The sequence below is a fragment of the Novosphingobium aquimarinum genome (assembly GCF_009746585.1).
GTDB classification, from domain to species: Bacteria; Pseudomonadota; Alphaproteobacteria; order Sphingomonadales; family Sphingomonadaceae; genus Novosphingobium; species Novosphingobium aquimarinum.
Window position 1 is genome coordinate 1 of record NZ_WRPO01000009.1, and the last position, 57671, is coordinate 57671.

The 57671-nt window shown below is 63.4% G+C and carries 50 protein-coding genes and 2 tRNA genes (1 of these 52 running past the window's edge); 22 read left to right on the forward strand and 30 right to left on the reverse strand.

Going from position 1 to position 57671, the window contains the following annotated elements:
- The first annotated feature begins 116 nt into the window (after positions 1 to 116).
- From GQO94_RS10730 to GQO94_RS10740, 3 genes are read left to right on the forward strand one after another with little or no spacing between them, the layout of a single operon-like run.
- Positions 117 to 1277 (forward strand): Z1 domain-containing protein, encoded by a 1161-nt coding sequence (locus tag GQO94_RS10730; RefSeq protein ID WP_156841266.1) that lies wholly within the window; start codon positions 117 to 119, stop codon positions 1275 to 1277.
- Complete coding sequence (locus tag GQO94_RS10735; RefSeq protein ID WP_232332883.1) at positions 1243 to 2238, forward strand: PD-(D/E)XK motif protein; 996 nt, start codon at positions 1243 to 1245, stop codon at positions 2236 to 2238. The genes GQO94_RS10730 and GQO94_RS10735 overlap by 35 nt, the downstream gene beginning before the upstream one ends.
- The gene (locus GQO94_RS10740; RefSeq protein WP_156841268.1) at positions 2235 to 4295 is read left to right on the forward strand and encodes an AIPR family protein; all 2061 of its coding nucleotides are present in this window, start codon (positions 2235 to 2237) and stop codon (positions 4293 to 4295) included. The genes GQO94_RS10735 and GQO94_RS10740 overlap by 4 nt, the downstream gene beginning before the upstream one ends.
- Here GQO94_RS10740 and GQO94_RS10745 read toward each other — a convergent pair.
- A complete protein-coding gene (locus GQO94_RS10745; RefSeq protein ID WP_198045920.1) occupies positions 4289 to 5854 on the reverse strand; it encodes a DNA cytosine methyltransferase in 1566 nt (521 codons plus the stop codon). The genes GQO94_RS10740 and GQO94_RS10745 overlap by 7 nt on opposite strands.
- Positions 5855 to 5899: 45 nt before the next feature.
- Between GQO94_RS10745 and GQO94_RS10750 the strand changes: the two genes are divergently transcribed.
- Positions 5900 to 6358 (forward strand): very short patch repair endonuclease, encoded by a 459-nt coding sequence (locus GQO94_RS10750; RefSeq protein WP_156841270.1) that lies wholly within the window; start codon positions 5900 to 5902, stop codon positions 6356 to 6358.
- Between the two features lie 226 nt (positions 6359 to 6584).
- On the opposite strand, the gene GQO94_RS10755 is transcribed toward GQO94_RS10750, so the two are convergent.
- Complete coding sequence (locus GQO94_RS10755; protein ID WP_156841272.1) at positions 6585 to 7895, reverse strand: M20/M25/M40 family metallo-hydrolase; 1311 nt, start codon at positions 7893 to 7895, stop codon at positions 6585 to 6587.
- 58 nt (positions 7896 to 7953) lie between these two features.
- On the reverse strand, positions 7954 to 10017 hold the full coding sequence (gene recG / locus GQO94_RS10760) for an ATP-dependent DNA helicase RecG (RefSeq protein WP_156841274.1): 2064 nt from the start codon (positions 10015 to 10017) through the stop codon (positions 7954 to 7956).
- Positions 10018 to 10126: 109 nt separating this feature from the next.
- Between recG and GQO94_RS10765 the strand changes: the two genes are divergently transcribed.
- The 5 genes from GQO94_RS10765 to GQO94_RS10785 all read left to right on the forward strand — a co-directional run bounded on the left by GQO94_RS10765 (position 10127) and on the right by GQO94_RS10785 (position 15895).
- Positions 10127 to 10549 carry a baeRF12 domain-containing protein gene (locus GQO94_RS10765; RefSeq protein ID WP_156841276.1) on the forward strand — a complete coding sequence of 141 codons (423 nt, stop codon included), beginning with the start codon at positions 10127 to 10129 and terminating at the stop codon, positions 10547 to 10549.
- 86 nt (positions 10550 to 10635) lie between these two features.
- Positions 10636 to 10905: an FAD assembly factor SdhE gene (locus GQO94_RS10770; RefSeq protein WP_156841278.1), complete on the forward strand. Its 270-nt coding sequence runs from the start codon at positions 10636 to 10638 to the stop codon at positions 10903 to 10905.
- 294 nt (positions 10906 to 11199) lie between these two features.
- Entirely contained in the window at positions 11200 to 14679 is a 3480-nt protein-coding gene (mfd, locus tag GQO94_RS10775) for a transcription-repair coupling factor (RefSeq protein WP_156841280.1), read from the forward strand.
- Positions 14680 to 14957: 278 nt separating this feature from the next.
- On the forward strand, positions 14958 to 15542 hold the full coding sequence (locus GQO94_RS10780) for a hypothetical protein (RefSeq protein WP_156841282.1): 585 nt from the start codon (positions 14958 to 14960) through the stop codon (positions 15540 to 15542).
- Between the two features lie 29 nt (positions 15543 to 15571).
- On the forward strand, positions 15572 to 15895 hold the full coding sequence (locus GQO94_RS10785) for a PRC-barrel domain-containing protein (RefSeq protein WP_156841284.1): 324 nt from the start codon (positions 15572 to 15574) through the stop codon (positions 15893 to 15895).
- A 96-nt stretch (positions 15896 to 15991) separates the two neighbouring features.
- Here GQO94_RS10785 and GQO94_RS10790 read toward each other — a convergent pair whose 3' ends face one another.
- Both GQO94_RS10790 and GQO94_RS10795 read right to left on the reverse strand, forming a co-directional pair.
- Complete coding sequence (locus GQO94_RS10790; RefSeq protein WP_156841286.1) at positions 15992 to 16867, reverse strand: OmpA family protein; 876 nt, start codon at positions 16865 to 16867, stop codon at positions 15992 to 15994.
- Positions 16868 to 17160: 293 nt separating this feature from the next.
- Complete coding sequence (locus GQO94_RS10795) at positions 17161 to 18477, reverse strand: GGDEF domain-containing phosphodiesterase (RefSeq protein ID WP_156841288.1); 1317 nt, start codon at positions 18475 to 18477, stop codon at positions 17161 to 17163.
- 76 nt (positions 18478 to 18553) lie between these two features.
- Here GQO94_RS10795 and GQO94_RS10800 point away from each other — a divergent pair, with 76 nt between their 5' ends.
- Complete coding sequence (locus tag GQO94_RS10800) at positions 18554 to 19339, forward strand: NAD kinase (protein WP_408636615.1); 786 nt, start codon at positions 18554 to 18556, stop codon at positions 19337 to 19339.
- Between the two features lie 101 nt (positions 19340 to 19440).
- A tRNA-Asn gene (locus GQO94_RS10805) sits at positions 19441 to 19515 on the forward strand.
- A gap of 162 nt (positions 19516 to 19677) precedes the next feature.
- Here GQO94_RS10805 and GQO94_RS10810 read toward each other — a convergent pair.
- A complete protein-coding gene (locus GQO94_RS10810) occupies positions 19678 to 21360 on the reverse strand; it encodes a hypothetical protein (RefSeq protein ID WP_156841290.1) in 1683 nt (560 codons plus the stop codon).
- 223 nt (positions 21361 to 21583) lie between these two features.
- Positions 21584 to 22528, reverse strand: a complete 945-nt coding sequence (locus tag GQO94_RS10815) for a hypothetical protein (RefSeq protein WP_198045922.1) — start codon at positions 22526 to 22528, stop codon at positions 21584 to 21586.
- Positions 22529 to 22830: 302 nt separating this feature from the next.
- Here GQO94_RS10815 and GQO94_RS10820 point away from each other — a divergent pair, with 302 nt between their 5' ends.
- Positions 22831 to 22998, forward strand: coding sequence for a hypothetical protein (locus GQO94_RS10820; protein WP_156841294.1), 168 nt, complete (start codon positions 22831 to 22833; stop codon positions 22996 to 22998).
- 95 nt (positions 22999 to 23093) lie between these two features.
- Here the strand turns inward: GQO94_RS10820 and GQO94_RS10825 are convergent.
- Together GQO94_RS10825 and GQO94_RS10830 are read right to left on the reverse strand one after the other, a co-directional pair.
- Positions 23094 to 23170: transfer RNA gene (locus GQO94_RS10825), tRNA-Arg, on the reverse strand.
- A 43-nt stretch (positions 23171 to 23213) separates the two neighbouring features.
- On the reverse strand, positions 23214 to 23660 hold the full coding sequence (locus GQO94_RS10830; RefSeq protein ID WP_269748761.1) for a (deoxy)nucleoside triphosphate pyrophosphohydrolase: 447 nt from the start codon (positions 23658 to 23660) through the stop codon (positions 23214 to 23216).
- 360 nt (positions 23661 to 24020) lie between these two features.
- Here GQO94_RS10830 and GQO94_RS10835 point away from each other — a divergent pair, with 360 nt between their 5' ends.
- The gene (locus GQO94_RS10835) at positions 24021 to 24200 is read left to right on the forward strand and encodes a Flp family type IVb pilin (RefSeq protein ID WP_156841296.1); all 180 of its coding nucleotides are present in this window, start codon (positions 24021 to 24023) and stop codon (positions 24198 to 24200) included.
- A 95-nt stretch (positions 24201 to 24295) separates the two neighbouring features.
- Here the strand turns inward: GQO94_RS10835 and GQO94_RS10840 are convergent, their stop codons facing one another.
- From GQO94_RS10840 to GQO94_RS10855, 4 genes are read right to left on the reverse strand one after another with little or no spacing between them, the layout of a single operon-like run.
- Positions 24296 to 25813 (reverse strand): M48 family metalloprotease, encoded by a 1518-nt coding sequence (locus GQO94_RS10840; RefSeq protein WP_156841298.1) that lies wholly within the window; start codon positions 25811 to 25813, stop codon positions 24296 to 24298.
- 37 nt (positions 25814 to 25850) lie between these two features.
- Positions 25851 to 26810 (reverse strand): tyrosine recombinase, encoded by a 960-nt coding sequence (locus GQO94_RS10845; protein ID WP_156841300.1) that lies wholly within the window; start codon positions 26808 to 26810, stop codon positions 25851 to 25853.
- Between the two features lie 6 nt (positions 26811 to 26816).
- Positions 26817 to 28727, reverse strand: coding sequence for a hypothetical protein (locus GQO94_RS10850; protein WP_156841302.1), 1911 nt, complete (start codon positions 28725 to 28727; stop codon positions 26817 to 26819).
- The gene (locus GQO94_RS10855; protein ID WP_156841304.1) at positions 28724 to 28870 is read right to left on the reverse strand and encodes a hypothetical protein; all 147 of its coding nucleotides are present in this window, start codon (positions 28868 to 28870) and stop codon (positions 28724 to 28726) included. Before GQO94_RS10855 ends, GQO94_RS10850 begins: the two co-directional genes overlap by 4 nt.
- Before the next feature lie 56 nt (positions 28871 to 28926).
- Between GQO94_RS10855 and GQO94_RS10860 the strand changes: the two genes are divergently transcribed.
- The 3 genes from GQO94_RS10860 to GQO94_RS10870 all read left to right on the forward strand — a co-directional run bounded on the left by GQO94_RS10860 (position 28927) and on the right by GQO94_RS10870 (position 31010).
- Positions 28927 to 29499 carry a shikimate kinase gene (locus tag GQO94_RS10860; RefSeq protein WP_156841306.1) on the forward strand — a complete coding sequence of 191 codons (573 nt, stop codon included), beginning with the start codon at positions 28927 to 28929 and terminating at the stop codon, positions 29497 to 29499.
- Positions 29490 to 30590 (forward strand): 3-dehydroquinate synthase, encoded by a 1101-nt coding sequence (gene aroB / locus GQO94_RS10865; RefSeq protein ID WP_156841308.1) that lies wholly within the window; start codon positions 29490 to 29492, stop codon positions 30588 to 30590. The genes GQO94_RS10860 and aroB overlap by 10 nt, the downstream gene beginning before the upstream one ends.
- A gap of 234 nt (positions 30591 to 30824) precedes the next feature.
- Complete coding sequence (locus GQO94_RS10870) at positions 30825 to 31010, forward strand: DUF3008 family protein (RefSeq protein ID WP_156841310.1); 186 nt, start codon at positions 30825 to 30827, stop codon at positions 31008 to 31010.
- A 26-nt stretch (positions 31011 to 31036) separates the two neighbouring features.
- On the opposite strand, the gene GQO94_RS10875 is transcribed toward GQO94_RS10870, so the two are convergent.
- From GQO94_RS10875 to pgi, 11 genes are all read right to left on the reverse strand, one after another.
- Positions 31037 to 31819, reverse strand: coding sequence for a thioesterase family protein (locus GQO94_RS10875; RefSeq protein WP_156841312.1), 783 nt, complete (start codon positions 31817 to 31819; stop codon positions 31037 to 31039).
- Positions 31819 to 32190, reverse strand: coding sequence for a tRNA-binding protein (locus tag GQO94_RS10880; protein ID WP_156841314.1), 372 nt, complete (start codon positions 32188 to 32190; stop codon positions 31819 to 31821). The genes GQO94_RS10875 and GQO94_RS10880 overlap by 1 nt, the downstream gene beginning before the upstream one ends.
- Before the next feature lies 1 nt (position 32191).
- On the reverse strand, positions 32192 to 34213 hold the full coding sequence (locus GQO94_RS10885) for an acetyl-CoA carboxylase biotin carboxylase subunit (protein WP_156841316.1): 2022 nt from the start codon (positions 34211 to 34213) through the stop codon (positions 32192 to 32194).
- 121 nt (positions 34214 to 34334) lie between these two features.
- Positions 34335 to 35372, reverse strand: coding sequence for a biotin synthase BioB (bioB, locus tag GQO94_RS10890; RefSeq protein WP_232332884.1), 1038 nt, complete (start codon positions 35370 to 35372; stop codon positions 34335 to 34337).
- 1 nt (position 35373) lies between these two features.
- Positions 35374 to 36657 carry an O-acetylhomoserine aminocarboxypropyltransferase gene (locus GQO94_RS10895; RefSeq protein ID WP_156841320.1) on the reverse strand — a complete coding sequence of 428 codons (1284 nt, stop codon included), beginning with the start codon at positions 36655 to 36657 and terminating at the stop codon, positions 35374 to 35376.
- A gap of 47 nt (positions 36658 to 36704) precedes the next feature.
- On the reverse strand, positions 36705 to 38843 hold the full coding sequence (scpA, locus tag GQO94_RS10900; protein ID WP_156841322.1) for a methylmalonyl-CoA mutase: 2139 nt from the start codon (positions 38841 to 38843) through the stop codon (positions 36705 to 36707).
- Positions 38844 to 38892: 49 nt separating this feature from the next.
- The gene (gene mce / locus GQO94_RS10905; protein ID WP_156841324.1) at positions 38893 to 39330 is read right to left on the reverse strand and encodes a methylmalonyl-CoA epimerase; all 438 of its coding nucleotides are present in this window, start codon (positions 39328 to 39330) and stop codon (positions 38893 to 38895) included.
- A 2-nt stretch (positions 39331 to 39332) separates the two neighbouring features.
- Positions 39333 to 40517: a beta-ketothiolase BktB gene (gene bktB, locus GQO94_RS10910; RefSeq protein ID WP_156841326.1), complete on the reverse strand. Its 1185-nt coding sequence runs from the start codon at positions 40515 to 40517 to the stop codon at positions 39333 to 39335.
- Between the two features lie 20 nt (positions 40518 to 40537).
- Positions 40538 to 42067 carry an acyl-CoA carboxylase subunit beta gene (locus GQO94_RS10915; protein ID WP_156841328.1) on the reverse strand — a complete coding sequence of 510 codons (1530 nt, stop codon included), beginning with the start codon at positions 42065 to 42067 and terminating at the stop codon, positions 40538 to 40540.
- Positions 42068 to 42225: 158 nt separating this feature from the next.
- Entirely contained in the window at positions 42226 to 43572 is a 1347-nt protein-coding gene (gor, locus tag GQO94_RS10920) for a glutathione-disulfide reductase (RefSeq protein ID WP_156841330.1), read from the reverse strand.
- Positions 43573 to 43746: 174 nt separating this feature from the next.
- Positions 43747 to 45279, reverse strand: coding sequence for a glucose-6-phosphate isomerase (gene pgi, locus GQO94_RS10925; protein ID WP_156841332.1), 1533 nt, complete (start codon positions 45277 to 45279; stop codon positions 43747 to 43749).
- A gap of 156 nt (positions 45280 to 45435) precedes the next feature.
- Here pgi and lepB point away from each other — a divergent pair, with 156 nt between their 5' ends.
- From lepB to GQO94_RS10945, 4 genes are read left to right on the forward strand one after another with little or no spacing between them, the layout of a single operon-like run.
- The gene (gene lepB / locus GQO94_RS10930; protein WP_156841334.1) at positions 45436 to 46269 is read left to right on the forward strand and encodes a signal peptidase I; all 834 of its coding nucleotides are present in this window, start codon (positions 45436 to 45438) and stop codon (positions 46267 to 46269) included.
- Complete coding sequence (rnc, locus tag GQO94_RS10935) at positions 46270 to 46938, forward strand: ribonuclease III (RefSeq protein ID WP_156841336.1); 669 nt, start codon at positions 46270 to 46272, stop codon at positions 46936 to 46938.
- Positions 46935 to 47828, forward strand: a complete 894-nt coding sequence (gene era, locus GQO94_RS10940; protein ID WP_156841338.1) for a GTPase Era — start codon at positions 46935 to 46937, stop codon at positions 47826 to 47828. The genes rnc and era overlap by 4 nt, the downstream gene beginning before the upstream one ends.
- A complete protein-coding gene (locus tag GQO94_RS10945; protein WP_198045923.1) occupies positions 47825 to 48688 on the forward strand; it encodes an SGNH/GDSL hydrolase family protein in 864 nt (287 codons plus the stop codon). The genes era and GQO94_RS10945 overlap by 4 nt, the downstream gene beginning before the upstream one ends.
- 21 nt (positions 48689 to 48709) lie before the next feature.
- Here GQO94_RS10945 and topA read toward each other — a convergent pair whose 3' ends face one another.
- From topA to plsY, 3 genes are all read right to left on the reverse strand, one after another.
- Positions 48710 to 51289: a type I DNA topoisomerase gene (topA, locus tag GQO94_RS10950; protein ID WP_156841342.1), complete on the reverse strand. Its 2580-nt coding sequence runs from the start codon at positions 51287 to 51289 to the stop codon at positions 48710 to 48712.
- A gap of 112 nt (positions 51290 to 51401) precedes the next feature.
- Complete coding sequence (gene dprA / locus GQO94_RS10955; RefSeq protein ID WP_156841344.1) at positions 51402 to 52520, reverse strand: DNA-processing protein DprA; 1119 nt, start codon at positions 52518 to 52520, stop codon at positions 51402 to 51404.
- Positions 52517 to 53101: a glycerol-3-phosphate 1-O-acyltransferase PlsY gene (gene plsY, locus GQO94_RS10960; RefSeq protein ID WP_156841346.1), complete on the reverse strand. Its 585-nt coding sequence runs from the start codon at positions 53099 to 53101 to the stop codon at positions 52517 to 52519. The genes dprA and plsY overlap by 4 nt, the downstream gene beginning before the upstream one ends.
- A gap of 85 nt (positions 53102 to 53186) precedes the next feature.
- Here plsY and murI point away from each other — a divergent pair, with 85 nt between their 5' ends.
- Together murI and hemA are read left to right on the forward strand one after the other, a co-directional pair.
- A complete protein-coding gene (gene murI / locus GQO94_RS10965) occupies positions 53187 to 54008 on the forward strand; it encodes a glutamate racemase (RefSeq protein WP_156841348.1) in 822 nt (273 codons plus the stop codon).
- Positions 54009 to 54132: 124 nt separating this feature from the next.
- On the forward strand, positions 54133 to 55347 hold the full coding sequence (gene hemA, locus GQO94_RS10970) for a 5-aminolevulinate synthase (RefSeq protein WP_156841350.1): 1215 nt from the start codon (positions 54133 to 54135) through the stop codon (positions 55345 to 55347).
- Between the two features lie 63 nt (positions 55348 to 55410).
- On the opposite strand, the gene GQO94_RS10975 is transcribed toward hemA, so the two are convergent.
- The 3 genes from GQO94_RS10975 to GQO94_RS10985 form a co-directional block, all read right to left on the reverse strand.
- Entirely contained in the window at positions 55411 to 56274 is an 864-nt protein-coding gene (locus GQO94_RS10975; RefSeq protein ID WP_156841352.1) for a DUF5694 domain-containing protein, read from the reverse strand.
- 113 nt (positions 56275 to 56387) lie between these two features.
- Positions 56388 to 56957 carry a TMEM165/GDT1 family protein gene (locus GQO94_RS10980; RefSeq protein ID WP_156841354.1) on the reverse strand — a complete coding sequence of 190 codons (570 nt, stop codon included), beginning with the start codon at positions 56955 to 56957 and terminating at the stop codon, positions 56388 to 56390.
- 171 nt (positions 56958 to 57128) lie between these two features.
- Positions 57129 to 57671, reverse strand: partial view of a type III PLP-dependent enzyme domain-containing protein gene (locus tag GQO94_RS10985; RefSeq protein WP_156841356.1) — the end only. 660 nt of this gene lie beyond the right edge of the window; 543 of the gene's 1203 nt are visible here — the last part of the coding sequence; its start codon lies off the right edge, out of view; the stop codon is at positions 57129 to 57131.

Sequence of the window (57671 nt, forward strand, 5' to 3'; positions counted from 1 at the left end):
AATGACAATCCGGGTGTTGGCGACCCCCGCTCGGGCTACGCCCTCACGGCGCTCGCCAACACCCGGATCAAGTGGCCTGGTTTTACTCCGCCTAATGGACGACTTTTACTCCGCCGTTGACAGATACAGGCCTCACTGTTATCGCCGTGGGCGGTTTCTCGCTGTCCCGGGGCCTGACCCTTGAAGGCCTGACGGTCTCCTACTTCCTTCGAAACTCCATGATGTATGACACGCTCATGCAGATGGGCCGGTGGTTCGGATACCGGACAAACTACGAAGATCTCTGCCGGATATGGATGCCTGAAGAGGCATCCTCGTGGTATGCGCACATCGCGGAAGCGACTGACGAGTTGCTTCGCGAACTCAAGCGCATGGAGCAAAGTAACGCGACACCCGAGGAGTTTGGTCTGGCGGTGCGCAGTCACCCCAGCGCGCTCATGGTGACCGCCCGAAACAAGATGGGCTCGGGTGAAAAGCACCTGCTCGTCGGGCTTTCGAACAACTTCATCGAGACTACGAAACTTGGCAATGACGAGGGCATAAGACGCAGAAATCGCGAAGCCCAAACCCGGCTTATCGAGGCGCTGCGCAGGATCGGAAAGGACCAGGGTTCAGCGGAGGAAGTTTCAGGAGGATACCTGCTCAGGCATGTTCCGGTGGAGTTGGTCGATAGCTTCCTGCGGGATTTCGACAACGTCCGCGAGTCTATCCTCACCGATACGCGGCCTGTGCGGGATTACATCCGGAAGCGGTCGGCAGATGAGCTTGCCGAATGGGATTTGCTTGTAGTCTCTACGAGCCAAAGTCCTGAGCCAGTTCAGGATATTGAAGGCTGGCAAATCAAACCCGTGCGGCGAAAGATCGGGGGGAGCTCTCTTGAAGAAAACGGACTTCTCGCGATCAGCGACAAGAAGGCTCGTTTGGCGTCACGTGGCGTGGAGAGAACCGGCCTCACCGACCAGCAAAGAGAAAAGGCTGAGCAGGACTACCAAGCATCAAGCGAGGGCAAGGCGAAAAGCAATTTTCCCGATAGAATCTATCGGGAAGTGCGCAAGCGCCCCCTCCTTATACTCTTCAACATTCGTATCACCGACGATGGCCTGACCGAAAAGCAGGCCGCATTGCTACCGACCAAGCCAGTCGTTGGCTGGGGCATTAGCTTCCCTCCTTCGGCAAACGCCGACAAGAAGGTCGAATACATTTTGAATACCACAAAGCTTCAGGAGATGTTCGGCGATCCGGATGACGACGAAGAAACGGAGCTCGAAGATGACTGAGAACCCATGGGGAAACCTTCATACGGGCGGCTCCGAAGCCAAACGGGTCGATAGCAAGGGCAAGCACGATTTCTTCTGGGTCGTGTCCGACAGGAGCGAGCCGGGACTGGTCCTTCGCCTCGATACTGAGACTGAAGCGATCCGCCCGTTGCCGAAGATGAAGAATCTGGACCTCTCGTATCGGGACCTCGAAGGCAGGCAGGGTTTGGTCCTGTTGCTGAAGGATCCCGAGCAGAAAGAACTCTTCGCCAGCCTCTGCCGTGATATCGTTTCAGCCGGTGAACTGGCCGCCGGAAACGCGGACGCGCTTCAAAGGGCTCTGCGCCGCACCTTACGCTGGCACCACCTGCTGCGTGGCGGCCGGTCGGACATTCTTTCACTCGAGGAGCAGCGGGGTCTTGTAGGAGAACTGCACTTCCTCGAAAAACTCATCGATCTGACCGGACCGAGTTCTGCGATCGAAGCATGGCGTGGTCCGCTTGGCTCGGCCAAGGATTTCGAACTTGGCGAATGCCTTGTTGAAGTAAAGGCCCGCCGCGGCGCCGCGAGACCGTATGTGCAAATCTCATCCGAAGATCAGCTTTCCGATGTCGAAAGTGCATCTCTTGTGCTGACAGTCGTGCCCGTAGACGCGGTCATCAAGCCGCACGGCATGACCCTTACCGATCACGTGCAGGCTCTCGAAGACGTCTTCGCGCAAGCCGATCTCGAAACCTATTCGCGATGGGAGGAAACGCTTGCTGCGACCGGCTTCGATTTCGAGGACGACTATTCCGAGCGCAGATGGATAGCTGGCGAACCTGACTTTTACTCGGTCCACGATGATTTCCCCCGAATTACGACGCCCTTGACGCCTGGGGTTTCCGGTGTCCGATACTCGATCGCTCTCGACGCCTGCGCGCCGTTCGAAATATCCTTCGAAGACGTCTCTTCGCTGATCACCGAAAGCCTTGCCGCATGAACGAAATGACGAGCTTCCATCGTGAACTGATTGCTGATGTTCAGGGTGACGCTGACGCGATGGGCCTCATAACCTCCGAAGCGTTCTTGGAGAAAGTCGGCGAGATCCTCGACGAGGCGGGCGAAATCAGCGCTTTCGAGCAGTGCTTCTACGAAGGCACCTATGACAAGAAATCGATCGGGATAAGCGCGTATTGCTGGGATCCTGGGGACGAAGAGGGCGTGCTAAGCATCATCATTTCCGACTTCGTCCGGTCGGAAGAGCCACAGGGCCTGTTGAAGGCCGACATAAATGCTCTGTTGAACAAGCTGATCCAATTCACCAAGGCAGCGCGCGATACGAGCTTCAGTGAGAAGCTCGAGGAAACAAGTTCAGCGTTCGTCTTCGCCGATTTCTTCGTTCGCAACATAAAGAAATTCGGCAAGATCAAGCTCATCCTCGTAACAAACCGGTTGAACAAGGCTCGATCCTGGGACGCTCACAGCCTTGGAACCATTGCCGGAATTCCAACAACCGTATCGATCTGGGATCTCGCCCGCCTAGAGCGCTTCATCAGTTCGGGACAGACACGCGACGACCTCGTCGTAAATTTCGCCGATGATTTCGGCGAGCCGATTTCCGTCCTGAAGGCGTCCTTTGATGGAGCCCCTCTCGAGAGCTACATCGCCGTCGTGCCCGGATCGCAACTGGCCGATATCTACGATAAATGGGGAGCAAGGCTTCTCGAAGCGAACGTTCGCAGTTTTCTTCAGGCCAGGAACAAAGTGAACCGTGGGATCCGGGACACGATCAAGGACGATCCCTCCATGTTCTTCTCCTACAACAACGGTCTCACGGCGACCGCCGAGAGCGTCGAGGTAGTCCAGATGGAAGATGGGCTGTTCCTGATGTCAGCCGAAAACTTCCAGATCGTGAACGGGGGCCAGACGACCGCTTCCATACACGCGGCGAAGAAGCTGTCTCCAGCTCAGCTAAAGAACGTCTTCGTGCAGATGAAGCTGACAGTCGTCCCGAAAGCGAGTGTCGAGGAGATCGTCCCAAACATCTCGCTCTATGCAAACAGCCAGAACAAGGTGAATGCGGCCGACTTCTCTTCCAACCAGCCCTTCCATGTTCAGATAGAGGAATTTTCCCGCCGCGTGCTGGCTCCGTCCGGAGAAGACGAATACCGGGAAACGAAGTGGTTCTACGAGCGGGCGCGTGGGCAGTATGCGGACGAATACGGCAAGCGCAGCGTGGCAGAAAAGCGCAAGTTCAAGGCTGAGTTCCCGCGAAGCCAGTTCATCACCAAGACCGATCTGGCAAAATTCGAGAATTCCTATCGATGCAAGCCGCATGTTGTCAGCCTTGGCGCACAGAAGAACTTCGGCAACTTTGCCAGCGCAATCGGAAAGGAGTGGAAGAAGAACGAAAGTGAGTTCGACGAAACCTGGTTCAAGCGACTCGTCGCCAAGGCAATCATCTTCAGGACCCTCGAAAAGCTGGTGCCGGCCCAAGACTGGTATGAGGGGGGCTATCGCGCCAACATCGTGACCTATGCGTTCGCCAAGCTTGTTCATGATGCGGAGCAACAAGGAAAGGTGCCTGATCTTGACCGGATCTGGAAACTTCAGCGCGTCCCGGCCGCTCTCGAAGAGGCATTGAAAGTTACCGCCAAGGCAGCGAATGAGCAGATCACGAACCCGCCTGACGGCGTCCGGAACTTCAGCGAGTGGGCCAAGAAGCAGGCCTGCTGGGAGCAGCTAAGCAGACGCGATCTGGAATATCCGGCGAACTTTGGTGATGTTCTCGTGAGTCCTCAGGAAGCGAAGGCGGCCAAGGATAGTGACCGCAAGGACCGCAATGCGATGAGCGGTGCAGAAGCGATGACCGAAGTGATGCAGCAAGGGGGGGAATACTGGAGCCAGATGCTCAATTTCGGCCTGCACATGGGAAAAATCTCTCCGAAGGAGAAAGGTATCCTTACCGTCTGCTCACAGATTCCGCACAAACTGCCCTCCGAAAAACAGGCGGTCATCGCGATCGAAGTGGCTAATCGGCTCGAGCAATTCTACTGAGCCGCAACTCGAGCTTTCGCCGTCTCAGCCCGTCCCAGGGCACAATCATCAAGGACCTGCCACAGCACGGCGGCTATCTGTCGGGCTAGCAGAGGCGGAACCGCGTTTCCGACCTGGACATACTGCTGCGTCCGGTTTCCTTCGAAGAAATAGTTATCGGGGAAGGTCTGCAGCCTCGCCGCCTCCCGAACCGTCAGGCTGCGACACTGGGCAGGATCCGGATGGATGAAGTAGTGCCCGTCCTTCGAGATGTGGCTCGTTATCGTGGTTGAAGGATGCTCCCAGAGCTGCACCCGGAAACGGTCGGCAAACTTCCCACTGTTCCAGCTCTTGTGATCAGGAGCCAATGCAGGAGGAAAGTCCTTCGCTTTCGGAGTCCGGCCTGTGACCTCGGCGAACGTCGCGACAAATGCGTAGCGAGCGAGGTCGCTGGGCATGTGACCTCTTGTCTCGTGGTTTGGCAGGCCCTCGAGATTGCCATCCTGCAGCCAAGCAGCAATCACGTTGCTTGCGATTGGGGTAGCCTGCGTCCCCTTTCTGCCCATCACCTTGTCGACTGAGAGGATCTCGTCGCGATATCCTATGAGCCGGTTTTGCACTTCACCCATTTCGGACTGACCTTCGAGTGCGTCGGCTGCTTCCGAAAAAGCTGTAGCCACGTGTGCTTGCCAGCGGTCGCCGTCGTCGCCTCCGCGGCTCAATCCGCTTCGCAGGCGCTCCATCCCCCCCAAGACATCAGCCACTGTCACCGTTCTGCTAACAGGCTCAAGGCGCGGGAAGTTGTCTATCCCATCCACCGCGTCAGCGCGGACGCCCATCAGGATCACGCGATGTCGCTTCTGCGGGATTCCAAACTTCTCGGCATAAATGATGTTGCCGCGCAAACCACCGTCGGGATGACTCACCAAAGGTATCAATCGATACCTGTCGGTCTCGCCTCCGATGGACCGCAGGTCAGCGATGATCCGATCAATCATGCTTTCCCCATCGACTGTGGCTGAGAGCATGCCCTTCACGTTCTCCATCACGAAAGCAGCCGGCTCGAGCCGTTCGATTATCCGGATGTATTCCTTGTAGAGGAAATGCCGATGATCTTCGGAAGCAACATATTCCGAATTGCCCCTGTTTCGAGCTCGGCCCACCAGCGAGTATGCCTGACAAGGAGGCCCGCCGATGAGCACAGTTTCGCCTTCGGATTTGAGGAGATCGAGGATAGGGTCCAGTTCGGCTCGGGCCTCGTCAGATCCGAGTTCCAGCATGCGCGTCTCGTCGGCAGCGGCTTGCCACTGCTTTGGATACGCCGCCACGAGGGCGTCTCTGGAAGTATTGCCGGCGAGGAAACGGTAGTATTCCGACGGCAACGTCGCGAATTGTCGCGAGAAAGCTCTCAAGCGTAGCGTTGCGAACGCCGACTTCTCCTTCTCTACCGAAAGGGCGATATCGAATGGCGACGAGCCATCATTTGCAATGAATGATGAGAAGCCTTCTGCGAGCCCGCCAGGCCCCGCAAAGACGTCTACTACCTTGAAACCAGAACCCAATTGCAGTCTTCCCTTCATCAGCCGTCTTACCAGGAAGGCTCGGATAATCCAGGATCAATTCACATGGTCGACGTCGTAAATCCAGAAACCCGTTCGCGAATGATGAGCGGCATTCGTGGCGCGAACACGAAACCGGAATTGAAAGTTCGACGAAGATTGCATGCTGCTGGTTTTCGCTACGGGCTGCATCGCAAGGATCTGCCGGGCAGACCGGACCTCGTCATGCCGCGCTACGATGCGGTTATTTTCGTCCACGGCTGCTACTGGCACAGGCACCCGGGCTGCCGTTTAGCGTCAACGCCATCCACGCGAACCGACTTCTGGACAGCGAAATTCACGGCCAATCAGGAGAGAGACCGGCGCAACATTGCTGATCTTCGTGTGAGGGGGTGGCGGGTTGCAATCGTCTGGGAGTGCGAGGTCAGGACTGCGACCGATGCTGATGAAGCAGTGAGTAAGCTGATCGCATGGCTGCTCTCCGACAGGGACCAGATCGAAATACCACAGGCAGCCAGATCCTGAAGATATCGGACACAGTCGGGCGAGGTTGCTGCTGGATTTCTATCGTCGAGACGATCTTAATTCGACTCTAGCACTGTGCCACAAATTGTGCCACAGATTGTGCTACACGCTTCGTCCGGGAGCGTGGAAATGGCTGTTTTCTGCGAACGCTTAGAAGCGGTCGAAAATTAGTCGGGAATCCTCTCTCCCCGACCACTTTCTTCTTCAAATATAGGCGCTTCGTGCGTCAGTCCGCCGGGGCGGGCGCCTGCGAGAGGCGCGTCATCAGGATCGCGGCGCGCTTGATCTGGCGCGGGAAGCTGGCGAGGTCGACGCGTTCTTCGGGCGTGTGGTCTCCGCTGCTGCTCGGCCCCAGCCCCGCCAGACCATCGACGTATTTCGCCACGAAGCTGATGTCGCCCGCACCGCGCTTGAGCGGATCGAGCGCCGGCATGGCATCGAGCCCGAGATCGGCATTGACCGCATTCAACCGATCCAGCAGCGCCTGATTGCCCGGCGTGGGGCTCATCGGGGGATAGCCGTCCTTGAACGTGATGGTTGCGTCCGTCTTCGGCAGATGGCGCGCGACGATCGCCTTCATCTTCGCTTCGGTCCGGTCGACCTGATCCTGCGTCAGCCCCCGATAGTCGCCGCGGGCGATCGCGATGGGGGGAACGATGTTGGTCTTGCCGGTCGCATGGACTTCGGCATCGTCGTCGCTCAACTCGGTGGTCGCGCCGCCGCCGATCAGACCGATGTTGAACGTGAGATTCGCTTCGGGCAGCTCAGTGCGGAACGCATCGACGATCCGCGCCATCTCGAAAACCGCGCCGCTGCCGACGCTGTCGGAGAAGATCCCGCTCGAATGGGCGGATCTGCCTGACGTGCGGATCGTATATTCGCGCGATGAACGCCGCGCGACGGAGCCGAAGTCCTGCCCGTCGATGACCACGAGACCCTCGAAATCGAGCGCCACATCGGCTTTGCGAGCGAGGTCCACGAGATCGGCGCGCGCCACGTCGACGGGTTCGCCGGCGGCCTCCTCGTCGCCGGTCAGCGCGACCACGATGTTCGCGCCGTCGAGCGTGCCCGCCGCCTGCATCGCGCGCAGCGCCGCAAGCATCACCACGACTCCGCCCTTGTCGTCCGCCGCACCGGGGCCGTGCAGCATGTCGCCTTCGCGTTTCACCGACTGGAAGGGAGAGCTCGGTTCGAACACCGTATCGAGGTGGCCGATCAGCAGCATCCGCGTGGTGCCGGGCTTACCTGCGTGCGTCGCGATCAAGTGTCCGGCGCGGTTGACCGCGTCCATCGGGATCCAACGGGTCTCGAAGCCCAGTGCCGCGAACTCGGGCAGCAGCATGTCGCGGACTTTCTTTACGCCCTCCACGTTGCGCGTGCCGCTGTTCTGCGCGACGAGCCGCTCGAGCAAGGCGATATCGCGCTCACTCCCGGCATCGGCGGCGCTGACCATTCGTTTTTCGGCAGGCGCGAGTTCGGCGTGAGCAGGTGCGGCGACCAGCAGCAACGGGGCGATAATCAGGGAAAGGCTTCGCATGTCGCTTACGATAGGCCGAAGCGCTTGCCTTGCAAGCACGGCAGCCGTTGCGCGCATATCAGCCGCCGCGCAACAGCTGCACGCCCCAGTCGCGCTCGAACAAATAGAGCAGCAGCCGCGCTGCCTCGCCGCGCTCGCCGGACAGGCCTGCGCCGCCCGAACGTTCCAGCAGCAACCGCGCATCGTCGTGCGCGACAGGAAGCAGGCGCTGGATCTGCTCAAGATCGGCAATCCGAAACGGCGTGTCGCCCGACTGGCGCGTGCCGAGCAGTTCGCCGCCGCCGCGCAGCTCGAGATCTTCCTCGGCGAGGCGAAACCCGTCCTGCGTCTCGCGCATCAAGGCGAGCCGCTGGCGCGCGGTCTCCGACAGCGTATTGCCGCGCAAGAGCAGGCACACCGACTTGCCTTCCCCGCGCCCGACGCGGCCGCGCAATTGGTGGAGCTGGGCGAGGCCGAACCGCTCGGCCTGTTCGATCACGATCAGCGTCGCGTTGGGCACGTCGACACCGACTTCGATCACCGTGGTCGCGACCAGCAGCTTGGCCGCACCGGTCGCGAATCGTTCCATCGCCGCGTCCTTCGCCTCAGGACGAAGCTGTCCGTGGACCAGCACCACGTCGTCCCCGAACCGCTCCTTGAGCGCGGCATAGCGCGCTTCGGCGGCGGCGAGATCGTCGCTCTCGTTGTCGCGCACCATCGGGCAAACCCAATAGGCCTGCGCGCCTGCCTCGAGATGCCGCGCGACTGCCGAGACGACGTCGTCCATCCGTTCGATCGCGACGACTCGCGTGTCGATCGGCTGCCGGCCGGGCGGCAGTTCGTCGAGCCGCGAGACTTCCATCTCGCCATATTGCGCTAAAGTCAGCGTGCGCGGGATCGGCGTTGCCGTCATCGCCAGGGTGTGCGGCGTGCGGCGCCCCTTGCGCGCCAGCATCAAGCGCTGGCCGACGCCGAAGCGGTGCTGTTCGTCGATCACGACCAGCGCCAGATTGCGGTACTCGACCGTGTCCTGGAAGATCGCGTGGGTGCCCACGATGATCTGGATCGAGCCGTCGAGCAGGCCCATCAGCACCGATTCGCGCGCCCGGCCCTTGTCCCGCCCCGTCAGGAGCGCGATCTCGACGCCGGTGCCGCGCGCCATCTTCATCAGTGTCGCATGGTGCTGGCGCGCAAGGATCTCGGTCGGTGCCAGCAGCGCCGCCTGCGCCCCGGCTTCCACCGCGACCAGCATCGCCTGCAGCGCCACGATCGTCTTGCCCGAACCGACATCGCCCTGCAGCAAGCGCAGCATCGGCGCGTCCTGCGCGAGATCGCCTTCGATCTCACCGATAGAGCGCACTTGCGCCCCGGTCAGCGCGAACGGCAGCGCGAGCTTGTCGCGCAAGTGCCCGTCGCCCGTCAGCGGGGTGCCGCGCTGCGCCCGATTGCTCGCGCGCACCAGCATCAGCGCGAGGCTGTTGGCGAGCAGCTCATCGAAGGCGAGCCGATCGAGCGCGGCTTCGCTTTTCTCGCGATGCGCGATCCGCAAGGCGTCGTCCCAGTCGGGCCAGCCGCGCTTCTCGACGAGCGCGGGATCGCTCCACTCGGGCAAGTCGGGAAGCGCCTTGAGGGCTTGCGCGACGAGGCTGGCGATGCGGCCCTGCGTCAATCCCTCGGACAGCGGATAGATCGGCTCGCGCAAATGCCCGAGCGGCGCGGCAGAGTCCTCGGACACATGCTCCGGGTGCACAATCTGCAGCATCTGCCCGTACTGATCGAGCCGCCCCGCGACCCAGCGTCGTTCGCCGACAGGCAGTGCCTTGCGCGCCGAGTAGGAAGCGCGGCCGAAGTAGGTGAGTGCGCAAATGTTGCCTTTGCCGTCTTCGGCGAGGACACGGAACGGGCCCCGGCCCGAGCTCGCGCGGTGTTCGCGGACGGTCAGCGCGATGACGATATTCTCGCCCACGCCTGCCTCGTCGAGGTCGGGCACCGCGCGTCGCTCCACGAAGCGATCGGGCAAGTGATAGGCCACGTCCTTGATCCGCGCGAGCCCGAGACGTTCGAGCGGGCGCTTCAGCTTGGGGCCGACACCTTCGAGGGTTTCGACTTCGGCAAACAGGGAGTGGAGCGCTTCGGGCCGCATGGGCAGGCTCTTAGCTTGCGAATGCCTCGTTTCGCCAGCGTCATCGGAACATCGCCGCAATCCCAACGGTTATGATGGGGCAGAACGATTACATAAATGGAGAAACCGCATGTTGTTACCGCACGGAACCGTCTTTGCCGTCGTCGATGGCGAGAATTTCGAGCTGTTCCGCAACACGGGAATGGAAGCCGATCCGGAACTCAAGCAATTGGAAACGCCTGATCTGGAGGAAACCAACTACAGCTACGGCGCGCGCGATCACGACAAGGTCTCCCGCTTCAACAGCGGCGCACCCAAGGGGCGCTTGGACAAGCTAGAGGAAAGCGCCCACGTCGTCGCCGTCGCGGAGTGGCTGAACAGTCAGGTGCTCAAGCACAAGATCGACAAGCTCGTGGTCGTCGCCGATCCCAAGTCGCTGGGCGAGATGCGCAAGCGCTATCACAAAGAGCTCGAGAACGTGCTCATCGGCGAGCTGCCCAAGACCCTGACCGGCCATTCCCCGGCCGAAATCGTCAAGGCGCTTCATAGCTGACGAAGACTGCGGGCGACTTTCCAAGCTTTCGGACTGGTCCGAAGCACATCTTGCCCGCGCCGCTCCGAACGGGTAGCGGCGCGGGCATGTCCGAACTTTCGCCCCGTCTCGCCCGCATGCGCTTTCGCGCCTGGCATCGCGGCACGCGCGAAGCGGACTACATGATCGGCTGCTACTTCGATCGCTTTCACGGCGAGTGGGACGAAGCCGCGATCGCCTGGTTCGAGGATCTGCTCGAGGAAGATGACGTCGACGTCATGGCCTGGGCCTTGCAAACCGATCCCGTGCCCGAACGGTTCGCGGGCGAACTGATGGTGCGCATGCAGCAATTGGACTACGTCGACATCCCACGGTGAATGCGCTGGCGTGAGGTCGTTATCGCGGCTTGCCGGTCCGGCCTACCGCCGATCCACCCACCCAGACCGTCACCCTGAACTTGTTTCAGGGTCCATCGCGCCCCGCAGACCGGCGGTCGGTGTGGAGGAATGGATGCTGAAACGAGTTCAGCATGACGGGCGGTGGCGCGCGCCGGTCGCCATTGGCATCCATTCCTTGCTCCGGCTGCGCCGCATGGTCAGCGCATCGCCCTGTCCCTTTCCATAGCGATTGAATTTCTCGGGCAAGCAGCTATCTCGCCCCGTTCCCGTCTCATGCCCGACATTCAACGTATTCTCTCGGCCAAGGCGCCGCTGACGCTGTCCTCCGTCGTGCGCGGGGCGCAGCCGCTCGTCATGGCCGACCTGGCGCGCGCCGCGAAGGGCCGCGCCGTGTTCGTAGCGAATGCCGAAGCGGACATGAGCGCGCTGGCTGAAGCAGCGTCGTTCTTCGCGCCCGAGCTCGATGTTATCGAGTTTCCCGCCTGGGATTGCCTGCCTTACGACCGCGCCAGCCCGGCGCTCTCGGTGAGTGCGCGGCGGCTTTCGGCGCTGCACCGCCTGCAAGCGAAGCGGGACGGGCCGCAGCTTCTGGTCACCACGGTCAATGCCCTGCTCCAGCGCGTGCTTACGCCGTTTCGCATCCGCGAATCGGTGCGGCTGCTCAAGACCGGCATGGAGCTGGGTCACGAAAGCCTGATCGCGCTGCTGCGCCGGCAGGGCTATCAACGCAGCGACACCGCGATCGACGCGGGCGAATTCGCGGTGCGCGGATCGATCTTCGACATCGTGCCTTCCGGTCTAGGCCAGGGCCTCCGCCTCGACTTCTTCGGTGACGAGCTGGAAACGCTGCGGCTGTTCGACACCTCTACGCAACGCTCAACCGGCCCGGTCGACGAGCACTTGCTGCTGCCCGCAAGCGAAGCGCTGATGGACGAAGACACCGTCAAGCGCTTCCGCAGCCGCTACCGCGAGCGGTTCGGCGCCAATGCCACCGGCGATCCGATCTACCAGGCGATCAGCGAAGGGCGGCGCCTCGCGGGGATGGAGCACTGGCTGCCGCTGTTCGAAGAGCGGCTCGATACGCTGTTCGCGCACTTGTCGAGCGACGACCTGATCGTGCTGGAAAGCAACGCCCAGGCGGCGGGCGAAGAGCGGCTGAAGGACATTGCCGACTATCACCGCTCCCGGCTCGACACCTCCGGGCAGCGGGCCGGCTCCTATCGACCGCTCGATGCGGACTCGCTGTACCTCTCGGCCGAAGAGCTCGAGACATGCCTGGCGCAATGGCCCGCGCACCGTGCCGATCCGTTTGCGCAACCCGAAGGCCCCAAGACGATCGACTTCGGCTTCTCGAACGCGCGCGATTTCGCGCCCGAGCGCGCGCGAGGCGACAATGCCTACGAAGCTGCCGCCAAGCACCTCCATGCGGTCACGAAATCGGGCCGCAAGGCGATCCTCGCCGCCTATTCCAAAGGCAGCCGCGCTCGCCTGACGTCGATCCTCGGCGAAGCCATGGCCCCCGAACCGGCCCTGGCCGAAAGCTGGCAGGACGCGCAAGGCAAGGCCTCGAAGTCGCGGCCCGCAGCGCTTGTGCTGCCACTGGAAACCGGCTTCGCCAACGATACGATCGAAGTCCTCGCCGAGCAGGACATTCTTGGCGACCGGCTCGTGCGTCGCAAGAAGAAGCGCAAGGATTCGGACGCCTTCCTGGCCGAATTGGCGGCGCTCACACCCGGCGATCTCATCGTCCACATGGATCATGGCATCGGCCGGTACGAAGGCCTGCAGTCGATCCCCGTCGGCAAGAGCCCGCACGATTGCGTGATGCTCGAATATTCGGGCGGCGACAAACTCTACATCCCGGTCGAGAACCTCGACGTGCTTTCGCGCTACGGCTCGGAAAGCGAAGGCGTCGCGCTGGACAAGCTCGGCGGTGAAGCCTGGCAAAGGCGCCGCGCGCGCCTCAAGGAGCGCATCCGCGAGATCGCGGGCGAGCTGATGAAGACCGCCGCCGAACGGGCCTTGCGCGAAGCAGTCGTCCTCCAGCCCGACAGTTCGAGCTACGATCAGTTCGCCGACCGCTTTCCCTGGCAGGAAACCGACGACCAGGAAGCCGCGATCGAAGATGTGTTGGGCGACCTTGCCGAAGGCAAGCCGATGGACCGTCTGGTCTGCGGCGATGTCGGCTTCGGAAAGACCGAAGTCGCACTACGCGCCGCCTTCGTCGCGGCCATGGCAGGCCAGCAAGTCGCCGTCGTCGCACCGACCACGCTGCTCGCCCGTCAGCACTACACCGGTTTTTCCGAGCGCTTCGCAGGTTTCCCGCTCGAAGTCGGACGGCTCTCGCGGCTCGTCCCCGACAAGGAAGCCAAAGCGACACGCGATGGATTGGCGGCGGGGACCGTTGACGTCGTCATCGGCACGCACGCTCTGCTCTCGAAGTCGGTCTCGTTCAAGCGGCTCGGTCTCGTCATCGTCGATGAGGAGCAGCGCTTCGGCGTCAATCACAAGGAGAAGCTCAAGCAGCTGCGGACCGACGTCCACATGCTCACGCTCACCGCGACGCCGATCCCGCGCACCTTGCAGATGGCGATGTCGGGCCTGCGCGAGCTGTCCACCATCCAGACCCCGCCGGTCGATCGCCTCGCGGTGCGCACGTACGTGATGGAGTGGGACGACATGGTGATGCGCGAGGCGCTGCTGCGCGAGCACCATCGCGGCGGGCAGAGCTTCATCGTCGTCCCGCGCATTGCCGACATGCCCGAAATCGAGGAATGGCTCGGCAAGCATGTGCCAGAGATCAAGGTCGTCACGGCGCACGGACAAATGGGCGCGGGCGAAGTCGAAGAACGGATGAGCGCCTTTTACGAAGGCAAGTACGAAGTGCTGCTTTCGACCACGATCGTCGAAAGCGGTCTCGACATCCCGCGCGCCAACACCATCATCATCCACCGCGCCGACCGCTTCGGCCTCGCGCAGCTCTACCAGCTTCGCGGGCGCGTCGGCCGATCGAAATTGCGCGCCTACGCTTACCTGACGACGCCGGCGAACACCGGGCTTGCCGAAGTGGCGGAGAAGCGCCTCAAGGTGCTGGGCGATCTCGACAGCCTCGGCGCCGGGTTCCAGCTCGCCAGCCACGACCTCGACATTCGCGGCGCGGGCAACTTGCTGGGCGACGAACAATCCGGCCATATCCGCGAAGTCGGGTTCGAACTCTACCAGTCGATGCTGGAGGATGCGATTCTCGCGGCCAAGGCAGGTGGAGCGGGTCTGGAGAAGGACACGTCGGGGCTGTCCCCGCAGATCACGGTCGATGCGCCGATCATGATCCCAGAGGATTACGTACCCGATCTCGCGGTCCGCATGGCGCTCTATCGCCGCTTGAACGACACCGATAGCCAACAGGAAATCGAAGCGCTTTCGGCAGAAATGATCGACCGCTTCGGACCGCTCCCCGACGCTACGGCCAACCTCATCAAGCTGATCGAAATCAAGCAGCAGGCGATCGAAGCGCACATCGCCAAGATCGACGTCGGCGCGCGCGGTGCGCTGGTCAGCTTCCACGAAGACGCGTTCGCCAATCCCGCAGGGCTGATCGAATACGCGGCCAAGCGCGAAGGGACGATCAAGCTGCGTCCCGACAACAAGTTGCAGGTCAATCGCGCCTGGGGCGATCCCAAGTCGCGCCTCAATGGCCTGTTCCAGCTCACCAAGGGGCTGAGCACGATCGCACGCAAGGTAGGTTCGGCGTAGATCTATCGGTTTGGCCGATGGTGGGTCGGGTTTAGACCGATTCGGTCGGTGCGGCGGGCGCACTTATTAATGCTGAACAATCGAGAGTATCGGTTGAGGCGTGGCTCATGGACGATGAGGCGAGTTTAAACTCGATATACATCAATAGAGCTTCGCTCTCGATCCCCATTACCCTAGGGATTCGACACCCTTTCTCCCACGCCAGGCGCACGTGCTTCTTTTGAGTGAAGCAAATCCGTGGAGCAGAGAAGGCTCACACCAAGAATAGGAGGCCTGATTTGGCCGAGATCCCCGTTGAACGGAAAAAAAGCAACGCCTGGATATGGATTCTGCTCGCTTTCATCCTGGCCGCCCTGCTGCTCTGGTGGGCGGTATCCAGCAGCGACAATGACGACGCGGCTTTGACGCAAGCCGAACCGGCTGCGGCCACCTCCATGGCGCCTTATGACGGCGCGACCGAAAACATGGGTGAGAAGGCGGCAGCTTCCGGCGCGAACGCCGATGCCGATGCGGATGCGCTGACCATCGCCGACATTTTCGCCACCCCCGAGCAGTATATCGGACGGGACGATTTCTCGGCCGAAGTCGATAGTCCCAAGGTTCCGACCGACCGTGGTTTCTGGGTCGAGCAGAAAGGCCGACGGATGTTCGCTTTGATCGTCGATGCGCCGAGCGACGCCTACAAGGACATCAACCCCGGCCAGCGCCTGCGCATTACCAACGGCATGATCCGTGATGCGAGCTCGATCGGCGATCTTCCCGGCAAGCCGCTCGATGCGGATACGCGCAAGATCATCGAGGATCAGCCGGCGTTCCTCGTCGTCGACGAGAAGAACATCGAGATCCTGCAAAGCGCCGCTTGAGCGGGCGCTGACTACGGAAAGGTACAAAGATGGTAGATCAATTTATCGACCTCAAAGAGTTGGACGATTACCAGCTCGAGAACGACAGCCAGGACCTGCGCGGTCGTGCCTTGCGGGCATACGACGGGACGCGGATCGGGACGGTTCAGCGCATGCTGGTCGATCCCGAGAAGTCGAAAGTCGCGGCACTGGTGCTCGAAGACGGTCGCGGCGTTCCGGTCGAGGATATCGAGATTCGCGACGGCGAAGCCTTCATCGATCCGGTTCAGGAATCGCGCTACTTCCAGTCCGAGGCCAAGCGTCACAACGTCGCGCGGGGCCCTGTCACAGTGCGGATGCGGCACAAGCTCTGATGCTTGTTGTGGACCACGGGTCCGTGCGAACGCGCGGCCCCAATGGTAACGATCATGCCTGTTAAGTAGGGGCGGGCAGAGCCCGCCCCTCGCTCATCACAGTCCGTCGACGCTCTTGCTGACGAGAATGTTGACCGCGACGCGGCGGTTCTGGGCCTTGCCTTCGGCCGTGTCATTGGGCGCCATCGGATCGGCTTCGGCCATGCCGGTGGGCGTCAGCATCCGATAGGGCTTCCACCCGCAGGATTGCTGCAGGTAATTGACCACGCGGCCTGCACGCTTCTCGCTCAGCGCCTGGTTCACTTCGTAACTGCCGGTGGAATCCGTGTAACCCACGACCAGCAAGAGCGCATTGTCCGTGCTTTCGGCCTGCGCCGCCGCAGCGCAAAGATCGGCCTTCGCTTCCTCGCTCAAGGCATAGCGGCCAGTGGCGAAGTTGACGTTGGTCGTGCCCTTGATGTTGTACTGATCGATGTCGCCCAGGCGTCCGCGCAGGGACTCGGTCGCTGCGGTCTGCTCCGCGAAGCGCTGGTCGGTGCCGTTGCGGATCATCCGCGCGGTCTTAAGATCCTTGGTCTTGAGTTCGATGCGCTTGGCCACGAGGCCGCCGTCCCACTGCAGCGTCTCGACCGCTACGGGCAGGCCGTTGAGCAAGGACGCCGCCGCATGTTCCTTGCGTCCCAGGCCGAGGAAACCACCGCTCGACTTGACCTCGGTGCTGTCGCTGAGCGCGACGACCGTTTGCGTGCCATCCGCACCCGTCACCTGCATTTTCTCGCCACTGCGGGCGGAAATGATCCCTTCGATTTCGGGACCTTCGGCCATGTCTGCCACGGCGGGCATGGTCTGCTCGCCGTAAACGGTCGCGGCAACGTCGGCCTCGGGTGTCTGCGCGGCGAGACCTCCCGCCAGCGGCAGCGCGGCGGCGGCAAGGATCAGATTGGCCTTGGACAAGGGGGGCATAACACGCATGAAACTCTCCTCAATTTGCAATTCCAGCCGCAATTTCGTCAGCCGGCGACGGACGCGCCCAGCGAAAAAGCTGCTCCCGCGGCCCTTCGATGCGGGCTCGCGGTTCATAAGTGCTGCCACCGGATCCAGGCGACATGTCCGGCATGGGTGTTCAAGCGAACCTTGCGCGCAAATGAACGCGCGCGCCGAAGAGCGCCCTCCCCTTGGCGATCCGGGCAGCGTCTGGGATGAACGGAGTGATTGTGGTGGTGCGAGCCGCGGGTCGAGTGACGACCCCTGCCCTCCAGCCGGGGTCAGGCCTCGGTCGCGACCATCGCTGCGAACGAGGCAGCGCTCATGGGCTCCGCGCGGAGGAAGCCTTGATAATAGGCGCACCCCTCGGCCGCGATGGCATCGCGCTGGTCGTCCCGCTCGATCCCTTCCGCGATGACCTCAAGATCGAGCGCCCGCGCCATCGCGACGATCGCGCGCAGTACCGCGACATCGCGTTTGTCGCGCGTGATCCCCTCGATCATCGAGCGATCGAGCTTGAGATAATGCAGCGGGAGAAGCTTGAGGTAGCGGAAGTTGCAGAACCCGGCGCCGAAGTCGTCGAGCGCGATGCGTATGCCTTGGGCGCAGAATTCGGCCATGGTTTGCGCGGCAAGACCGATGTCGCCGATCAGCGCCTGTTCCGTGATCTCGAGCGTCAGCCGCCGGGGTGGGAATCGGCTTTCGCGCACGAGGTCGGTCATCTGCCGGACATAGGAGCCGAACGCGAGATCGGCCGGCGTGATGTTGAGCGAAAGGCGCACATCGCCGGGCCATTCGCGCGCGGCCTCGAGGGCTTTTGCCGCGATATGGCGCGAGAGCGGCCCGATCTGGTCCGTGCGCGCGGCGATGGCGAAAAGCGAACCGGCGCCGATGCGGCCAAGCTCCGGATGGTTCCAGCGCGCCAGCGCCTCGGCCCCCGTCAACCGATCGTCCGGCAAGCTGAATTGCGGTTGGAAAAGGATTTCGATCTGTCCCCCGTCGATCGCGCCCATCAGGTCGGCCTCGAGCTCGGACGTCGTACTGCCGCGCGGAACCGCCTCCCCTCTTGCCCACACGAGATGCGTGCCCTCGCTGCGCCCGGCTTGCTCAAGCGCGTCACTGAGACGATCGTGCATCGAGGCGAATGTCTCGCCCATCAATGCTCGCACGAGCGCCACGCGCGGCGTCAGCCGCACGATTCCCGCAGATGTGTCCACCGGACGCGCCACCGCGTCCGCAAGCTGTTCCGCCAGCAAGTGCCACCGTTCGCGGCTGCAGGCCTCGTGCGCCGCGAGTAGGAAGCTTCCTCCCGCCACGCGCGCCACGAATGTCGGGGCATCGATATCGTCCTGCGCGAAATGGACGATCCGCGCCGCGATTTCCCCGAGGACGCCATCGCCGGCGTCGGCGCCATAGGCACGGTTCACCGTGTCGAAACGCCGCAAGCTGATGAGCATCGCATGGACATGGGGTTCGCGCGTTCCGGCCGTGGCCCCTTGGCCCCACTCGTCGAACCGCTGCCGGGCGCTGTCGAGCGCCGTCAGCCCGGTCATCCGCTCTTCCAGCTTGCTCGTGATCGTATCGATGGTCGCACGCATTCCTGGCCTGTATAGCATGGGCCTTGCCAAAGCGTTCAAAATTGTCGAGCCCTTCGCTGACAAGACGATCCGGGGGATGTCCATGGCAGGCGATCTGAAACTGGCACTGGTCGTGTCGGACAGCCGCAAGGCGCAGGAGGGCGCGACCGCGCTCAAGGCCAGTCACAGCTGGGTGAAGCCTGCGGACGCCGACGTGCTGGTCGTGGTGGGTGGCGACGGCTTCCTGTTGCATACGTTGCATGAAATGCTGGACTGGGACCGGGTGAAGCCGTGTTACGGGCTGAACCTCGGCACGGTCGGTTTCCTGATGAACGGCCATCATGCGGGTCAGGATATCGGTGCGCTCGTCGCTGCGGCGCACCGCGTCGCGGTCCATCCGCTCGAAATGCACGTGACCACGCAGGACGATCGGGAGTTGTGCTACCATGCGATCAACGAAGTCTCGCTACTGCGCGAAACGCGCCAGACCGCGAAGATCGAGATCCTGATCAACGGCAAAGTCCGGATGGAGGAACTGGCCGGCGACGGCATCCTGGTCGCGACGCCCGCCGGATCGACCGCCTACAACCTTTCGGCCAATGGTCCGATCCTTCCGCTGGGTTCGCGCATGCTGGCGCTGACGCCGATCAGCCCGTTTCGCCCGCGACGCTGGCGCGGTGCGATCATCCCGGAAAGCGCGGAGATCGAATTTCGCATCCATGAGCCGGAAAAACGACCCGTCGCCGCCGTCGCCGACCAAAAGGAAGTGCGCGAGATCAAATCCGTGCGGATTCTCGCATCCGCCGAAAAGGAACTGACCTTGCTGTTCGAACCCGGCTTCAGCCTGGAAGAGCGCATCTTCGCCGAACAATTCCAGGTTTGACGGCGCCGGCCATCCCCATTCGCGCGATTTCGCAACGGCACGGTCTTGCCAAACGTGTCTGCGCTGCTATAGGCCCACCCCTGCCCGGGAAACCGGGCTGCTCCCCGATAGCTCAGCGGTAGAGCATTCGACTGTTAATCGAATGGCCGTAGGTTCGAATCCTACTCGGGGAGCCACTTTCTCCTATTTACGTTCTCAAGTTTTGAGAATTGCGGAGACTTCGCAGCCGGATCCAACGCCTGCGCCCCATCCCAGTAGGAACAGCCCCCGCCAAGACAGGGCAATTTGCGATGCTATGCTGGCCGCGCAGCCCGCGAAGCTGTGCAATGGCACGGACCTCACGTTGAGGTCTGAAGCGGACCTGGGCTTCGCTCACTACGGGCGATCGGCCGTGCCGCCGATCTCTTCATTCTGTGGCCGATAGCGACCGTCACGAGCAGCAGGAGCGCTGCCAGCGTCGTCCAAATTCCGGCTGTCTCCAGTGGAAGGGGTTTCCAGAACATGGCAATTTCGCTGCGGCCCGCAGGCAACTCGACTTCGGCGAGGCCGGTCAGGCGTTCGGCCCGGACAGGCACTGCCACGCCGCCGATCTCCACCGCCCAGCTCGGGAACTGAAAGATCGGCAGCGTGACCGGGCCCGCATCCGTTGCATCGACACGAAAGCGGATCGCTCCGCCACTGCGACCGATCCGGGAGCAAGTGAGGTTCCGGGCCGCGCAGTGCGCCGGCCAGTCGAAGTCGTCGCTGCGATAACCGCGTTCCGCAGCGGCGGCGGTGCGATATTCATCGAGGCCGGGGTACGGCGACAAGGTGCCGAGATGGGGCGTGAGCGATTCGCCGTCCACCAGTGCGCTCTTTGCCACAAGGGCAGCCCCCATGGTGAGGGATGCGATGGCCGTCAGGCCCAAGACCAGCGATGACGACGATCGCCACCGTCCGATGCGCGCCCATGCGCAAACCAAGAGGAAGGGAGCCACCGGTTCGAGCAGCGTGACGAAACGATGCGGGAACTGCACGTTGCGCAGCGGGGTGTCGATCATCCACAAGGGATAGGACAGCTCGGTCGACAGGAAGATCGTGACGGCGACGATCGCCAAGGTGGGCGCGAACCACGGCGGAAGCGTCGATGCTTCCTTCTTTCGCCAAACGATCCAGAGGCCCGTACCGCAGAGCGCGAAAGAGACCAGCGATATGGGCCACTGGAAGCCGAACCAGCGAATGCCGTGAGCCGCAGCGCTCAGAACGGGCAAGCTGAAGGCATCGTAAGGCGTATAATTCTCGCGCCATACCCCCGCTTCGATAAGACTGAGCGACCCGAAGGCCGGAAGGAGGTACCATGCCGAAAGCGCCAGCCCGCCGAGAATCGTGGCAGCCGGGCGCCAAACGGCCGAACTTCGCCAGCAGGCGACAGGCGCGCGCAGGACTACAGGCAGGCCGGTCGCGCCGATCATGATCACCGCCATCAACCCGGTGACCGTGTGGGTGCAGATCACGAGTGAGAGCGCGCCGATCGCCACAGGATCGACCACCCGCCCGTCGAACGCCTTGGGCCTCATCAATGCCCAGTAAAGCACCGCGAGAGGCCCACCCGCGCTGGCCCAGGGATAGCCGTTGAAGCCGTTGTGCAAGAGTACGAGATTGGGCGCGAACACCGCCAGTGGCACCGCGAGCAGGCTGAGCCGTCCATACCCCCAGTCAGCGCACAGCCTCCAGGTGAACCAGCCCAGAAGAGCGCCAGCGCCGATCTCGACCCATTGCATTGCCTGCCAGACCGAACCCGTCAGCAGGTGCAGTGCCCAGACGGCGTAGTAGTAGAGCGGCGCATAATACATCAGGCCGGGCTCTCCGAGCCCTTCGTGGGCTTGGAAAGCCCAGTGCGGCCGCCACTCGCCCGCGCCGATCGCCGCGACGTATTCGCGGGCGTAATTGTAATGCACCCAGAAATCGAGATTCGGACTCGCACGAAGAAGAACGAGATCGGGAACCTGGCTTATGAAGGCGCAGAACAAGGCGAAAGCCAATGCCAACCAGCCAGTATTACCGCTCGAAATGCTCGGATGGCTTAAGTCAGCATGGCGCCCAGGATTTCGCATCGTACTGGCAATCCACTCTGCCACAAAAGTTCGATGCGTTTTTTAGGCACGAAAGCTTGCGAAGCGTTTAAGGCCATGCCTTTGATCGGAGTATTTGCGCGCGCACCGGAAACTTGGGAAACACGCCCTCCATCCCAAGGACGATCTTTGGCTAAGGGCGCGGCCAATGGAAGGTGGTGTCGCGACAGTCGATCCGGATCCATTGCTGACCGCCGCGCATGGCGGTTCCGTCATCCGGGGCGCACCGGCCGCGCAGGAAATTTTCCGGGTCATCCGGATCGCACATGCGCAGCGGATCGCCCTGCCCGCGTTCTTCGATGCACCGGCTTTTCGGGATCCATGCTTCCCAGCGCGACAATCCGTATTCGCGCGTGAAATAGAACCGCTCGATCGCGTTGTTGCTTTGCGACAGGTCGTGGTGCGCGTGATGTTCCGAGACGATCGTCGTGAGAGTCTTGCCGCTTTCGAAGCTGACCGTATGCGGCGCCTCCCAATACGCGACGATCTGCTTGCCGCCGACCCGGCTCATGCGTTCGCCGCTCGGGCACGCAGCCCGCGCATCGATCCGTTCCACAGTCATGTCCTGCCGCCGGCTTCCCGCTTCGCCAAGCGGACGATTCGGGAACAGCAACCAGCCGTCGTCCGATCCTGCCCCTGAAAGCCGCTGCTCCCCGCATTGCTGATCGTAGGTCGCGATGAACGAAACGTAATTCCCATCTTGCTCGATGATGTCGTAGCCGTCGGACGCCGGATCGAATTCGGCGGCGAGATCATCGCCCATGTGCTTGCTCACGCGCACTCGCCCCTCCGGTGTGGGCACACTCGTCACCGCCTGGTAGCGTGTGCCGCCGTAAGCCTTGTCATAGTCCGTCAGAAGAAAAGGCGGGACTTCCCCGGATTGCAGGTCACGACTTCGCAAACAGCTGGCGGGATCTTCGCCAGTCGTCGCGCCCGCTTCGTCGACGCACACGTTCTGAATGAGAAAGTCGGCGAGCGGCGATCGAGACTTCGCTGCGGGAGCGTCATTGGCACCGCAGGCGCCGAGCAATGCGGCGAACGCCAGAGGCATGCGGATATAGGCCACGCCTTTGTCCATCACCGAGAACTTAGGCTTTTTGGTCGAGCACGTCATCCGATCACGAAGCGGCGCAGATTTTATTCGCGTCGCAGCGGCCTGGTGTCGGCTTGTGAAAGCCAAGAACGCATCGCGCGAAGGGCACAGAGCCTTGCATTCGCCAGCGCCAATTAGAGGTGCCACGGCGGACATCATCGAGGACCGCTCTCTCGAACAACCGGCGAGTCCCGAATCCGAACATCCGGGGCAGCCAAACCAGATTGCGAGGCACGGCCTGCGCTATTAGCCTTGGCCCGTCCCGCAAGCGTTGCCGGTGAAACGAAATGAACAATTCGACGCGAGGCTTTTTCGGTGCCGTTGTCGCGATGCTGATGCTTTCGAACTTCGGTTGGCAAGGTCTGCTGTTGTGCCTGCCGATCCTGCTCGCCGTGCCGATCGTGGCGGATGGGATCGCGCGGCTATCGCGTCGCGGAACCAACACCGCCAGATAAGCGGTTCGAGCCGCTCGATCGCCAGCTCAATTACCGCATCGAAACCCCAAAACAGCAACGCCGCCCCCTGCTTTTGCAGAGAGCGGCGGAAACTGTGGCGCGCCCGGAACGATTCGAACGTCCGACCCTCAGATTCGTAGTCTGATGCTCTATCCAGCTGAGCTACGGGCGCGGGAGAGGGCCTATTAGAAAGGCGCTTCCGCATTTGCAAGCGCCTAAAGCAGATTGTGGAAAAGCAATTCTCTCAGACGCGCGGCGAGTGGTCGGTCGACCGGTGGCATGGCGAGCGCATCGAGATCGGCGATGTCGAACCAGTCGAATGCGTCGGCAGCGAGCGGCTCCGGCGTCCCGGACCATTGGCGGCACGCATAAAGCAGCATCGTCAAGCTCGCGGCGCCCGCCCCGGACACAATCTCATCGCTGGCGAACCCCACAACGACGAGCGCGTCGGATGGCAATGCGAGGCCCAGTTCCTCTCCTATCTCCCGCACGGCAGCGGCTGCGGGGTGTTCTCCCGGTTCGATCTTGCCACCGGGAAATTCCCATAGCCCGCCATGCATCGTTTCTGAACGCCGCCGCTGCATGAGGACACGGGATTGCGCGTCCAGCAGCGCGACAGCCGCCACCCATACCGATGTCGAGATTTTTTCCAGTTCGCCCACCCAAATTAATCAATATTTTACAGGGAACCTTCATCAGAAACGACGGTCGAATTGCGAGAGTAAAATTATGCTTTCCGATATTTTGCGAAAGCTTTCGCAAGACGACAGCGGGACGTCGGCTGTGGAATACGGCCTGATTTGCGCGATGATAGTACTCGTCATGCTGGGCGCGCTACAGGGGGTCGCCGATACTACGGTCACAATGTGGATCGATATCGCAAGAGAGACCCTCGCCGCATCCCGCCACTGACCGATTAAGCTTATTTCAAGAAATCTCCCCTAGTTCGAAGCCTGTCCGCGCTAAGATTTTTCGAGACGGACCGGGTACCGAAGACAGATTACTTCACCAGGAGACACACGATGAAGTTCATGAAGAAGCTCCGCCGCGATGAAGCCGGCGCGACCGCCATCGAATACGGCCTGATCGCCGCTCTTATCGCGGTTGCCGCGATCGTCGCCATGCAGGGCCTCGGCTCGCAGCTGAGCACGACGTTCACCACGGTGAAGACGAAGATGGCGAGCGAAGACGGCTCGTCGTAATCGACAGCACAATCGTTCCAAAGATCGGGCGGCAGGAGCAATCCTGCCGCCTTTTCTTTTGCCTGCAGCGGTTGAGCGATCGAGCTCCAACGCGCTTAGTCGGTAACGATCTTAACCTTGCTACCCGCCCCAAGCCGCGAATTGGCCGAAAGATTGTTAAGCACGAGGAAGCGCTCAAGCTTGGCATTGTCGAACGCCATGCGCGCCGCCAGAGTCTGCATTGTGTCGCCAGGCCTTACAGTCACGACGTCGAGCCGCTTGGGCTTGACCGCGCTGGCTTCGCTTGCCGAAATGCGGCGCATCGAGCGGAACATGGGATTGAACACCCCGGCGCCGCCTGCCTGCGTGATCGTCACGAAGTGGTAAGCCTTCCCGCCTCCGAAATCATAGGCGAACACGACGACGTCGAGCGGGCCGTTGCTCCCCTGCACGCGCGCGGTGCCATAAGCGGCAGGCAAGCCGTTCACGGTCGTACGCTCGATGTTTTGCGGGGTAATTCGCTGATTGCCCGATGAAAGCTGGCCGAATGCCGTGGTCACATAATTCGTCAGGTTGCCGTCGAAGCTTGCGGTCGTGAATTCCGCCTTGCCCGATTCGCCGCTGATCGAGACCGAGCGCGTACCATTGACGAGATAGAAGCCGTTGGGCGCTTCGAAGCCGAGGCGCAGGTCGGGATGGATGAACCGCGCGCCTTCGATCATGCCCTGCTTGGGATCATCGCCGTAGATCAGCCCGTCGATCCGCGTGAGAAAGGTATCCCGATTGGTCATGCCCGTGGCGTTTGGTCCCGCCTGCGCGAGAGCGGCGCGCACGCGCGATGCGGGGTCGGGGTGAGTCGAAGCCCAGGCGGGGACTTGATTTTGCGAGCCGCGCAGCTGCGCCTCGAGGGCATTTTGCCGAGCCAGACTTTCCAGCACGCTCGACATCGCGCGCGGATCGTAACCGGCGCTGCGCAGGTACGAGATGCCGAGATTGTCGGCCTGGGTTTCCTGTCCACGCGAATATTGCAGTGTCAGCAGCTGCGAGCCTTGCGAGAAGACCTGCTGCCCCAGTCGGCCGAAGGAGCTGTCGCCCAGAACCACGCCGGACAGGATCGAGCCCAAGGCACCCAGGATCGAATTGCGAGTCGCCGCCTTCTGCCGCTTGGCCGAGTGGCGTGCCGCGACGTGGCCGATCTCATGGCCGAGCACGCCCGCGAGTTCGGCTTCGTTGTTCATCAGCGCAGTCAGCTGGCGAGTGACGTAAACATAGCCGCCTGGAATCGCGAAGGCGTTGTTCACGGGAGAATTGAGCAACGTGACGGTGAAGTCGCTGCGCGCGTTGCTGAGCCCGGATTGCACCGCGATGTTCTTGCCAACGGTCTCGACGTAAGCCGCCTGGGGCCCGGTAACGACACCGCCGAATTCCGCGATCAGATCGGGATGCGCCTTGGCACCCTGGGCCTTGTCGGCCTGACTGATGGTATCCACCGTCGCGGGTGTGCCCATCGTCCCTTCGCGACTGGCCGGAGCCGTCGTGCACCCCGCGATCGCAAGCACGAGAGTCGCGCTCGTGCCGATGCTCGCCAGGGCGCGGCGAGCGCGGCGAATTTGGTTTCTTTGATTGCCAGACATCCGAGGATCCCCATTTTCCAGTTCGATCGTCGCGCGTTCAACGGCGTGCTTGCTGGCTTGTTCCCGATGGAGGCGTTTCGCGACGATGCGCATCGCGCAGCGGATGACGCGCATTGACCAGCGCAACGAGCCGCGCGCTGTCGACATGCGTGTAAATTTGTGTGGTTGCGATGTCGGCATGGCCAAGCAAGGTCTGCAGCACGCGCAAGTCGGCGCCGCCCTCGAGCAGGTGCGTCGCGAAGGCATGGCGCAGCACATGCGGAGAGACGCGCGACGCGTCAATTCCGGCCCGCGTGGCCAGTTCGCGCAAGAGCTGGAACAGACGCACGCGGCTGAGATGGCCCGAGGCACCGCGAGACGGAAACGCGAAACGCGATGGCTTGTCCTTGGAGACCAGCGCGCCCCGGTGCACCAGCCAGCGCGCCAGGACGGCTTGCGCCCGCGTGCTCACCGGGACGAGCCGCTGCTGTCCGCCCTTGCCGGTGACATGGAGGAACGGCGCATCGCGGGGAATGGCGGCGAACGGCAGCGCGACCAGTTCGGTAGCCCTGAGACCCGAACCGTAGAGTAGCTCCAGCATGGCGAGCAGCCTGACTGCGTCCGGGGCATCACCTTGCGCTTCTTCTTCTGCCCGCAAGAGGAGCCGCTCGACATCCTCATGCGAGAGAAGGCGCGGGAGGGGCCGCCGTGTCGCGGGGCGCGGCAAGGCGCCCGAGGGATCGTCGTCGCGCAGGCCCTCGTCGACGCAAAACCCGTAGAACTGGCGCAACGCCGAACATTTGCGGGCCAGGCTCGTGGCTGCGAGTCCAGACCATGCCTGCCCGAGGCGCGTGAGCGATGACCCGTCGGCCTGCACGAGATCGCCGATCACTTGGCTCGCGCCCTCCAGATCGCGTCGATAGGCCGCGATCGTGTTGGCCGCAGCGCCGCGCTCGGTCGCCAGCATCGCGAGGAAGTCCTCGATGCGCGATGATGCTCCTGGCCGGGCCGGAGCCATGGCCGGTCAGGCCCGAGCGACGGCTTCGGCAGCGATCATCCGAGCCTCGGCTTCGAGGCCGACGCGGCGCAGGGCGGAAACGATATGATAGAGGTAGCGCGGCGTCATGCGCCGCCAGCTCGATCCCTGCATGCCGAGCCCCGCGAGCAGCACGACCGACGCTTCATCGTTGCTTTCGGCTGCCGCAGTGATGGCGCGAGTCCATCGGGTCTGCCCCTCGAGGCTGAAATCGAGGCTCGAACCATATTGCGACGCCGTCCCGTCGCCGATCCGACCCAACCCGGCCAGACCCGCCACGAGAAACGTGGACTTGCGCGCTTCGGGACTGTCATCGTTCTCGATGAACCGATCGATCGCGCCGCTGTCGACTTGGTTCGAGCGAACGGGAGCCGCGACCGAAAGCAGGCCCCAGGCGAGCGATCCCGTGTCGACCGCCGACGCCCAGCGCATCGCATTGGCGTCGAGACCGGCGGTCAGCATCGAGGCGATCAGCGGCGCCGCGCTGGCCGCCCGCTCCGAACTCACCGGCAAACGCGCTGCCGCGAACGCGGTCAGGACCCGTCGCGAATAGAGGGCAGGTTCGCTCTCGGTTCCGTCCCAGACTTGTTCGATCGCAGCCAAACGCCTCGCAGCATCGCCGGCCACATAAGCGTTGCGCAGCGCTTCGGCCCGGCTCGAGAAGGCAGCCTCCATGTCGGGTTGCGCATAGATCTGGCCGTAGAGATCGATCATCGCCTCGCTTGACAGCACGCCCGCGGCGGCGGCCCAATCGGCGGCGGCGGCACGACGCTGCAGGCTGGCGGCAGGTGCCAGCGCCACGAGCGAATCGTAGCGATGGCCGCCGGCCTTCATGAGCGCGGCGGGCGGCTCCAGGCCGACCGCGGTGGCCAGGCCGTAGCGCCACGGTGTGATGCTCTCGACCCCGTCCCATTCGATCGTGACCGCCCGGCGGGTCTTGCCCGCAGCACCGGCGTATTTCTGCGCCAGAAGCAGATCGATCCGCGACATCTCGCCGCGCGAAAGCGATCGGTCGAGCTGGCGCAGGGCTTCGCTGCTGCTGCCGCGAAAGGCGCTGCAGATGTTGCGCGCGGCGGCCCATCGCGGATCGTCGCGCCCTCCTACGTTGGTCGACATGACCGGGCACACGCCGGTGAGATCGCCGGCATAGACGTATGTATCGAATGCCGCCGCCGTCAGCGCCGGCGTATAATTGCCGTTGTCGATGTCCTGAACGATGGCGCGTGCCGCATCGACTTCGCCCATGCGCAGAAGAAGCTGGACGCGCAGCGCCAGGAACTGCTGCGGCGAGAGCCCGCGAGGCGCATTCAGCCGCGAGGCAAGCGCCCGGCGCAACAGGATGTGGCCCCAGCGCGAAACGAGCTGCCCACGATTGCCAGCCAGCGCCAGGCTGACGAGCCTGCCGTTCTGACCGGCCAGCGAATTGGCGGGTAGACCGCCTTCCTCTTCGCCGATGAGGCCGACGCGGCTCATCTCGCGGCGCGCCGAAGGAGGAATGTCGTAATCGGGCTTGGTGCCGAGAATGTCGGCAAATTCCTCGGGCGTCATCCGCTCGAGTTCCTCGAGCGAAGGCAGCCGTTCGAGCGCCAGCCCGCCCTCCTCGGTCAATCCCCGATCCGGACCTCTTTCGCGAGCAGCAGGACTGGGCACGGACTGAACCACAGGGACCGAGACCGAGCGCTGCGGATCGCTGGCAGAGGGAGTGGGCGTCGACGCGCTCGGCCGCGCCGAGGGGGCCGGCGCCGGCGCCGGCGCCGGCGTGCGGGACGGCGGCGGGCTTGGCGCAGGCTCGGGCGTGCCGAAACCGGGTGGCAGCAGCGATTCGGGTGCGTCCTGCGCGAGCGCCAAAGCCGACGTCAAAGTCAGCGCGGCGGCGGACAAATACAACAATGGCTTCACTGGCCTGCCCCCGGAACCGGAATGTCGATCACGATGTCGCGCACGGGTTCGCGGCCGCCATCGACCCAGGCATAGACCGACAGCGCCGCGAGCCCCGCCACAGCCACCGACAGCAGCACGCCCCCTAGCTTTCCGACCGTCACTCGCCTTCCTTCAACTGCTTGCGCTGCGACCTAGCCCATCTATAGGCTTGCCCGCAATGGACCTGCGCCCTGCCCCAGCTTCTACCGCCCATGCGGCCGACATCGCGCGACGCCTCGATCGGCCGATCGTGCTCGTGGGAATGATGGGCGTCGGCAAATCGAGCGTGGGAAAGCGTCTGGCGGCGCTGCTCGACCGCCAGTTCGTCGATTCCGACGACGAGATCGAAGCGTCCGCACAAATGTCCATCCCGGAAATTTTCGAGATGTTCGGAGAGGACTATTTTCGCGACGGCGAGCGCCGGGTGATCGCTCGCCTGCTGCAGGAGAGTTCAAGCTGCGTCATCGCGACCGGCGGCGGGGCGTTCTGCAACCCGCAGACCAGAAAGCTGATCCTGGAAAAGGCGCTGACCATCTGGCTCGACAGCGATGTCGACACGCTTGTCGAACGCACCGCGCGCAAGGACAACCGTCCCCTGCTCAAGCAAGGCGATCCCAGACAAATCCTTGCTGAACTGCGTGAGCAGCGCATTCCTGCATACAGCGAGGCACCGATCCATGTGACAAGTTCCAGCGGACCGCATTCGCTGACCATCACCAAGATACTGGACGGGCTCGACAAATGGCTGTGATCCCGGTCGACATTGCCGGTCGGCCTTACGAGGTGCGAGTGGGGACCGGCCTGCTCGACCAACTCGTGCCGCTCGCGAAGGGCAAGCTGCGCAAGCGTGCGGTTCCCATCGTCACCGATAGCAACGTACATCGGATCTGGGGCGAGCGCGTCGAAGCCGCGCTGCGCGACAACGGGCACGAGCCGCAGTGGCGCATTCTTCCGCCGGGCGAATCCACCAAGTCATGGCAGGAACTTGCCGCGACGATCGACTGGCTGCTCGCGCTGGAAGTCGAACGGGGCGATCACATCATCGCGCTGGGCGGCGGTGTGATCGGCGATCTCACCGGGTTCGCGGCGTCGATCCTAAAGCGTGGCTGCCACTTCATCCAGGTTCCCACGACATTGCTGGCGCAAGTCGATTCCAGCGTGGGCGGCAAGACCGCGATCAACACGCCGGCGGGCAAGAACCTCGTCGGCGCCTTCCACCAGCCTGCGCTGGTCATCGCCGATCTCGCGGTCCTCAAGACGTTGCCCGAACGTGAGTTGCAGGCCGGTTACGCAGAAGTGGTCAAGTATGGATTGATCGACGACGCGGACTTCTTCGACTGGTGTACCCGGAACGGAGCGGCGATGCTTTCGGGCGATGCGGCGCTGCGCGAATACGCGGTCGCGCATAGCGTCGCCGCAAAAGCGCGCATCGTCGCCGAAGATGAACGCGAGACGACCGGCCGTCGTGCGCTGCTCAATCTCGGGCACACCTTCGGCCACGCACTCGAAGCCGAGACGGGCTTTTCTTCGGAGCTGCTGCATGGCGAGGCGGTCGCCATCGGAATGGTGCTTGCAGCGCGCTATTCGGCGCGGCGCGGGCAGATGGACCAAGCCAGCGCCGACCGGGTCGCCGACCACTTCGCGCAAGTCGGCATGCGAGCCCGGCTGGCGCATCTCAAGCTATCGTGCAGCGGCGGCGACCTGGTCACGCACATGCTGCACGACAAGAAGATGGATGCCGGCACCCTGCCCTTCCTGCTACTGAAGGGCATTGGCCACACGTATCTCGATCGCGATGTGCCTCTGGACGATCTTGCCAATTTCCTGGACGGCGAGCTTTAACGCCGCACGTTTTCCCTGGGACGTGACCCCTGCGCGACGAAGCGTGGCGCAGCGGGGAAACAGGATCGGTCGCTTGCGTTGTTTCCCAATAAGCGTTCCGCTGCAACAGCTTGACCCAGTTTAATCCCGCCGGATTTTGTCGGGGGGGGGGCTGTTGCGCCGATCACGAGCGCACGGGGCGGCAAGTCCTGCAACGATCTGCCGCCTTTACGCGGTCAAAAGGAAGCCGACGTCATGCCAGCCAAATCCAAAGCCCAGCAAAAAGCCGCCGGTGCGGCACTTTCCGCCAAGCGCGGCGAGACCAACAAAAGCGACCTGCAAGGCGCCTCGCGTGAAATGTACGACTCGATGAGTGAGAGCGAGCTCGAAGATTTCGCGTCGACCAAGCGGGAAGGCAAACCCGAACACGTCGACGACTGAGGCCGATGCGGCGAAAGGCCCCGTTCTCAACCGAACAAGGCGATGGACTGCGTACCCGTCGATACGGGACGCATGTCCTGCCCCCACATCGAGATGCTTTCGCTCAAGCCCCCGTCACGCACGAAATCACCGGTCGAGCGCAGCAGCCACCAGCCATCGTGCGGTTGCGGTTCGGTATCAAGCACATTGACTTGCCAGTGCATCGAACTGACGGGAACCGTCGGCCCGAGCATCGAAATCACGCTCGGCGGCAGCGCATCGCCGCACAGCAACATGGCCGTCATCGGATGCAAGCCCTCACGCTCGACGAGACGGACCCACCAGCATTCTTGAGCGCTTACGTGCCCTTCGTCCGGCAGGGCGTGACGGGCTTCGAAATTCTCGCGAAGGAATGACGGGCTTCGCTCGCTGAAGAATGGAACCGCATCGTCCGGCAGGATCAAACCTTCGGGAACGCCGATGGCATCGAGGACAAGCCGGCTTTCCACCGCCTGCATGAAGACGAAATTCGCAACGAGACCCACGCCTTTTTCGCTTGTGAGACGCGCCTCGATCCAGATGGCGTTGCGACCGCGCCGCAAGACTTGCGCGCTGGCCTCGATCCGCCCGGCAAGCGGCGCGATCATTGCGATCTGTGCAGATCGCAGCGGCGGCAGGTCAGACCCGCTCCGCATCGCTTCGTCGAGCGCGAGAGCGGTCGAGAACCCGCCATACGCCGTGCGCCCCTGAGACCAGGCATCGGGAACCGTGAAGGCGCGGCCTGACGCGGTCTCCTCGGCTTCGGCAAGGACTTGCGCAAAGCCGGGCATCAGAACAGCCTCGCGCCGTCCGGAACGCGGCTGTCGGGCGAGAACAGCACCACCCGCCCTTCCTCGTCCGCAAAACCGAGCGTGAGCGCTTCCGACAGGGCCCTGCCGATCTGCCGCGGCGGAAAGTTGACGACGCCCGCCACTTGCCGCCCGACGAGATCTTCCGGCGTATAGAGCGCGCGCACTTGCCCGACGCTCCGGCGCATGCCTATGCCTGGGCCGAAGTCGATCTTCAGCTTCAGGCTCGGCTTGCGCGCGCCATCATAGACTTCGGCCTCGACTATCGTGCCGATGCGGATGTCGACCTTCAGGAACTCGTCGAAACCGATCTCGTCTGCCGGCGCCGCGCCGGGGTCGTGATCGAGATGCATTCTATTCGAGTTCCAGGATCACCGCGTCCACGGCAAGGCTATCACCCTGCTTCGCGTTGACCGACTTGACCGTGCCGGATTTCTCGGCGCGCAGGATGTTCTCCATCTTCATCGCCTCGATCACTGCGAGCGGCTGCCCCATCTCGACCTTGTCGCCCTCGCCGACATTGAGCGAGACCAGCAGCCCCGGCATCGGACAAATGAGGTACTTCGAAAGATCGGGCGCCACCTTCTCGAGCATGTGGCGCGCGAGGTGCGCCACTCGCGAAGGCAGACAGCCGACGTGGTGGCTCGCACCGCGCGTGGTCATGCGGAACCCGGTGCGTGTGACCGCGAGCTTGACGCCGATGTGCTCACCACCGACTTCGGCCGTCGCGAAGCTGTCGCCCGGCGTGTATTCCATCTCGATCTCGACCGGCTCGCCATCGACCGTCAGCTCGTCCTCGCCGATGACGACTTCGAACGGCTGCTTGGCGATGGTGACGGTCCATTCCGCGGGCGGATCGAGCGGATCGGCGAGCTGGCCGTCGACCCGGCGCGACCGGTCGGCGCGCGCGGCAGCCACAAATGCGGCAATCGCAGCGAGTTTCACCTTGAGATCGTCCGAGGCGGGGGCGCCCTGGAAGCCTTCGGGGTATTCCTCGGCGATGAAGCCCGTCGTCAGTTCGCCCGAGCGGAAGCGCGGGTGTTGCATGATCGCGGACACGAAATCGATGTTGTGGCCGAGCCCTTCCAGCTCGAACGCATCGAGCGCGGCGATCTGCAGGTCAGCAGCCTCGTCGCGCGTTTCGCCCCAAGTCACCAGCTTGGCGATCATCGGATCGTAGAACATGGAGACTTCGCCCCCTTCGTAGACGCCGTCGTCAACGCGTACGCCGGCAACGCCGCGCCGGCCGTTTTCGGCGCCGTCATCGGTCCAGCCTTCGACCGGCGGATTGTAGCGCGACAGTCGCCCGGTGGAAGGCAGGAAGCCACGATAGGGATCTTCGGCGTAGATGCGGTTCTCGATCGCCCAACCATCAATCTTCACGTCGTCCTGCGTCATTTCCAGCCTTTCGCCGGCGGCGACGCGGATCATCTGCTCGACGAGGTCGACGCCCGTGATCGCTTCGGTCACGGGGTGCTCGACCTGCAGACGCGTATTCATCTCGAGGAAGTAGAAGCTCTTGCCCGTCGGGTCCGCGCCCGAGACGATCAGTTCGACCGTACCGGCAGAATAATAGCCGACCGCCTTCGACAGCGCGACGCATTGCTCGCCCATGGCTTTGCGCATTTCGGGCGTCACGAAAGGCGAAGGCGCTTCCTCGACCACCTTCTGGTGGCGACGCTGGATCGAGCATTCGCGCTCGTTCAGGTAAAGGATGTTGCCGTGCTTATCGCCCAGGATCTGGATCTCGATATGGCGCGGGTTGAGGATGAACTTCTCGATGAAGACGCGGTCATCGCCAAACGAGTTCAGACCCTCGCGCTTCGTGGCTTCAAAGCCCTCGCGCACGTCCTTTTCGGAGTAAGCAAGGCGCATGCCCTTGCCGCCGCCGCCAGCCGAAGCCTTCATCATCACCGGGTAACCGATCTCGTCCGAGATGCGCACCGCGTGCTCGGTATCCTCGATTTCGCCAACGAAGCCCGGCACAACATTTACGCCTGCTTCCATGGCGAGCTTCTTGGACTCGATCTTGTCGCCCATCGCGGCGATGGCGTTGACCGGAGGGCCGATGAACTCGATGCCTTCGGCTGCCAGCGCTTCGGCGAACGAAGTCCGCTCGGACAGGAACCCATAGCCCGGATGCACTGCATCGGCGCCGGTCTGCTTGCACGCGGCGATGATCTTGTCAGCGACGAGATAGCTTTCGGCGGCTTGCGGTGGGCCGATGTGCACTGCTTCGTCCGCCATTTTCACGAACGGCGCGCGCGCATCGGCATCGGAATAGACCGCGACCGTGGCGATACCCATGCGGCGGGCAGTCTTGATCACACGGCAGGCGATCTCGCCCCGGTTCGCAATGAGGATTTTCTTGAACATTAGTCCCTGTCTTTCGTCACTCGCCGTGCGGCGAAAATTCCAATTTCGGTCTCATCAAACGGCGTCGTCGCGCTGAACCTGTTTGCAGCATGACGGGTAAAGTCGGCGAAAGTAAGCACGGCTATTCGGCCGCCTCCAGTTTCGCGCATCCTGCCGGCATGCGCGACGCTTCGACGTCCGCACGCGTTTCACTCACCGCCATGGCGCGCATGCCGAGGCGGGCGAGCATGGCACTGTCCACATCGTCGCCGGCATTGGGCGCAGTCAAAAGCTTGTCGCCGGTGAAAATCGAATTCGCGCCGGCCAGGAAACACATCGCCTGGGTCATTTCCGACATGCTTTCGCGGCCCGCCGACAAGCGCACCATCGAATGCGGCATCGTGATCCGGGCGACGGCGACGGTGCGCACGAATTCGATCTCATCGATTTTGGCGAGGGGCGTGTCGGCGAGCATGTCGCCCAGCACCGTGCCCTTCACCGGCACCAGCGCGTTGACCGGAACCGATTGCGGATGGTCGGGCAAGGTCGCCAGAGTGTGCACGAAGCCTACGCGATCCTCGCGCGTCTCGCCCATGCCGACGATGCCGCCCGAACACACGTTGATCCCCGCGCGGCGCACTTCGCCCAGCGTATCGAGCCGGTCTTCCATGGTGCGCGTGGTGATCACTTCGCCATAGCGCTCGGGCGAGGTGTCGATGTTGTGATTGTAGTAATCGAGGCCGGCCTCGGCGAGCATGTCCGCCTGTTTCGGCGTGAGCATGCCCAGCGTCATGCAGGTTTCCATGCCCATCTCGCGCACGCCCTTCACCATTTCGATGATGGCAGGCATGTCGCGGTCCTTGGGATTGCGCCACGCGGCGCCCATGCAGAACCGGGTCGAGCCCTGGTCGGCGGCTTGCGCGGCGCGTTGCAGCACTTCCTGCACGCCCAGCAGCTTGGTCGCCTTGACGCCGCTATCGGCATGGACCGACTGCGAGCAATAGCCGCAATCCTCGGCGCATCCGCCGGTCTTGATCGAAAGCAGCGTCGAGAGCTGCACTTCATCCGGCGCGAAATGGGCGCGATGCACTTCGGCCGCACGAAACAGCAGTTCGGTGAACGGCAGGTCGAACAGTTCGGCGATTTCCTCGCGAGTCCAATCGGTACGGGGTTCGGCCAAATCAGATTCCCTCCAGCGCCTGCGCGAGATCGGCAATGATATCGTCGATGTGTTCGATGCCGACCGAAACGCGCACCACGTCGGGCCCGGCTCCGGCATCGACCAGTTCGGCCTCCTCGAGCTGGCTGTGCGTCGTCGAGGCGGGATGAATGATGAGCGAGCGGGTATCGCCGATGTTCGCCAGATGGCTGAACAGCTTGACCGTCTCAACCAGTTTCACGCCCGCATCGTAGCCATCCTTGAGCCCGAAGGTGAAGACCGCGCCGCCTTTCCCGTCGAGGTACTGCTTGGCCAGTGCATGATAAGGATCGTCTTCGAGGCCCGCATAGGAGACCCAGGCGATCTTGGGATGGTGCTTGAGCCAGTTCGCAAGCATGGCCGCGTTATGGCAATGCCGCTCCATCCGCAGCGACAGCGTCTCCATCCCGGTCAGCGCGAGGAAGGCGTTGAACGGCGCCATCGCGGGGCCGAAATCGCGCAGACCCAGCACCCGGCAGCCAACGATGAACGAGATCGGGCCGACCGGTTTGAGCGCCTCGTTCAGCACCAGGCCGTGATAGGACGGATTGGGCTGGGTCAGGCTCGGGAATTTGTCGCTCGTGCCCCAGTCGAAATTGCCGGAATCGACGATCAGGCCGCCAATCGCATTGCCGTGCCCGTTGAGAAACTTGGTCGCGGAATGCACGACAATATCCGCGCCGTGTTCGATCGGCCGGCACAGCATCGGCGTTGCCATCGTATTGTCGACGATCAGCGGAACGCCGGCCTCATGGGCCACTTGGGCAATGGCGGCGATGTCGGTGACGATGCCGCCGGGGTTCGCCAAGCTCTCGATGAAGACGCAGCGCGTCTTGTCGTCGATCGCGGCCGCGACCGCGGCCGGATCGCCGGCATCGACGAAGCGCCCTTCCCAACCGAACTTGCTGATCGCATTGCCGATCTGATTGAGCGAACCGCCATAGAGCCGGCGCGCGGCGACGATGTTGCAGCCCGCCTCCATCAGCGTGTAGAAGGCGAGAAATTGCGCCGCGTGCCCGGAAGACACGGCCAGCGCGCCCACGCCGCCTTCCATCGCGGCGATCTTGCCTTCGAGCGCTTCGTTGGTGGGGTTCATAATCCGGGTGTAGATATTCCCGAATTCTTCCAGCCCGAAGAGCCGCGCCGCGTGACTGGCGTCGTCGAAGGCGTAGCCGGCGGTCTGGTAGATCGGCGTGATCCGCGCCTTCGTCGTCGGATCAGGCTGCGTGCCGGCATGAACCGTGAGCGTTTCCCGCTTATGCGTCATGACCTGCTTCTCCCCTCGACTTTGCCGGAACCGTCCACTGCCAACCGTTATTCGGCGGCTTCCAGTTCGCTGCCCACCGGCGGCATGTTGTGGCCGAGCAGGCGGAGCACGTCGGCGGCACATTCGACCACGTTCGAGCCCGGTCCGTAGATGCCCTGGACACCGGCATTCTTGAGGAATTCGTAGTCCGAGGCAGGGATCACGCCGCCCGCCACGACCTTGATGTCGCTGCGACCGGCATCGCGCAGCAGGCCGATCAGTTCGGGGATAAGCGTCTTGTGTCCGGCGGCAAGCGAGCTCGCACCGATCGCATCGACATCGGCTTCAAGCGCCATGTCGCATGCTTCCTTGGGCGTCTGGAACAAGGGGCCCGTTACAACATCGAAACCCATGTCGCCGAAGGCCGACGCGATGACATTCGCACCGCGATCGTGCCCGTCCTGGCCCATCTTGGCGACAAACATCTTCGGGGCGCGTCCGAGCCGGCGCGACACCGCCTCGACGCCATCGAGCACCTGCTGGTACCGGTCATCGCCTTCATAAGCCGCACCATAGATGCCCTTGACCGGACGCGGCATCGTGCAGTGGCGACCGAACACGCTTTCCATCGCGTCGGAGATTTCGCCGAGTGACGCGCGCTCGCGCGCGGCATCGACCGCCAGCGCCAGCAGGTTGCCATCGCCCGCCGCGCCATCGGCCAGGGCCTTCAAGGCGGCCTTGCACTTGGCCTCGTCGCGAGACTCGCGCATCGTCTTCAGACGCGCGATCTGCGCTTCGCGAACCTTGTGATTATCGACCGCGAGCGTCTCGATCGGATCTTCCTGATCCTTGCGGTACTTGTTGACGCCGACGATCACGTCGAGGCCCTTATCGACGCGCGCCTGACGCGCGGCGGCGGCTTCCTCGATCATCGCCTTGGGCCAGCCGGCCGCGACAGCCTTGGCCATGCCGCCTTCGGATTCGACCCGCTCGATGATCTCCCAGGCCTTGTCGACGAGCTCCTGCGTCAGCGCTTCGACATAATACGAGCCGCCCAGGGGATCGACGACATTGGTCATGCCGGTCTCTTCCTGGATCACGATCTGGGTGTTGCGCGCGATGCGGGCCGAGAAATCCGTCGGCAGCGCAATCGCTTCGTCGAGCGCGTTGGTGTGCAGAGACTGGGTGCCGCCCAGCATCGCCGCCATCGCCTCGATCGTGGTGCGCATGACGTTGTTGTAGGGATCCTGCTCCTGCAGCGAGACGCCCGAGGTCTGGCAGTGCGTGCGCAGCATCTTGGATCGCTCCGACTTCGCGCCGAGCTGGGTCATGGCGCGGTGCCACAAGGTGCGCGCGGCGCGCAGCTTGGCGATCTCCATGAAGAAGTTCATGCCGATCGCGAAGAAGAACGAGAGGCGGCCCGCGAACTTGTCGATGTCGAGGCCCGAGGCCACGCCGTACTTCACGTATTCCATGCCATCGGCAATGGTGAAGGCCAGTTCCTGGACCTGCGTCGCGCCGGCTTCCTGCATGTGATAGCCGGAGATCGAGATCGAATTGAACTTGGGCATGTGGTCGGCGGTGTAGCCGAAGATGTCCGAGATGATCCGCATGCTCGGCTCGGGCGGGTAGATGTAGGTGTTGCGGACCATGAACTCCTTGAGGATGTCGTTCTGGATGGTCCCGGTCAGCTTGTCGGGCGAGACGCCCTGCTCTTCGGCGGCGATGATGTAGAACGCGAGGCACGGGATCACCGCGCCATTCATCGTCATCGAGACCGACATCTCGTCCAGCGGGATGCCGTCGAACAGGATCTTCATGTCCTCGACGCTGTCGATCGCGACGCCCGCCATGCCGACATCGCCGACCACGCGTGGGTGGTCGCTGTCATAACCACGGTGCGTGGCAAGGTCGAAAGCAACCGACAGGCCCTTTTGGCCCGCCGCGAGGTTGCGGCGATAGAACGCGTTCGATTCCTCGGCGGTCGAGAAACCGGCATATTGGCGAACCGTCCAGGGGCGGCCGGCGTACATCGAAGCCTTCACGCCGCGCGTGAACGGTGCGAAGCCGGGGAGGCCCGGATCAGTCTCGACGTCCTCGGCGGTATAGAGCGGCTTGACAGCGATGCCTTCGGGCGTTTCCCAGGTCAGGTCGCGGCCTTTGACCTCTTTGTCGGCAAGCGCCTTCCAGTCGTTGATGTCGGCCATAATCGCGTTCCTCAAATCCTGTTGCCGCCGTCCATCGGGGCCGCGTTATTCAGTGCGCCTCTTTCGGCGTTTCCATGATCTCCGTGAGCTGTCCGCCCATGTCCTTCGGGTGGACGAAGATGATCATCGTTCCGTGCGCGCCGATGCGCGGTTCGCCCAGCACGCGCTTGCCCTGGCTTTCGAACCAGGCCTTCGCCTCGTGAATGTCCGGCACTTCATAGCAGATGTGGTGCTGGCCCCCGAGGGGGTTCTTCTCCAGCCACTTGCTCACCGCCGAGTCCGGCTCGGTCGGCTGCAACAGTTCGATTTGCGTGCCCGCCGTCCCGTTCTCGCCCGGCGTATTGACGAAGCAGACGCGCACCTTCTGGCTATCGAGCACGAAAGGCTCGGTCACGTCGGTTGCGCCCATCACGTCCTTGTAAAAGGCAATGCTGGCATCGAGATCGGGCGTCGCAACGCCGATATGGTTCATCCGGCCCAGCTTCACGGTTAGGCTGCCACGTTCTCGATGATCATGGCGATGCCCTGCCCGCCACCGATGCACATGGTGATGAGGCCGTATTTGCCGCCCGTGCGCTTCAACTCGTACATGCACTTGATGGTGAGCATGCAGCCGGTGGCGCCGACCGGATGGCCGATCGAGACACCCGAACCGTTCGGGTTCACCTTGGCTTCGTCGAAACCCAGGCACTTGGCGACGGCGGCGGCCTGCGCGGCGAAAGCCTCGTTGCTCTCGATCACGTCGATCTGGTCGAGCGACATTCCGGCGCGTTCCAGCGCGATCGGGACCGCCTTGATCGGCCCTTCGCCCATGTAGTCGGGCTCGACGCCGGCATGGCCCCAGGCGACGATCTTTGCCATCGGCTTCAACCCGCGCTCCTCGACTTCAGCACCCGTCGCCAGCACGACCATCGCCGCGCCGTCGTTGATGCCGCTGGCATTGCCTGCGGTGACCGATCCGTCCTTCTTGAAGGCGGCGCGCATCTTGCCGAGCACCTCCATCGTGGTGTCGGCCTTGACGTGTTCGTCGGTGTCGAAAACGGTCACGCCCTTGCGGGTCTTGATCTCGACGGGAACGATCTGGTCCTTGAAGCGGCCTTCCGCGATCGCGGTGGACGCGCGCTGATGGCTGGTGACCGACAGGGCGTCCATATCTTCGCGCGTGATTTGATGGCGCTCTGCCATGTTCTCGGCGGTCACACCCATATGGTAGCCGCCGATGGCATCGGAAAGCCCCAACGTCAGCGCGTCTTCCTGGGTGTTCGCGCCCATCTTCCTGCCCCAGCGCACGCCGTGGTCGTGATAAGGCACGTTCGACATCGATTCCGCACCGCCCGCCAGCGTGATCGAGGCCTCACCCAGCTTCATCGCGCGCGCCGCGTTGATGATCGCCTCGACGCCCGAGCCGCATAGCCGATTGAGCGTCAGTGCGGGAGTGTGCAGCGGCACACCGGCTTCGATGCCGATCACCCGGCTGAGCATTTCGTCGCGCGCACTGGTGGGCATGACCTGCCCGACCACCACGTGCTCGATCGCCTCAGGCTCGACGCCAGCACGGCTCAGCGCTTCCTTGGCGACGATCGCCCCGAGCTGGCTCGGCATGAACGACTTCAGCGATCCGCCGAAATCTCCGACCGCGGTGCGGGCACCGGCTACGATATAGATGTCTTCCATCTGAGGTCCTTCCACCGCGTTTACAGCGGGATGTTGTCGTGCTTCTTCCAAGGATTCTCGAGCGACTTGTTGCGCAGCTTGCGCAGGCCGAGGGCAATGCGACGGCGCGTCGAATGGGGATAGATCACCTGGTCGATATAACCGCGACTCGCGGCGACGAACGGATTGGCGAAGCGATCCTCGTATTCCTTGGTCTTCTCGGCGATGCCTTCTTCGGAAAGCCCGCGAAAAATGATCTCGACTGCGCCCTTGGCCCCCATCACCGCGATTTCGGCGGTCGGCCAGGCATAGTTGAGGTCTCCGCGCAGATGCTTGGGCGCCATGACGTCGTAAGCGCCGCCATAGGCCTTGCGCGTGATGACGGTAATCTTGGGCACGGTCGCCTCGGCATAAGCGAACAGCAGCTTGGCGCCATGCTTGATGATGCCCTTGTGCTCCTGATCGGTACCAGGGAGGAAGCCGGGCACGTCGACGAAGGTGACGATCGGGATGTTGAACGCGTCGCAGAACCGAACGAAGCGCGCCGCCTTGCGCGAGGAATCGATGTCGAGAACCCCCGCCAGCACCATCGGCTGATTGGCGACGATGCCGACGGTACGGCCTTCCACGCGCCCGAAACCGATTATGATGTTGGCCGCGAAGGTCGGCTGGAGTTCGAAAAAGTCCCCCTCGTCGACGATCTTACGGATGACCTCGTGCATATCGTAAGGTTGACTGGCACTCGGCGGGATGATCGTGTCGAGGCTATCCTCGAGCCGGTCCCAGGGATCGGCACAAGGCCGTTCGGGGACGTCTTCGCGGTTCGAAAGCGGGAGGTAGTCGACGAAATCGCGCGCGGCGAGCAGTGCCTCGATGTCGTTCTCGAGAGCCAGGTCGGAGACGCTGGTCTTGCTCGAATGCGTGATCGCGCCGCCCAACTCTTCCTGCGTCACGACCTCGTTGGTCACCGTCTTCACCACGTCGGGGCCGGTGACGAACATGTACGAGCTGTCCTTCACCATGAAGATGAAGTCAGTCATCGCCGGCGAGTACACTGCGCCGCCCGCGCAAGGCCCCATGATCAGCGAAAGCTGCGGCACCACGCCCGAGGCGAGCACATTGCGCTGGAAGATCTCGGCATAGCCGCCGAGCGCGTCGACGCCTTCCTGGATGCGCGCACCGCCCGAATCGTTGAGCCCGATCACCGGCGCGCCGACCTTCATCGCCGCGTCCATGATCTTGCAGATCTTCATCGCATGGGTCTTGGAGACCGCGCCACCGAAGACCGTGAAGTCTTGCGAATAGACGTAGACAAGCCGACCGTTGATCGTGCCCGATCCGACGACGACACCGTCGCCGGGGATCTTCTCCTGATCGCTCATGCCGAAATCGACGCAAGTATGTTCGACGTAGGCATCGACCTCCTCGAAGCTGCCTTCGTCGAGCAACACTTCAAGCCGTTCACGGGCGGTAAGCTTACCCTTTGCATGCTGTGCGTCGATCCGGCGCTGGCCGCCGCCGAGCTTCGCGCCAGCCCGGCGCTTCTCCATTTCCGCGATGTTGGCTGACATTCCCGATCCTCTTTGGGCCCTGCGGCATCCGATTAACGTGGCAATGCCTAAGGCATTTGAAGCCCGCCGCGTCAATAGTTTTAATCGCGCGGTTAAATAACCAATCCCCAGAATTCAGGGGTTCACGGCATCTCGACCAAGCTTAGAAAAACACCGCTTCACTTCAGCAACACGAGTTCCTCGGCCATCGTCGGGTGGATCGCGACGGTCGCGTCGAAATCGGCCTTGGTCAACCCCGCCTTCACTGCGACAGCTGCGGCCTGCATGATCTCGGGTGCGTCCGGTCCGATCATGTGTATCCCCACGACGCGGCCCGTATTGCCGTCGCAGACCATCTTGTAGAGCGAGCGCTCGTTACGGCCGGCCACGACGTGCTTCATGGCGCGAAAATCGCTCTCGTAGACTTTGACTGAACCCAGCTTGTTGCGGGCCTCGCTCTCGGTCATGCCGACGGCCGCGATCGGCGGGTGGCTGAACACTGCCGAAGGAATGCAGCCGTAGTCCACAGTGGAGGGATTGTCCCCGAACACGGTCTCGGCAAAGGCCTGCCCCTCACGGATCGCCACCGGGGTGAGTTGGACGCGATTGGTGACGTCGCCGATGGCGTAGATGTGATCGACACTGCTCTTCGAGCTATCGTCGACACGAATGGCGCCCTTGTCGTCGAGTTCGACGCCTGCCGCTTCGAGGCCGAGGCCTTCGACATTCGGCACCCGGCCAGTGGCGAACAGCACGCAATCGACATCGAGCGGATCGTGATTGGTCATCTCGACCCGCAGGCAACCCTCGTCGGTGCGTTCGATGCCACGGAAATCGGCGTTGAAGCGGAACTGGATGCCCTTGGTGAGCGAGATCTGCAGCAATCGGTCGCGCAGCGATTCGTCATAGCCGCGCAGCAACTGGTCCGACCGGTTGATGAGAGTCACCTTGGCACCGAACTGATGGAAGATTCCGGCGAACTCGTTGGCAATGTAGCCGGCGCCAGCAATCAACACGCGCTTGGGAATGGCATCGATGTGGAATGCCTCGTTCGAAGTGATGCCGAGCTCGTGGCCGGGACAGGACGGCACGTGCGGGCGGGCGCCGGTGGCGACCAGGATGTATTTGGCCGTAACGATCTTGCCGCTCGCCAGCGTGATCTCGTGAGGGCCGGTGATCGTCGCACGCTCGTGGAAGATCTCGACCCCGTTGTTCTCCAGAGTCTGGGTATAGACCCCGTTGAGCCGGTCCACATCACCCAGGACATTGTCGCGCAGCTTGATCCAGTCGAACGTACATTCGGGGATGTCCCAGCCGAACTGACGGGCATCGACGAGATCCTCGGCAAAATGCGCGCCGTAGACCAGCATCTTCTTGGGTACGCAGCCGCGGATCACGCATGTCCCGCCAACCCGGTATTCCTCAGCCACCGCGACCTTGGCGCCGTAAGCGGAGGAGACGCGCGAAGCCCTGACTCCGCCCGAACCGGCACCGATAGTGAATAGGTCGTAGTCGTATTCGGACATGATGTCCCCTTTGGTCTGCGGATGTCGGCGTTCGGGCATATGGGCCTAGCGAGGCGCCATTGCCAAGCCAGTTGCAAGGAAGACTTGCCATTTGGACCACGCGCTTAAAGCCACCGGACCGGCGCAATCGCGGTGTCCGCCGGGCGAGTCAGCGGAAAAATTTGACTGCCGTACCTAGACGACGCCGGCTTCCGCCAGGAGCGCCTCGGTCGACGCATCGAACGAGGTTCCTCCCGCCTCGATCTGCTTGGCGATCGACTTGCCGAGTTCCACGCCGAACTGGTCGAAGGGGTTGATTTCCATCAGTACTGCGTTGGCGAAGGTGCGGTGCTCGTGGAACGCGATCAGCGCGCCGAAGCTCATCGGAGTCAAGGCATCGAGCAGGATCGTGGCCGAAGGGCGGTCTCCCGGATAGGCGCGCGCCGGATCGTCGCTGGCTTGCCCCGCCATCAGCGCCGCGCCTTGGGCGAAGCAATTCGACAGCAGGATGCGGTGATGCTCGGGCGCGAGATCGTCGCCGGGAAGAATCGACGCGATGAAGTCGACCGGCACGAGGTTGGTGCCCTGATGGAGTAGCTGGAACACCGCATGCTGCGCATCCGTGCCGACGCCGCCCCAGGTGATCGGCGCGGTCGGGCCATCGACCGGATCGCCGTCGAACGTCACGGCCTTGCCGTTCGATTCCATCTCGAGCTGCTGAAGATAGTCAGGCAGCAGCGCCAGCCGCTCGTCGTAAGCGAACACGGCCCGCGTCTGACAGCCGCGCAGGCGGGTATAGTACTGGTCGGCGAAAGCGGCGCGCAGCGGGAGGTTGGCAAGACCATCGGTATCGCGAAAATGCCGGTCCATCACCGCCGCGCCTTCGAGCAGCTCGGCAAAATCGGGCCATCCCAGCGCGATCGCTACCGGAAAGCCGATCGAGGACCATAGCGAGTAACGCCCACCCACACTCTCGGAAAACGGCAGGACGCGCGTTTCATCGACGCCCCACTCGATTGCCTTTTCGGGCGAGGCGGTGAGCGCGACGACCCGCCCATAGGCGTCCGCGACGCCGTTTTCTCGTAGCCACACGATCACGCTTTCGGCGTTGGTCATGGTCTCGATCGTGGTGAAGGTCTTGGACGCCACCGCCAGCATCGTCTTGGCCGGATCGCAGGCGGCGAAGGCCTCCTCGAGCGCGCAACCGTCGATGTTCGAAACGACATGGACATCCACGAGGGCCCCGCCGCCATCGCCGTCGGCCCGCGCCAGCGCGTCGACGGACAGCGCAGGGCCGAGCGCGGAGCCGCCGATGCCGACATGAATGAGATGCGCGATCTCGCCCATCGCGCCGCCGTGAATCGCTTCGACCATCGCGGCCATGCGGGCATGGTTCTGGTGGGCCTGCGCCACGCTCTCGTCGCGGCCGACGCCGCGCTGCGCGGTATGCTCGGCCGCGCGTCCCTCCGTCGGGTTGACCACATCGCCGGCGAACAGCGCGGCGCGCCGCTCGGCAAAGCCGGCCGCATCGGCGAGCGCTTCGAACGCTTCGACGTGCGCCGCATCGAGGTGAGTCTTGGACCAGTCGAAGCGGATGCCCTCACCCTCTTCGAGCTCGAACCGGTCCGACAGCATCGCGAGCCGGTCCCCCTCAGCGAACAGCTCGCCGAGCGTCGGCTTGGCGAGCGCTTTCAGCCGTTCCCATTGCGCGCTCGTCGAATTGGCCATGCTATTGCCCCTATTTGCATGTTTAGCGTCCGACCGGACCGGCGGCCTTATGCATGGTGCAGCCGTTGAGTCCAAGCGTCTGTGGGGTCGGATCTCTCCGCCTGCCGGCGCGCATAGCACTTGACGCGAAGAGGGCCCGGCAACATGGGGACTGCGATGACTGAAACTGCCCCCGCCCAGGCCGCTCCGGCCGAGGATAAAAAGGCTACGGACGAGAAGCAGGAAAGCTTTTTCGTGTTCCTTCTCAAGACCGTACTGATCGTCTTGATCTTCCGCACTTTCATCTTCTCGCCGTTCAACATCCCCAGCGAATCGATGTTGCCGCGACTCGAGAACGGCGATTACCTGCTCGCCTCGAAGTGGTCCTACGGATTTTCCCGGTATTCGATGCCGTTCAGCCTGCCGCTCATTCCGGGACGGATCTTCTCCAGCGAACCCGAACGCGGCGATGTCGTGATCTTCAAGGCCCCGCCGGGCAATCAGACGGACTACATCAAGCGCGTGATCGGCCTGCCGGGCGATCAGGTTCAGGTTCGCGGCGGCCAAGTCTACCTCAACGGCAACGCGGTGCCGCGCAAGCGCGTCGCCGATTTCGAGATCGAGATCAGTTCGAACACGCGCTGCTATGCCTACGAATTCGAGACGGTTTCCGACGATGGAACGCCCGTCTGCCACTACCCGCAGTTCCGCGAAACGCTGCCCAACGGCAAAAGCTACAACGTTCTCGATCTCGGGCGCACGCCGCAGGACAACACCGAGACCTTCATCGTCCCGGCCGGGCACATGTTTCTGATGGGCGACAACCGCGACAATTCGCTCGACAGCCGCTTCCCGCCGATCGAGGGCCAGGGGATCGGCATCGTCCCGCAGGGCAATCTGGTGGGCAAGGCGACGATCGTGATGTTCTCGACCAATGGCGGCGCCTCCTGGTTCAAGCCCTGGACCTGGTTCACTGCGGCGCGCTGGGATCGGGTCGGCGGGACGTTCTGAGTGCTCTCCGACGCTGACCGCGCATTTCTGACCAAATACACCGGCAAGGCTCCCGGCAACGATGCCCTGTGGTTCGAAGCGCTGACGCACGGGAGCACTGGCGAGAAGCGCACCTACGAACGCCTCGAGTTCCTGGGCGACCGCGTGCTCGGTCTGGCCATTGCCGAATGGCTTCACGACGTCAGCCCCGATGACGAGGGGCGTCTATCGCAGCGTCTGAATGCCTTGGTCAGCCGCAATACGTGCGCCGCGATGGCGCGCGAGATGGGGCTCGGACCGCATATCCGCCTCGGCAAACAGGCACGCGACGATGGCGGACAGGAAAGCGACAACATTCTGGGCGATGTCGTCGAAGCGCTGATCGGCGCCTGTTTCGTGGAAAGCGGCTGGGAGGCGGCGCGCAGCATGGTGCGCTCGCTTTGGGCCGATGCGATGGAGGGCAAGGCGGGCAAGCGCAAGCATCCCAAGTCGGCACTGCAGGAATGGGCCGCGGGCAACAAGCGTCGCATGCCCGAATACCAACTCGTCGAGCGTACAGGCCCCGACCACGCGCTGCGCTTCACCGTCGAAGTGACAGTGCACGGCGTCGGCGCGGTGCAGGCGACCTCATCGAGCAAGCAGGATGCCGAGACCTTGGCAGCCGAAGAATTCATGGAGAAATACGCGTGAGCACCCGCTGTGGCCTCGTCGCCGTGATCGGTGCGCCCAATGCGGGCAAATCGACCTTGGTCAATGCGCTCGTCGGCCAGAAGGTCGCGATCACTTCGGCGAAGGCACAGACGACGCGCGCGCGACTGCTGGGCATCGCCATCGCCGACGAGGTCCAGATCATCCTGGCCGACACGCCCGGCATCTTCGCGCCAAAGCGGCGGCTCGACCGCGCGATGGTGGCCGCCGCGTGGGAAGGCGCGCATGAGGCGGACGCGATCCTGCTGGTCGTCGATCCGATCAAGCTGCGCCGCAGCGAGCTCGACCCGCTGCTCGAAACGCTGAAGAATCGGCCCGAACGCAAACTGCTGGTGATCAACAAGGTCGATGCGAGCGCCAAGGAACCGCTGCTCGTGCTCGCAGAGGAACTGGGCTCCCGCGGCGAATTCGAGGAAACCTATTTCGTTTCGGCGCTGACGGGTGACGGCGTTCCCGAACTCAAGGCCCAGCTCGCCGCGCGCATGCCGGAAGGCCCTTGGCATTATCCCGAGGACCAGGTTTCGGATGCCAGCGAGCGGCTGCTCGCCTGCGAAGTGACGCGCGAACAGCTCTTCCGCCAGTTGCATGACGAATTGCCGTATGACAGCGCGGTGCGGCCCGAGTCCTACACGCAGCGCAAGGACGGTTCGGTCGAGATCCGCCAGCAGATCGTCATCGCGCGCGAGAGCCAGAAGGCCATCGTGCTGGGCAAGCGCGGTGCCAGGATCAAGCAGATCGGCGAGGAGGCGCGCAAGGAACTCGCCGCAATTCTGGGGCAGACAGTGCACTTGTTCCTTCACGTCAAAGTGGAGGAAGGCTGGGCCGAAGGCCGCGACATCTACGAAGACATCGGACTGGACTGGGTAAAGTGAAAATCTCTGCTCTGGCTGTTGCCCTGATCGCGGCCTTGGCGGCTTCGGCTTGTTCCGGCCCCGCCACCGTCAAAGCGGCATCGCCAGCCCTGACCGGCGACTACGTCGCGCTCGGGGCCTCGTACTCGGCAGGGCCAGGCCTGGGCGAGATCAAGCCCGGTTCGCCCACCCGCTGCGCGCAGACGATGGGCGGCTTTCCGACGCTGCTGGCCGAAGACTTGCGCCTTGCGCTGTTCGACATGTCGTGCAGCGGCGCGACCAGCCAGCAAGTGCTGACGGGGTGGAACGAGCTGCCGCCGCAGATCGACGCCCTGACGCCAGAAACCACCCTGGTCACGGTCAACGTCGGTGGCAACGACCTCAACTATGTCGGCAATTTCTTCTCTGCCGGCTGCGCGCCCGACGGCACGGCGCAAGTGTCGGGTCGCAAGTTCACCTGTCCGGTCCCGCGCAAGCCCACCGAGGCACAATTCGCCGCGGTCGAGGCCAACTTGCGTGAGATCGCGAAGCAGGTCCGCGCCCGATCGCCCAAGGCGCGACTCGTATTCGTGCCCTATCTCACCCTGCTCCCGAGCGAGCCTTGCCCGGCAGCGCCGATCGATGCCGGGCTGTGGACCATCGCATCGGAAACCGCCGATCGGCTCTCACGCATGTCTCGCCAGGTCGCGAAGGAATCCGGCGCTCTGCTGGTGCCGATCGATACCGAATCGCGCGAGCACACCGCGTGCGACAGCGTTGCCTGGACCAACGGCCGCAAGGCCGCCGCGCCCGGCGATGGGATCGCCTGGCATCCCAATCGCGCCGGCATGCGCGCAACGGCTGCCGCCATCCTGGCGGCTCTCGGCCCGATCAAGCGCTGATCGGGCCAAAGAGCTGCACGATCAGGCTTCGCTAGCCTCCGCAGCCTCCTTCTTGGCCCCGGTCGCAGATCCCTTCTTCGCCGCCGGTTTCTTTGCCGCAGCCTTCTTTTTCGGTGCGGCTTTCTTCTTCGGCGCCGCCTTCTTGCCCTTCCCCTTGGCCGGACCCTTGGCAACCTTCGCGTCGATCAGCGCGATCGCCGCTTCAGCGGTCAGATCTTCCGGTTTAGCGTCGCGGGGCAAAGTGGCGTTGGTGCTCCCGTCGGTGACATAAGGTCCGTAGCGGCCGGCCATCACTTTCATTTCGCCGCCGCTGGTCGGATGCGCGCCGAGGACCTTGATCGGCTCGGCCGCGACACGACCGCCGCGGTTCTTCGCTTCGGCGAGCAACGTCACCGCCGCGTTCATCCCCGTCTCGAACACCTCGGACGTGCTGCGTAGCTTGGCATACTTGCCCTCGTGCACCAGGTAGGGCCCATAGCGCCCGATGCTTGCGTTGATTTCCTTGCCGGTTTCCGGGTGCGTACCGACGGTGCGCGGCAAGCTCAGCAGCTTGAGCGCCCATTCGAGGTTCAACTCGTCGATGTCCTTGGGGATCGAGGCGCGCTTGGCTTCCTTGCCTTCGCCGAGCTGGATGTACGGCCCGAAGCGACCCGTGCGGCGCACGATGTCGAGTCCCGTTTCCGGATCCTTGCCAAGCGTTTCATCCTCGGCCTCCTCGCCATTGCCGCCAGGCTGCGCGAACTTGCGGGTGAACTTGCACTCCGGATAATTCGAGCAGGCCACGAAGGCACCGTAGCGACCGCCGCGCAGCGCGAGCCGACCATCGCCGCACTTCGGGCAAGCGCGCGGATCGCTGCCGTCCTCCTTGGGCGGAAACAGGAATTCCGAAAGGTACTCGTCGAGCACTTCGGTCACTTCGGAGGGCTTGCGCTCCATGACCTCGTCGGACTTGGGCTTGAAGTCGCGCCAGAAGGCCGCGAGAAGCGCGCGCCATTCGGCCCTTCCGCCGGACACGTCATCGAGTTCCTCCTCCATTCCGGCGGTGAATTCGTAAGCGACGTAACGCTCAAAGAATCGCTCGAGAAACGCCGTGAGGAGTCGGCCCGATTCTTCTGCAAAGAAACGATTTTTTTCGGTCCGCACATAAGCGCGGTCCTTCAGCACCTGGATCGTCGCGGCATAAGTCGAGGGTCGGCCGATGCCGAGCTCCTCGAGCCGCTTGACCAGGCTTGCCTCGGAATACCGCGGCGGCGGCTGGGTGAAATGCTGTTCGGCCGTCACGTCCTTTTTCGCCGGCGCGTCGCCCGCTTTCATGAAGGGCAGCAGACCCGATTCGTCATCGTCGTCCTTCTGGTCCCGCCCTTCTTCGTAAACCGCAAGAAAGCCCGGAAACTTCACGACTTGGCCCGTCGCGCGCAGCTCGTTGCGGCCAGTGCCGTCGCGCAGCGTGACGGTCGTGCGCTCGAGGCTGGCCGAGGCCATCTGGCTGGCCATCGCGCGCTTGAACACGAGATCGTAGAGCTTGGCTTCGTCGCCCGAGCCGAACCGATCCTTGGAGAAGTCTGTCGGCCGGATCGCTTCGTGAGCTTCCTGCGCATTCTTCGCCTTGGACGAATACTGGCGCGGCTGCTCAGGCAGATAGTGGCCGTCGTAGCGATTCGTGATCGCCGCGCGGCATTCCGAGATCGCCGAGGGATCCATCTGCACCCCGTCGGTCCGCATGTAGGTGATGGCCCCCGCCTCGTAGAGCGATTGCGCCACCCGCATCGTCTGGCTGGCCGAAAAGCCGAGCTTGCGCGAGGCCTCCTGCTGCAGCGTGGAGGTAGTGAAGGGCGGCTGCGGATTGCGGCGGTGCGGCTTGGTCTCGACCGTCTCGACCTTGAAGGCGCCCGCTTCGACCGCGGCCTTGGCGCGCATGGCGATACCCTCGTCGCCGAGGCTCAGCTTGTCGACCTTCTGGCCTTCGAATGTCACCAGGCGCGCGGTGAACGGCGTGCCATCCTGCTCCATCGCGGCGGCCACCGACCAGTATTCCTGCGGGACGAACGCTTCGATCTCGCGCTCGCGATCGACAATCAGCCGCAGCGATACGGACTGCACGCGGCCCGCGGACTTGGCGCCGGGCAGCTTGCGCCACAGCACCGGCGACAGAGTGAACCCGAACAAGTAGTCGAGCGCGCGCCGCGCCAGATAGGCATCGATCAGGTCCTGATCGAGCTCGCGCGGCTGCCCCATCGCCTTGGTCACCGTGTCCTTGGTGATGGCGTTGAAGGTTACCCGCTGCACGTCCTTCGGAAGCGCACGACGTTTCGCCAGTAACTCCCTGACATGCCAGGAAATCGCCTCGCCTTCGCGATCCGGGTCAGTCGCGAGAATCAGACGGTCGGCGCCCTTGGCGGCATCGGTGATCGCCTTCACTTGCTTTTGTTTGTCGCCATAGAGCTCCCAGTCCATGGCGAAATCTTCATCCGGCCGGACCGAGCCGTCCTTCGGCGGCAGATCGCGGACGTGGCCGTAGGAGGCGAGGACTTTGTAGCCCGGGCCCAGATACTTCTCGATGGTTTTGGCCTTGGCAGGCGATTCGACGATAACCAGTTGCATTTGTGTAGAGTTCCGATGGGCCTGTTCGCGTATACGTGCGTGAATCTGGGTACGGCTCGCACCGTTCGTCAAGGTCGGCTCGCCGCCAGTCCCCCTTTTCGGGTCCTTCGCCTCAACCGCCTCCGTCAGCGAGCGAGACGCGTCCGGCGGCATGGCGCACCAGCCGTCCGGCCAGTTCCAGTTCGAGCAGCGCCAGCTGAATGGCCGCGGCGCCCTGCCCGCTCTGCCGGATGAGTTCGTCGACTGAGACCGGTGCCGACGTCAGCATGCCGGCAATGTCCGCCGGTTCCTGCGCCAGCATCTCGTCGGAGGCGTATTGCTGCGAAGGCACTTCGCGGAACGTGGAGCGCAGCTGGCCGGTGAACCCCGTCAGCAGTTCGATCACGTCGGCCACGTCCTGCACCAGGATCGCGCCTTCGCGGATCAGATGATTGCAGCCGCGCGACCGCGAATCGAGCGGCGAACCAGGGATCGCCATGACCTCTCGCCCCAGGGCCCCCGCAAGCCGGGCAGTGATGAGCGAGCCCGATTTCGGCGCTGCCTCGACCACCAGCGTGCCCGCCGCGATCCCGGCGATGATCCGGTTGCGCGCCGGGAAATGCCGGGCGAGCGGCTCGGTGCCGAGCGGCTGTTCGGCAAGGAGCAGGCCCTCTTGCGCGATACTCTCCTGCAGGTCCGCATGCTCCGGCGGGTAGGCGATGTCGATACCGCTAGCGATCACGCCGATCGTCCCGCCACCGCCGCTCATCGCGCCCCAGTGCGCAGCCCCGTCGATTCCGCGGGCAAGGCCGGACACCACGACGTAGCCCGCCTCCGACAGCGCGGCCGCGAACTCCCGCGACAGCTTGATTGCCGCCGCCGAGGCGTTGCGCGCCCCGACCATGGCGACAGCAGGCTTCGCGGCCATCGCCAAACGCCCCCGCGCCACGAGGATGGGCGGCGCGCCATCGGCCTCCCGAAGCAAAGGCGGATAGTCGGGCGAATCGTGAAACAGGTAGCGCGCACCGGCCCGCTTGACGCCTGCGACCTCGTCCACGATCCGCGCTTCGGGGGCGGGCCGATAGGGTTTGCCGCCGCGCGCCGCGATATCGGGGAGAGCCTCCAGCGCCGCCACGGCCGTGCCGAAGCGCGTGAGCAAGGTTTGATAGGTCACGGGTCCGACATTGGGCGAACGCAGCAGCCGGATTCGCGCGAAGGCCTCGTCCTGCGTGATGGCCGCCTTGGCGTTCACGCCTTGGTGCCGCCGATCCTCGGCTCGGTCCCGCCGCGCAGACGCGCGATGTTCTGCCGATGTTGAAAAAGGACGATGATCGCGATCAGAGCCAGCACCCCAGCAGCGTCAGGCCGGTTGAAGACCAGGGCACCGATCGGCGCCACCACTGCCGCCGTCATTCCCGCGACCGAAGACACGCGCGTCGTCCCGAGCAGGACCAGCCAGACGAAGGCGTAAAGCACGCCGACCGGCCAGGCGAGGCCGAACGCGACACCTGCCGTCGTCGCCACGCCCTTGCCGCCGCGAAAGCCCATCCAGAGCGAGAAACAATGCCCCAGGAACGCCCCGAAGCCCGCCGCGGCGCCCGATCCCGGCAGCAGCCATTCGGCGAGCAGTACGGCGGCCAGGCCCTTGAGCAAATCGAACAGCAGGGTCGTCGCGGCAAGGCCCTTGCGCCCGGTGCGCAGGACGTTCGTTGCGCCGATATTGCCCGAACCGATGCTGCGCAAATCGCCCGCCCCACCAATGCGCGTGACGATCAAGCCGAACGGGATCGAACCCAGCGCATAGCCCAGAAGAAACCCCAGCACCCAGTTCATGCGCCCTCGATATATCAGCTAATTGTTGCTCCGGATGCGACCCTGCCCCTAACAGGGCCCCGGCACAACGCCTTGTCGGATATCCATGACCCTTCCCGATCGTATCGACCCTACCGCTCCTGTCCTCCTGTTCGATTCGGGCGTGGGGGGACTGACCGTACTTCGGGAGATCCGCCAGCTCCTGCCGGACGCACCGGTCGTCTACGCCGCCGACAATGCCGGCCTGCCGTATGGCACTAAGACCGAGGCACAAGTCGCGGCGCGCGTGTGCGGCCTGCTCGGCCGGATTACGGAACGTCTCCAGCCGCGGCTGGTCTGCATTGCCTGCAACACGGCGTCGACGATCGCGCTTGGCATGGTTCGCGACGTGCTGGAAATTCCGGTCGTCGGGACCGTTCCCGCGATCAAGCCGGCCGCCGCGCTGACTCGCAGCGGCGTGATCGGTCTGCTCGGCACCGAAGCGACCATCCGCCAGGATTACGTCGACCGCCTCGAGGCGGAGTTCGCACAGGACAAGACACTACTGCGCTACGGCGCGCCGCGCCTCGTCGAGGCAGCGGAAGCCAAGCTCCGCGGCGTGACGCCCGATCCCGATGCCGTGCGCGAGGCCGTCGACGGGCTGCGCTCCATGCCGGGCGGCGAAGCGATGGACGCACTCGTGCTGGCCTGCACCCATTTCCCGCTGCTGGCCGATGAATTGCAGGCAGCGCTCGGTCCCGAGGTCCGGCTGGTCCATGGTGCCGAGGGCATCGCCCGCCAGGTCGCTCGCCTGCTCGCGGGGCAGATGTTCGAGCGTGCCCGGCCTGACTTGGCGTTGTTTACCGCCGATGGCCCTGGCATTGCCTCGCTCGCGCCGTGCCTTGAATCCTACGGGCTCCCGAACATCGACGTGTTCAGCAAGCGTTGATCGCGTTCAGGCAGGAATGTTCGCGCCCATCTCCCGATAATTGCTGGAAATCAATGAACGGATCAGATAAACGCCCCAACCGACGACCGGCCAAGCGGCAGAAGTTACGCGGGACGAATTTTTCGTGAACTACGACCAGATTTTCGATCAGGCGATCGATCGCCTCCATTCCGAGGGCCGCTATCGGGTCTTCATTGATATCCTGCGCAACAAGGGTGCGTTTCCCAACGCGCGTTGTTTCGCCGGCCACAACGGGCCGAAGCCGATCACCGTATGGTGCTCAAACGACTATCTCGCGATGGGCCAGCACCCCAAGGTCGTCGCGGCGATGGAAGAAGCCCTGCACGATGTCGGCGCCGGCTCCGGCGGCACGCGCAACATCGGCGGCAACACCCATTACCACATCGAGCTCGAGCGCGAGCTGGCCGACCTGCACGACAAGCAGAGCGCGCTGCTGTTCACCTCGGGCTACGTCTCGAACGACGCGACGCTCTCGACTCTGGCCAAGCTGCTGCCGGGTTGCGTGATTTTCTCGGACGAGCTCAATCATGCCTCGATGATCGCGGGCATCCGCAATTCGGGCTGCGAGAAGAAGGTCTTCCGCCACAACGATCTCGAGCATCTCGAGCAGTTGCTTGCCGAGACCGATCCCCATCTGCCCAAGCTGATCGCGTTCGAAAGCGTCTACTCGATGGACGGCGACGTGGCCCCGATCCACGCGATCTGCGACCTGGCCGACAAGTACAACGCGCTCACATACATCGACGAGGTCCACGCGGTCGGCATGTACGGCAAGCGCGGCGGCGGCATTTCCGAGCGGGACGAGGCGGCCGACCGCATCACCATCATCGAAGGCACGCTGGGCAAAGCGTTCGGCGTGATGGGCGGCTATATCGCGGCCGATACCAAGATCATCGACTGCATCCGCAGCTATGCACCGGGTTTCATCTTCACCACGTCGCTCTCGCCCGTCCTCGTGGCCGGCGTCCTTGCTTCGGTGAAGCACCTCAAGTCCTCGAGCGAGGAGCGTGACGGCCAGCAGGCTTCCGCCGCCCGGCTCAAGAACATGTTCCGCGATGCGGGACTGCCGGTGATGGATTCGACCACACATATCGTCCCGCTGATGGTCGGCGATCCCGTCATGGCCAAGCGGATCAGCGACATCCTGCTCGCCGAATACGGTGTCTATGTGCAGCCGATCAATTTCCCGACCGTGCCCCGCGGCACCGAGCGCCTGCGCTTCACGCCGGGCCCTGCGCACACCGAGGAGATGATGCGCGAGCTGACTCAGGCTCTCGTTGAGATCTGGGATCGTATGGAGCTGCGCCAGGCCGCCTGATCGGCGGCTTGACGATGCAGGTCGATCGGGCACGACGCATTCGCGCCGTGCCGTCGGAGTGGCCTATCTATCGGTCGATCTGCCAGCGCGCGCGGCCTGCTCCAGCAGCGGCGACGGATCCATGAAGCGGTAACCCGGCGCCTCATCGGCGAAGTGCCGCAACCAGTAGACATGGCCTGAACCGACGAGAACGAGCACTTTCTCGCCGGGCCTGGCGATCCTGCCCAGTTTCGCGAACATCTTTGCATTGCGCATGTACCACAAGGCGTTGAGTTCCGCGCCGGCCTGATCGTTCGCATCGCCGATGGGAAGCATGCCGTAGTACAAGCGACGATGCATCGGCAGGATGCGTGACGGATCGTTCTCGCGCAGCAGCATGCTGGCGATCGAGTTCGTCCGTTGAAGCGCCTCGCCCTCGGCCGCATCCTTCTTCACTGGGCTCAGCAGTCCGGTAAGGTAGTCCGATTGGCCATGGCTGGCGGCAGACGCCTCGACTTTGTCGAAGGGAAAATAGTCGGGCTCGCCCTCGCCCGGCTGTTCGTCGAAGCCATAGACCTTGTCGTGACCAAGCAATCGCGCAAGGCGAAAGCCGATCTGATCGATCTCGTTGCGTTCGCGCGTCAGGTCCTGCGGAGTGAACCGCGCGAAGGACGGCATCGATAGATCCGGCTCGAGAGACTGGCTCTCCACAGCGATGCGATCGGGCTTCCATTGCGCCAGCACTCGCGCCAGCGCGGCAAGCTCCGCCTGCCGCCTCGGGGCCAGCACATCGTCGACAGTCATGCCGACGACGTCACGCCCTGGATTGGCGAAATGGTATGTGCCCACAATCATGACGCTGACGGTGGCCCGTTCCGCTTCGGCCGCCCGCGCGGGCAGCGCCGTGCCCAAGATCACCATCGCCCAGATCCAGCCCTTGAACAGCATGTCGCGCCTCCCTGCATGAGCCGTTGTCTAATTCATCGGCAGGCGCCGGCCCATGCCGCTCGTCGTGGATTCTGGCACTCCGGTCGATCCTTGTTACGGATCACTCCGGCGCCTCAGATGACCCCAGCCGTTTGCGCCAGCAGCCACAAGCCGATCGCGAGGAACAGCAGCGCGGCCACGATCCGCACGGTCTTGAGCGGAATTCGCTCCACCAGTTCCTTGCCGAGGAACACAGCCGGGACGTTGGCGATCATCATGCCCAAGGTAGTCCCGCACATCACCGCGAACACGCTGTCGAAGCGGGCGCCGAGCGCGATCGTGGCGACCTGCGTCTTGTCTCCCATCTCGACGAGGAAAAAGGCCACCAGCGTCGTCAGGAACGCCCCGTAGCGCACCGGCTTCTGCTCGTCCTCGTCGAACGTGTCGGGAATCAGCGTCCAGCCCGCCATGACGATGAAAGAGGCCGCCACGAGATAGCGGAACCAGGTTCCGTCCAGCCAGGCGGAAGCCTGCTGACCGACCAGCGCCGCCAGAAAGTGGTTGGCCACCGTCGCCGCGAGGATGCCCCACACGATCGGCCAGGGCTTGCGGAAGCGAGTCGCCAGAACGATCGCGAGCAACTGGGTCTTGTCGCCGATCTCGGCAATGGCGACGATACCGATGGATGTGAGAAAGGCTTCCAAACGCAAGGCTCCTGTGCGGTCGCGGAGCGCTTGGTTAGCCCGCTCTTGGCCCGCTGCAAGCGCGATGTTGCCAAATGCGGCAACCGAGAGGGGTCTGTGGCCGATCGATCGCTGTATCGCCTGCGCCAGGCAACACGGCGCGGCGGGCTTATCACCGCCGCGCCGCTGCCGTTACCTCAGGCTGACGACGTTGTCGCTGACGCGCGGGTCGGGACGGCCGGTGTAGAGGCTCGCCATCGGCTCGTCGGTCACAGTCACGACTTCACCCTGGCCAAAGCCGTTGAAGGCGGTCCGCATCGCCGCGCCGTAAGCGCCGAGCATGCCGATTTCGAGGAAGTCGCCAGCCTTGATGTCGGCCGGCAGCACGAATGGCCCTTCCATATAGTCGGCATCGTCGCACGTCGGGCCGTAGAACGCGAAGTTCTCCTCGGCATCCATCCGCTCGGCATTGAGGCACCGGACCGGGAAGCGCCAGGCGACATGCGCGGCATCGTAAAGCGCGCCGTAGGCACCATCGTTGATGTACAGTTCGTTGCCACGCCGGCGTTCGACCTTGACGATCATCGAGTTGTACTCGGCGCACAGCGCCCGGCCCGGCTCGCACCAGAGCTCGGCGTTGTAGGCGATCGGCAGGGCTTCGAAGTGGCGGTGAATGATCGCGAAGTAGTCTTCGAGCGGCGGCGGTTCCATGCCCGGGTAGATCGAGGGAAAGCC

What these genes read in the sequence shown, in the direction of transcription:
- GQO94_RS10735 (WP_232332883.1), top strand. Translation starts at nt 1,243, where the DNA reads ATGACGACGAAGAAACGGAGCTCGAAGATGACTGAGAACCCATGGGGA.
- GQO94_RS10740 (WP_156841268.1), top strand. Translation starts at nt 2,235, where the DNA reads ATGAACGAAATGACGAGCTTCCATCGTGAACTGATTGCTGATGTTCAG.
- GQO94_RS10745 (WP_198045920.1), bottom strand. Translation starts at nt 5,854, where the DNA reads ATGAAGGGAAGACTGCAATTGGGTTCTGGTTTCAAGGTAGTAGACGTC.
- GQO94_RS10750 (WP_156841270.1), top strand. Translation starts at nt 5,900, where the DNA reads ATGGTCGACGTCGTAAATCCAGAAACCCGTTCGCGAATGATGAGCGGC.
- GQO94_RS10755 (WP_156841272.1), bottom strand. Translation starts at nt 7,895, where the DNA reads ATGCGAAGCCTTTCCCTGATTATCGCCCCGTTGCTGCTGGTCGCCGCA.
- recG (WP_156841274.1), bottom strand. Translation starts at nt 10,017, where the DNA reads ATGCGGCCCGAAGCGCTCCACTCCCTGTTTGCCGAAGTCGAAACCCTC.
- GQO94_RS10765 (WP_156841276.1), top strand. Translation starts at nt 10,127, where the DNA reads ATGTTGTTACCGCACGGAACCGTCTTTGCCGTCGTCGATGGCGAGAAT.
- GQO94_RS10770 (WP_156841278.1), top strand. Translation starts at nt 10,636, where the DNA reads ATGTCCGAACTTTCGCCCCGTCTCGCCCGCATGCGCTTTCGCGCCTGG.
- mfd (WP_156841280.1), top strand. Translation starts at nt 11,200, where the DNA reads ATGCCCGACATTCAACGTATTCTCTCGGCCAAGGCGCCGCTGACGCTG.
- GQO94_RS10785 (WP_156841284.1), top strand. Translation starts at nt 15,572, where the DNA reads ATGGTAGATCAATTTATCGACCTCAAAGAGTTGGACGATTACCAGCTC.
- GQO94_RS10790 (WP_156841286.1), bottom strand. Translation starts at nt 16,867, where the DNA reads ATGCGTGTTATGCCCCCCTTGTCCAAGGCCAATCTGATCCTTGCCGCC.
- GQO94_RS10795 (WP_156841288.1), bottom strand. Translation starts at nt 18,477, where the DNA reads ATGCGTGCGACCATCGATACGATCACGAGCAAGCTGGAAGAGCGGATG.
- GQO94_RS10800 (WP_408636615.1), top strand. Translation starts at nt 18,554, where the DNA reads ATGTCCATGGCAGGCGATCTGAAACTGGCACTGGTCGTGTCGGACAGC.
- GQO94_RS10815 (WP_198045922.1), bottom strand. Translation starts at nt 22,528, where the DNA reads ATGGACAAAGGCGTGGCCTATATCCGCATGCCTCTGGCGTTCGCCGCA.
- GQO94_RS10820 (WP_156841294.1), top strand. Translation starts at nt 22,831, where the DNA reads ATGAACAATTCGACGCGAGGCTTTTTCGGTGCCGTTGTCGCGATGCTG.
- GQO94_RS10835 (WP_156841296.1), top strand. Translation starts at nt 24,021, where the DNA reads ATGAAGTTCATGAAGAAGCTCCGCCGCGATGAAGCCGGCGCGACCGCC.
- GQO94_RS10840 (WP_156841298.1), bottom strand. Translation starts at nt 25,813, where the DNA reads ATGTCTGGCAATCAAAGAAACCAAATTCGCCGCGCTCGCCGCGCCCTG.
- GQO94_RS10845 (WP_156841300.1), bottom strand. Translation starts at nt 26,810, where the DNA reads ATGGCTCCGGCCCGGCCAGGAGCATCATCGCGCATCGAGGACTTCCTC.
- GQO94_RS10860 (WP_156841306.1), top strand. Translation starts at nt 28,927, where the DNA reads ATGGACCTGCGCCCTGCCCCAGCTTCTACCGCCCATGCGGCCGACATC.
- aroB (WP_156841308.1), top strand. Translation starts at nt 29,490, where the DNA reads ATGGCTGTGATCCCGGTCGACATTGCCGGTCGGCCTTACGAGGTGCGA.
- GQO94_RS10870 (WP_156841310.1), top strand. Translation starts at nt 30,825, where the DNA reads ATGCCAGCCAAATCCAAAGCCCAGCAAAAAGCCGCCGGTGCGGCACTT.
- GQO94_RS10875 (WP_156841312.1), bottom strand. Translation starts at nt 31,819, where the DNA reads ATGCCCGGCTTTGCGCAAGTCCTTGCCGAAGCCGAGGAGACCGCGTCA.
- GQO94_RS10880 (WP_156841314.1), bottom strand. Translation starts at nt 32,190, where the DNA reads ATGCATCTCGATCACGACCCCGGCGCGGCGCCGGCAGACGAGATCGGT.
- GQO94_RS10885 (WP_156841316.1), bottom strand. Translation starts at nt 34,213, where the DNA reads ATGTTCAAGAAAATCCTCATTGCGAACCGGGGCGAGATCGCCTGCCGT.
- GQO94_RS10895 (WP_156841320.1), bottom strand. Translation starts at nt 36,657, where the DNA reads ATGACGCATAAGCGGGAAACGCTCACGGTTCATGCCGGCACGCAGCCT.
- scpA (WP_156841322.1), bottom strand. Translation starts at nt 38,843, where the DNA reads ATGGCCGACATCAACGACTGGAAGGCGCTTGCCGACAAAGAGGTCAAA.
- bktB (WP_156841326.1), bottom strand. Translation starts at nt 40,517, where the DNA reads ATGGAAGACATCTATATCGTAGCCGGTGCCCGCACCGCGGTCGGAGAT.
- GQO94_RS10915 (WP_156841328.1), bottom strand. Translation starts at nt 42,067, where the DNA reads ATGTCAGCCAACATCGCGGAAATGGAGAAGCGCCGGGCTGGCGCGAAG.
- gor (WP_156841330.1), bottom strand. Translation starts at nt 43,572, where the DNA reads ATGTCCGAATACGACTACGACCTATTCACTATCGGTGCCGGTTCGGGC.
- pgi (WP_156841332.1), bottom strand. Translation starts at nt 45,279, where the DNA reads ATGGCCAATTCGACGAGCGCGCAATGGGAACGGCTGAAAGCGCTCGCC.
- lepB (WP_156841334.1), top strand. Translation starts at nt 45,436, where the DNA reads ATGACTGAAACTGCCCCCGCCCAGGCCGCTCCGGCCGAGGATAAAAAG.
- topA (WP_156841342.1), bottom strand. Translation starts at nt 51,289, where the DNA reads ATGCAACTGGTTATCGTCGAATCGCCTGCCAAGGCCAAAACCATCGAG.
- plsY (WP_156841346.1), bottom strand. Translation starts at nt 53,101, where the DNA reads ATGAACTGGGTGCTGGGGTTTCTTCTGGGCTATGCGCTGGGTTCGATC.
- murI (WP_156841348.1), top strand. Translation starts at nt 53,187, where the DNA reads ATGACCCTTCCCGATCGTATCGACCCTACCGCTCCTGTCCTCCTGTTC.
- GQO94_RS10975 (WP_156841352.1), bottom strand. Translation starts at nt 56,274, where the DNA reads ATGCTGTTCAAGGGCTGGATCTGGGCGATGGTGATCTTGGGCACGGCG.